At 42.0% G+C, this 44,825-nt stretch carries 53 protein-coding genes and 2 pseudogenes; 31 read left to right on the top strand and 24 right to left on the bottom strand.

The window, feature by feature from the left end; genetic code table 11:
- Window positions 1-127: 127 nt before the first annotated feature.
- A complete protein-coding gene (locus ACFQ0V_RS09055; protein ID WP_381012492.1) occupies window positions 128-760 on the bottom strand; it encodes a Yip1 family protein in 633 nt (210 codons plus the stop codon).
- Between the two features lie 161 nt (window positions 761-921).
- On the opposite strand from ACFQ0V_RS09055, the gene ACFQ0V_RS09060 reads away from it, so the two are divergent.
- From ACFQ0V_RS09060 to ACFQ0V_RS09070, 3 genes are all read left to right on the top strand, one after another.
- Window positions 922-1,776 (top strand): DMT family transporter, encoded by an 855-nt coding sequence (locus ACFQ0V_RS09060; protein WP_381012495.1) that lies wholly within the window; start codon window positions 922-924, stop codon window positions 1,774-1,776.
- Between the two features lie 133 nt (window positions 1,777-1,909).
- Window positions 1,910-2,965: a hypothetical protein gene (locus tag ACFQ0V_RS09065; RefSeq protein ID WP_381012497.1), complete on the top strand. Its 1,056-nt coding sequence runs from the start codon at window positions 1,910-1,912 to the stop codon at window positions 2,963-2,965.
- A complete protein-coding gene (locus ACFQ0V_RS09070; protein ID WP_381012500.1) occupies window positions 2,962-4,206 on the top strand; it encodes a nitrilase-related carbon-nitrogen hydrolase in 1,245 nt (414 codons plus the stop codon). The genes ACFQ0V_RS09065 and ACFQ0V_RS09070 overlap by 4 nt, the downstream gene beginning before the upstream one ends.
- Window positions 4,207-4,252: 46 nt before the next feature.
- Here the strand turns inward: ACFQ0V_RS09070 and ACFQ0V_RS09075 are convergent, their stop codons facing one another.
- The 4 genes from ACFQ0V_RS09075 to tnpB all read right to left on the bottom strand — a co-directional run bounded on the left by ACFQ0V_RS09075 (window position 4,253) and on the right by tnpB (window position 7,654).
- The gene (locus ACFQ0V_RS09075; RefSeq protein ID WP_381012503.1) at window positions 4,253-4,792 is read right to left on the bottom strand and encodes a carbon starvation CstA family protein; all 540 of its coding nucleotides are present in this window, start codon (window positions 4,790-4,792) and stop codon (window positions 4,253-4,255) included.
- A gap of 279 nt (window positions 4,793-5,071) precedes the next feature.
- Window positions 5,072-5,440 (bottom strand): carbon starvation CstA family protein, encoded by a 369-nt coding sequence (locus tag ACFQ0V_RS09080; RefSeq protein ID WP_381012506.1) that lies wholly within the window; start codon window positions 5,438-5,440, stop codon window positions 5,072-5,074.
- Window positions 5,441-5,599: 159 nt separating this feature from the next.
- The gene (locus tag ACFQ0V_RS09085; protein ID WP_381012617.1) at window positions 5,600-6,436 is read right to left on the bottom strand and encodes an acyltransferase family protein; all 837 of its coding nucleotides are present in this window, start codon (window positions 6,434-6,436) and stop codon (window positions 5,600-5,602) included.
- Between the two features lie 63 nt (window positions 6,437-6,499).
- Window positions 6,500-7,654: an IS200/IS605 family element RNA-guided endonuclease TnpB gene (gene tnpB / locus ACFQ0V_RS09090; RefSeq protein WP_381012509.1), complete on the bottom strand. Its 1,155-nt coding sequence runs from the start codon at window positions 7,652-7,654 to the stop codon at window positions 6,500-6,502.
- Window positions 7,655-7,742: 88 nt separating this feature from the next.
- On the opposite strand from tnpB, the gene ACFQ0V_RS09095 reads away from it, so the two are divergent.
- Together ACFQ0V_RS09095 and ACFQ0V_RS09100 are read left to right on the top strand one after the other, a co-directional pair.
- Entirely contained in the window at window positions 7,743-7,877 is a 135-nt protein-coding gene (locus tag ACFQ0V_RS09095) for a hypothetical protein (protein WP_381008680.1), read from the top strand.
- An 8-nt stretch (window positions 7,878-7,885) separates the two neighbouring features.
- Window positions 7,886-7,993 (top strand): annotated as a pseudogene (locus ACFQ0V_RS09100) (transposase); the annotation flags it as partial.
- 58 nt (window positions 7,994-8,051) lie between these two features.
- Here ACFQ0V_RS09100 and ACFQ0V_RS09105 read toward each other — a convergent pair.
- The 3 genes and pseudogenes from ACFQ0V_RS09105 to ACFQ0V_RS09115 all read right to left on the bottom strand — a co-directional run.
- Window positions 8,052-8,210: pseudogene (locus tag ACFQ0V_RS09105) on the bottom strand (acyltransferase family protein); the annotation flags it as partial.
- A gap of 117 nt (window positions 8,211-8,327) precedes the next feature.
- The gene (locus ACFQ0V_RS09110) at window positions 8,328-9,503 is read right to left on the bottom strand and encodes a toxic anion resistance protein (protein ID WP_381012512.1); all 1,176 of its coding nucleotides are present in this window, start codon (window positions 9,501-9,503) and stop codon (window positions 8,328-8,330) included.
- A complete protein-coding gene (locus tag ACFQ0V_RS09115) occupies window positions 9,500-10,147 on the bottom strand; it encodes a 5-bromo-4-chloroindolyl phosphate hydrolysis family protein (protein WP_381012514.1) in 648 nt (215 codons plus the stop codon). The genes ACFQ0V_RS09110 and ACFQ0V_RS09115 overlap by 4 nt, the downstream gene beginning before the upstream one ends.
- Window positions 10,148-10,339: 192 nt before the next feature.
- Here ACFQ0V_RS09115 and ACFQ0V_RS09120 point away from each other — a divergent pair, with 192 nt between their 5' ends.
- The 5 genes from ACFQ0V_RS09120 (at window position 10,340) to ACFQ0V_RS09140 (ending at window position 12,438) form a co-directional block, all read left to right on the top strand.
- Complete coding sequence (locus ACFQ0V_RS09120) at window positions 10,340-10,639, top strand: DUF1033 family protein (protein WP_381012516.1); 300 nt, start codon at window positions 10,340-10,342, stop codon at window positions 10,637-10,639.
- Window positions 10,640-10,853: 214 nt separating this feature from the next.
- Entirely contained in the window at window positions 10,854-11,054 is a 201-nt protein-coding gene (locus ACFQ0V_RS09125) for a cold-shock protein (RefSeq protein WP_194562016.1), read from the top strand.
- A gap of 429 nt (window positions 11,055-11,483) precedes the next feature.
- Entirely contained in the window at window positions 11,484-11,630 is a 147-nt protein-coding gene (locus tag ACFQ0V_RS09130) for a hypothetical protein (protein WP_381012519.1), read from the top strand.
- A gap of 2 nt (window positions 11,631-11,632) precedes the next feature.
- Window positions 11,633-12,256: a GNAT family N-acetyltransferase gene (locus tag ACFQ0V_RS09135; RefSeq protein WP_381012522.1), complete on the top strand. Its 624-nt coding sequence runs from the start codon at window positions 11,633-11,635 to the stop codon at window positions 12,254-12,256.
- An 8-nt stretch (window positions 12,257-12,264) separates the two neighbouring features.
- Complete coding sequence (locus ACFQ0V_RS09140) at window positions 12,265-12,438, top strand: hypothetical protein (protein ID WP_381012525.1); 174 nt, start codon at window positions 12,265-12,267, stop codon at window positions 12,436-12,438.
- 15 nt (window positions 12,439-12,453) lie between these two features.
- Here ACFQ0V_RS09140 and ACFQ0V_RS09145 read toward each other — a convergent pair whose 3' ends face one another.
- The 5 genes from ACFQ0V_RS09145 to ACFQ0V_RS09165 all read right to left on the bottom strand — a co-directional run bounded on the left by ACFQ0V_RS09145 (window position 12,454) and on the right by ACFQ0V_RS09165 (window position 14,492).
- Window positions 12,454-12,846, bottom strand: a complete 393-nt coding sequence (locus tag ACFQ0V_RS09145) for a PaaI family thioesterase (RefSeq protein ID WP_381012527.1) — start codon at window positions 12,844-12,846, stop codon at window positions 12,454-12,456.
- Window positions 12,847-12,986: 140 nt separating this feature from the next.
- On the bottom strand, window positions 12,987-13,340 hold the full coding sequence (locus ACFQ0V_RS09150; RefSeq protein WP_381012529.1) for a hypothetical protein: 354 nt from the start codon (window positions 13,338-13,340) through the stop codon (window positions 12,987-12,989).
- Entirely contained in the window at window positions 13,324-13,761 is a 438-nt protein-coding gene (locus tag ACFQ0V_RS09155) for a hypothetical protein (protein ID WP_381012532.1), read from the bottom strand. Before ACFQ0V_RS09155 ends, ACFQ0V_RS09150 begins: the two co-directional genes overlap by 17 nt.
- A complete protein-coding gene (locus ACFQ0V_RS09160) occupies window positions 13,758-13,961 on the bottom strand; it encodes a helix-turn-helix transcriptional regulator (protein ID WP_381012534.1) in 204 nt (67 codons plus the stop codon). The genes ACFQ0V_RS09155 and ACFQ0V_RS09160 overlap by 4 nt, the downstream gene beginning before the upstream one ends.
- Window positions 13,962-14,051: 90 nt before the next feature.
- The gene (locus tag ACFQ0V_RS09165; protein ID WP_381012536.1) at window positions 14,052-14,492 is read right to left on the bottom strand and encodes an RrF2 family transcriptional regulator; all 441 of its coding nucleotides are present in this window, start codon (window positions 14,490-14,492) and stop codon (window positions 14,052-14,054) included.
- A 146-nt stretch (window positions 14,493-14,638) separates the two neighbouring features.
- Between ACFQ0V_RS09165 and hmpA the strand changes: the two genes are divergently transcribed.
- On the top strand, window positions 14,639-15,739 hold the full coding sequence (hmpA, locus tag ACFQ0V_RS09170; protein WP_381012538.1) for an NO-inducible flavohemoprotein: 1,101 nt from the start codon (window positions 14,639-14,641) through the stop codon (window positions 15,737-15,739).
- Window positions 15,740-15,783: 44 nt separating this feature from the next.
- Here the strand turns inward: hmpA and ACFQ0V_RS09175 are convergent, their stop codons facing one another.
- The 3 genes from ACFQ0V_RS09175 to ACFQ0V_RS09185 are packed head-to-tail and all read right to left on the bottom strand — an operon-like array spanning window position 15,784 to window position 18,032.
- The gene (locus ACFQ0V_RS09175; RefSeq protein WP_381012541.1) at window positions 15,784-16,512 is read right to left on the bottom strand and encodes an amino acid ABC transporter ATP-binding protein; all 729 of its coding nucleotides are present in this window, start codon (window positions 16,510-16,512) and stop codon (window positions 15,784-15,786) included.
- 12 nt (window positions 16,513-16,524) lie between these two features.
- Entirely contained in the window at window positions 16,525-17,190 is a 666-nt protein-coding gene (locus ACFQ0V_RS09180) for an amino acid ABC transporter permease (protein ID WP_381012543.1), read from the bottom strand.
- 17 nt (window positions 17,191-17,207) lie between these two features.
- Entirely contained in the window at window positions 17,208-18,032 is an 825-nt protein-coding gene (locus tag ACFQ0V_RS09185) for a transporter substrate-binding domain-containing protein (protein ID WP_381012546.1), read from the bottom strand.
- A 173-nt stretch (window positions 18,033-18,205) separates the two neighbouring features.
- Between ACFQ0V_RS09185 and ACFQ0V_RS09190 the strand changes: the two genes are divergently transcribed.
- Window positions 18,206-18,775 (top strand): xanthine phosphoribosyltransferase, encoded by a 570-nt coding sequence (locus ACFQ0V_RS09190; RefSeq protein WP_381012549.1) that lies wholly within the window; start codon window positions 18,206-18,208, stop codon window positions 18,773-18,775.
- A 257-nt stretch (window positions 18,776-19,032) separates the two neighbouring features.
- Here the strand turns inward: ACFQ0V_RS09190 and ACFQ0V_RS09195 are convergent, their stop codons facing one another.
- The gene (locus ACFQ0V_RS09195) at window positions 19,033-19,554 is read right to left on the bottom strand and encodes a phosphoribosyltransferase family protein (protein WP_381012551.1); all 522 of its coding nucleotides are present in this window, start codon (window positions 19,552-19,554) and stop codon (window positions 19,033-19,035) included.
- Between the two features lie 136 nt (window positions 19,555-19,690).
- On the opposite strand from ACFQ0V_RS09195, the gene ACFQ0V_RS09200 reads away from it, so the two are divergent.
- Together ACFQ0V_RS09200 and ACFQ0V_RS09205 are read left to right on the top strand one after the other, a co-directional pair.
- Window positions 19,691-21,277: a hypothetical protein gene (locus ACFQ0V_RS09200; protein ID WP_381012554.1), complete on the top strand. Its 1,587-nt coding sequence runs from the start codon at window positions 19,691-19,693 to the stop codon at window positions 21,275-21,277.
- A 124-nt stretch (window positions 21,278-21,401) separates the two neighbouring features.
- Complete coding sequence (locus ACFQ0V_RS09205; protein WP_381012556.1) at window positions 21,402-22,130, top strand: helix-turn-helix transcriptional regulator; 729 nt, start codon at window positions 21,402-21,404, stop codon at window positions 22,128-22,130.
- Here ACFQ0V_RS09205 and ACFQ0V_RS09210 read toward each other — a convergent pair.
- Entirely contained in the window at window positions 22,123-22,560 is a 438-nt protein-coding gene (locus ACFQ0V_RS09210; RefSeq protein WP_381012559.1) for a VanZ family protein, read from the bottom strand. The genes ACFQ0V_RS09205 and ACFQ0V_RS09210 overlap by 8 nt on opposite strands.
- A 182-nt stretch (window positions 22,561-22,742) precedes the next feature.
- Between ACFQ0V_RS09210 and ACFQ0V_RS09215 the strand changes: the two genes are divergently transcribed.
- Entirely contained in the window at window positions 22,743-22,952 is a 210-nt protein-coding gene (locus ACFQ0V_RS09215; RefSeq protein WP_381012562.1) for a hypothetical protein, read from the top strand.
- Window positions 22,953-22,992: 40 nt separating this feature from the next.
- Here ACFQ0V_RS09215 and cyoE read toward each other — a convergent pair whose 3' ends face one another.
- Window positions 22,993-23,889, bottom strand: a complete 897-nt coding sequence (gene cyoE / locus ACFQ0V_RS09220; protein ID WP_381012565.1) for a heme o synthase — start codon at window positions 23,887-23,889, stop codon at window positions 22,993-22,995.
- 172 nt (window positions 23,890-24,061) lie between these two features.
- Between cyoE and ACFQ0V_RS09225 the strand changes: the two genes are divergently transcribed.
- The 13 genes from ACFQ0V_RS09225 (at window position 24,062) to ACFQ0V_RS09285 (ending at window position 36,848) form a co-directional block, all read left to right on the top strand.
- On the top strand, window positions 24,062-24,787 hold the full coding sequence (locus ACFQ0V_RS09225) for an MBL fold metallo-hydrolase (protein WP_381012568.1): 726 nt from the start codon (window positions 24,062-24,064) through the stop codon (window positions 24,785-24,787).
- A gap of 19 nt (window positions 24,788-24,806) precedes the next feature.
- The gene (locus ACFQ0V_RS09230) at window positions 24,807-25,142 is read left to right on the top strand and encodes a zinc ribbon domain-containing protein YjdM (protein ID WP_381012571.1); all 336 of its coding nucleotides are present in this window, start codon (window positions 24,807-24,809) and stop codon (window positions 25,140-25,142) included.
- 309 nt (window positions 25,143-25,451) lie between these two features.
- Window positions 25,452-26,183 (top strand): AzlC family ABC transporter permease, encoded by a 732-nt coding sequence (locus ACFQ0V_RS09235; RefSeq protein WP_381012574.1) that lies wholly within the window; start codon window positions 25,452-25,454, stop codon window positions 26,181-26,183.
- Window positions 26,153-26,473, top strand: coding sequence for an AzlD domain-containing protein (locus tag ACFQ0V_RS09240; protein WP_381012576.1), 321 nt, complete (start codon window positions 26,153-26,155; stop codon window positions 26,471-26,473). Before ACFQ0V_RS09235 ends, ACFQ0V_RS09240 begins: the two co-directional genes overlap by 31 nt.
- A gap of 77 nt (window positions 26,474-26,550) precedes the next feature.
- The gene (locus tag ACFQ0V_RS09245) at window positions 26,551-26,826 is read left to right on the top strand and encodes a hypothetical protein (RefSeq protein ID WP_381012579.1); all 276 of its coding nucleotides are present in this window, start codon (window positions 26,551-26,553) and stop codon (window positions 26,824-26,826) included.
- Between the two features lie 44 nt (window positions 26,827-26,870).
- The gene (locus ACFQ0V_RS09250) at window positions 26,871-28,160 is read left to right on the top strand and encodes a murein hydrolase activator EnvC family protein (RefSeq protein ID WP_381012582.1); all 1,290 of its coding nucleotides are present in this window, start codon (window positions 26,871-26,873) and stop codon (window positions 28,158-28,160) included.
- Window positions 28,161-28,324: 164 nt separating this feature from the next.
- A complete protein-coding gene (locus ACFQ0V_RS09255; protein ID WP_449329115.1) occupies window positions 28,325-29,824 on the top strand; it encodes an amidase family protein in 1,500 nt (499 codons plus the stop codon).
- Window positions 29,825-29,845: 21 nt separating this feature from the next.
- Window positions 29,846-31,180 (top strand): FAD-dependent oxidoreductase, encoded by a 1,335-nt coding sequence (locus tag ACFQ0V_RS09260; protein ID WP_381012588.1) that lies wholly within the window; start codon window positions 29,846-29,848, stop codon window positions 31,178-31,180.
- A gap of 76 nt (window positions 31,181-31,256) precedes the next feature.
- Entirely contained in the window at window positions 31,257-33,017 is a 1,761-nt protein-coding gene (locus tag ACFQ0V_RS09265) for an ABC transporter transmembrane domain-containing protein (protein ID WP_381012619.1), read from the top strand.
- Window positions 33,010-34,788 (top strand): ABC transporter ATP-binding protein, encoded by a 1,779-nt coding sequence (locus tag ACFQ0V_RS09270; protein WP_381012591.1) that lies wholly within the window; start codon window positions 33,010-33,012, stop codon window positions 34,786-34,788. The genes ACFQ0V_RS09265 and ACFQ0V_RS09270 overlap by 8 nt, the downstream gene beginning before the upstream one ends.
- Window positions 34,789-35,078: 290 nt before the next feature.
- Window positions 35,079-35,402 (top strand): thioredoxin family protein, encoded by a 324-nt coding sequence (locus ACFQ0V_RS09275; RefSeq protein WP_194561983.1) that lies wholly within the window; start codon window positions 35,079-35,081, stop codon window positions 35,400-35,402.
- Between the two features lie 6 nt (window positions 35,403-35,408).
- Window positions 35,409-35,915 (top strand): CcdC family protein, encoded by a 507-nt coding sequence (locus tag ACFQ0V_RS09280; protein ID WP_194561982.1) that lies wholly within the window; start codon window positions 35,409-35,411, stop codon window positions 35,913-35,915.
- A gap of 48 nt (window positions 35,916-35,963) precedes the next feature.
- Window positions 35,964-36,848 (top strand): tyrosine-type recombinase/integrase, encoded by an 885-nt coding sequence (locus ACFQ0V_RS09285; protein ID WP_381012595.1) that lies wholly within the window; start codon window positions 35,964-35,966, stop codon window positions 36,846-36,848.
- Between the two features lie 43 nt (window positions 36,849-36,891).
- Here ACFQ0V_RS09285 and ACFQ0V_RS09290 read toward each other — a convergent pair whose 3' ends face one another.
- On the bottom strand, window positions 36,892-37,314 hold the full coding sequence (locus ACFQ0V_RS09290) for a DUF2621 family protein (RefSeq protein ID WP_381012621.1): 423 nt from the start codon (window positions 37,312-37,314) through the stop codon (window positions 36,892-36,894).
- A gap of 269 nt (window positions 37,315-37,583) precedes the next feature.
- Here ACFQ0V_RS09290 and ACFQ0V_RS09295 point away from each other — a divergent pair, with 269 nt between their 5' ends.
- The gene (locus ACFQ0V_RS09295; protein ID WP_381012598.1) at window positions 37,584-38,183 is read left to right on the top strand and encodes an SCO family protein; all 600 of its coding nucleotides are present in this window, start codon (window positions 37,584-37,586) and stop codon (window positions 38,181-38,183) included.
- Between the two features lie 21 nt (window positions 38,184-38,204).
- Entirely contained in the window at window positions 38,205-38,882 is a 678-nt protein-coding gene (locus tag ACFQ0V_RS09300) for a lytic transglycosylase domain-containing protein (protein ID WP_381012601.1), read from the top strand.
- Between the two features lie 129 nt (window positions 38,883-39,011).
- On the opposite strand, the gene ACFQ0V_RS09305 is transcribed toward ACFQ0V_RS09300, so the two are convergent.
- The 3 genes from ACFQ0V_RS09305 to ACFQ0V_RS09315 all read right to left on the bottom strand — a co-directional run bounded on the left by ACFQ0V_RS09305 (window position 39,012) and on the right by ACFQ0V_RS09315 (window position 41,141).
- Entirely contained in the window at window positions 39,012-39,755 is a 744-nt protein-coding gene (locus tag ACFQ0V_RS09305) for a beta-ketoacyl-ACP reductase (protein ID WP_381012604.1), read from the bottom strand.
- Between the two features lie 147 nt (window positions 39,756-39,902).
- Entirely contained in the window at window positions 39,903-40,157 is a 255-nt protein-coding gene (locus ACFQ0V_RS09310; RefSeq protein ID WP_381012607.1) for a GlsB/YeaQ/YmgE family stress response membrane protein, read from the bottom strand.
- Window positions 40,158-40,595: 438 nt separating this feature from the next.
- Window positions 40,596-41,141: a cysteine hydrolase family protein gene (locus ACFQ0V_RS09315; protein ID WP_381012609.1), complete on the bottom strand. Its 546-nt coding sequence runs from the start codon at window positions 41,139-41,141 to the stop codon at window positions 40,596-40,598.
- A 270-nt stretch (window positions 41,142-41,411) separates the two neighbouring features.
- Between ACFQ0V_RS09315 and acnA the strand changes: the two genes are divergently transcribed.
- Window positions 41,412-44,132 carry an aconitate hydratase AcnA gene (gene acnA / locus ACFQ0V_RS09320; RefSeq protein ID WP_381012612.1) on the top strand — a complete coding sequence of 907 codons (2,721 nt, stop codon included), beginning with the start codon at window positions 41,412-41,414 and terminating at the stop codon, window positions 44,130-44,132.
- A 43-nt stretch (window positions 44,133-44,175) separates the two neighbouring features.
- Here acnA and ACFQ0V_RS09325 read toward each other — a convergent pair whose 3' ends face one another.
- Complete coding sequence (locus ACFQ0V_RS09325; protein WP_381012615.1) at window positions 44,176-44,595, bottom strand: hypothetical protein; 420 nt, start codon at window positions 44,593-44,595, stop codon at window positions 44,176-44,178.
- Between the last annotated feature and the right edge of the window lie 230 nt (window positions 44,596-44,825).

Genomic DNA, 44,825 nt, shown 5'->3' on the forward strand with positions numbered 1-44,825 from the left:
TACATTTTACATGGAATCTCTCTTTTTTATTGCATTTTATTGGTAAAACTTAGTTAATCAACAGGCGTGAAAAAATGTATGAAAGGAAGAAGTATTTCCATTTCATACATTTTTTAATTGTAAATCATTAGCTCGCCATAATGAAAAATAATGGGATGAGTAAGAGTAAAATAAAAAAGACGATGATGACAGTGACAATAATGGACGGTAGTACGACTGTGAAGAAGGCACGCCATCCAGAGAGATTGTGAACGACTCGCATCCCTTGAACGAGAACGACGAAAGACAAAATGTAAGAAATACCCATAATTAAGGAACTTAGACTGAGCCATAAATCTTGTGTCGGTGTATTGAAATCAGGATTTTGGAACAATTGACTTCCCATCACTACGCTAATAACGATCGCTAAAATCGCTCCAGGAATGATGGAAGGTAGTGCGGCGAAACCGATCGTACGCAATGTGTCGCGGTAAGATCCTGTCCCTTTCATCATGCGGGCGAATAGCAAGTAAAGCCCCGCACTAACAACTGCTCCGATAAGACTAAAAATAGGGGTAACGATTAAAATGACGAACCAAATCCATCCAGAAGCGGTGAAGTTTTGCATATCTTCATCTGGCATGGCGAAGTTGAAAAATGCGCCGATGATAGAACTGAGCATAATAAGAATGAGAGCAGTTCTTAAAGGTGTCTCATCGAGCAAGCGACGAATCGTTGCGCGCGGTTGAAACCAAATCGTACGTATTGCATTCGATAACATAATATCTGCCTCCTTTCTAATTTAATTACTACTTATCATCTCACATAAACTTAATCTATGTAAATTGAGTATGGCAAATAAAAGCGTGAGAACATCGCAAGAGTGGAGAATATGTTATATTAAACAACGCGATAGGAATAGAAATGTATGGGAGGATTTTTGTGAACAATATTATGAAAGGGATTTTACTGATGATTATTTCGTCGATCGGTTTCGCTGCGATGACGGTGTTCGTGAAATTGTCAGGAGAATTACCTTCGATTCAAAAAACATTTTTCCGAAATTTAATTTCGGCGATCATCGCTTTTTTCTTCGTGATGTATCATAAAGAGTCACTGTTCGGAAAGCGTGAAAACCAAGTCGTTTTACTATGGCGTTCTATTTTCGGGACATTAGGAATTATCTTTTTATTTTATGCGATCGATCATTTAGTATTGTCCGATGCGGACATGTTAAATAAATTAAGTCCGTTTTTAGTCATTATTTTTTCAGCGATCTTTTTAAAGGAAACGGTACAACGATTCCAAATCGTGACGATTGTCGTCGCGTTTATCGGAATGTTGTTCATCATTAAGCCGTCGTTTTCCGTCGACTTTATGCCGTATCTCGTCGGCGTCTTATCGGCTGTGTTCGCAGCGGCGGCGTATACGTTGTTGCGCGTGCTCGGGAATCGGGAGAAGTTTTACACTGTCGTCTTTTACTTTTCATTTTTCTCGACAGTCGTATTGTTGCCGTTCCTACTCATTTTTTATGAGCCGATGACAACGCAGCAACTCGTCTACTTATTGCTAGCAGGTGTGTTTGCGACAGTCGGCCAGTTCGGCATTACGCTCGCGTATAAATACGCACCGGCTCGTGACATTTCGATATTTTCTTATTCGACGGTGCTCTTTACGACGATCATGAGCTTTATGATTTTCGGGCAAGGGCCAGACATTTACAGCATCATCGGATACATTATTATTTTAAGCGCGATGACGTATATGTTTTTACAAGGGCGGAAAGCGACAGTATAAACGAAGGAGGGCGATATTCGTCTCCTTCGTTTTTTTATTTTAAATGAATTATTAACGCATTTAAAAATCGAAATGTACACCTTTATGTCGTTAGTTTGTAGTACGATCAATGAGTCGGAAGGAGTGGAATTCAATGGCAAAAAATACGACGAAAGACATTCAACAACAACTCATTACAATTGGTGAAACATTAGGGTTTCGAGCGCAGGAAGAATTTACATTTGAACGACAACAAGGATATACGCCACGCTATGATGTTGTTTGGTTGCTTGACGTTCAAAAATTAAACGTAGCTCATTTACCAGGTGTTATGTTATTGGACGAACGGTGGTTACCTTTCGCAGCTTTTGAAATAGAAGGTTCGACGACATCTTCGAAAAACCAAGTCGGCAATGTCGGAAATTTATTAATGGCACCGACGCAATATCGTTTTATCGTCGTCGCGAACGAACAGGCGACGACGGAGCGGGATACGTATCGCAGAGGGGTGAAAATTGTCCGCACGATGCAAGAGCTTTTCGGAAATTATGAATTGTTCTTTTTAGATGCGTCGATGTTACATACGTTGGAACATTTAGAAGAGACGACCATCGTTTTAGCACCTGAAAGAGCCGCGCGTTTGAAAGGGTCTGGAGGAGAAAAACAGTCACTCCAAATCGCAAAGCGTTTATATCCTTTATTAGCAAAAACGAAATTAGCGCTCCATCAAGATTACACGTCGGATTATTACAAAATTCATTATGAACAGAAAACCAAACGTCCGAAAGAATACACGTACGAACCGTCCCCATTAGAGCGTCGTCCGTTGAGAGGGGTGACGAGTTATTATTATTGCTCCAAAATTGACTGGTCAGCAGGATTTGAAATAGAAGGAGGCTTCGTACAATTTTTGCGACAACTTGCGGAAAATTTAGGACCGGATGTAACGTTGTATCCGAGATTAGCGCATCTTTTGAAATATCCGAACGTGACATCCATTTATTATCCGCTATTAGGAATTGAATTCGAAACTGGACAAAACAAACATGCCATTGGGGGATTAATGAACGCAGGACGTTTACATCAATTCGGATGGATCGTAGCAGATGAAAGCTTCCGCAACGCAGTGGAAACGTACCAAACACATTTCGGCTTACAAAACACTTATTTCCTACCTACGCAGCGTTTGAAAGGGGAGAGGGAACGATGAAAGTGGCACTCGTTCAACCATACGGTGATAACTACACGTACTCATTAGATGAATTAGAAGAGAAATTACAACATTTTTTAGCGAAACAACCAGCCGTTGATTTAATCGTTTTTCCAGAAGCGTACGAATATATCGAACATGAAAAATTAAGTCCGTGGGATGCTGTGCGGGCGTTAGGCGATAAGTTTCAAACGGCCGTCATCGTCGGTTATTCACTCGATCTCGGAACGGAAGAAGCGTACTATTACAATCCGAATGCAGACGAAGCCCAATATGAAACGAATTTTTCTTTCTATATTAAACATGCGACAGCGCATCGGGTGATGTTTGAAGAAGCGTTGAGCGAAGAAAATATCGCGACGATTTACGCTCCTGTTTATTTAAAAGGGAAACATATTCAATTTTCGATTTGTCACGATATGTATTATCCGCTCATTATGGAACGTTTCGCTCAAGAAGGGATGGACATTTACATTAATTTGACTGGTGGCAATGTGAAAATGTCAAAATGGGGAGCGATTTTAAAAGGTCGTTCAGTGGAGTTGTCAGGACCTGTTTTATGTACGATGGGCAATCGAACATCGATGCGTCAAGCGTCAGAGCGTCTCATGTACCGAGACGGAAAACGCATTGCTCCGATAAAAAGTAGCAGTGCTGGAAAAAGTACGCACGCTTTTTCAATTTTTGATTTAGACAGTACGAAAGAGATGGAAGAAACGCCACACTATTACAGTGATAAAGTGTATACGGCATTCACTGTCGGAGAACAAGGAGCACATATTCATTTGAAAGAGGGGCAAGCGATTCCGAATCGAGCGGTGGAAGCGACAAGTGAACAATCGTTTCGTATGAATGTGGAAGAAGGGACAGTACATGTACATGTCGGCGGTGAAGAGCATTTGAAAGACCGTGCGTACGTTTTTGAAGAGCCTCGTTTTACAGGAGATCACGAACTGTTCATTTACTTTTGTGATGCGTCGCTTTCTTACGAAGATGCGATCAGTTTGGCGAAATTGCGTGCGATTGAAAATCGGATTGCGGTAGTGATCGATACCCCGCACTATCGCATCGGAGCGAAGACGAATCGTTATAAAGACGTACAATTGTTTGAACGTCCAACGATTGGATTCGATTTACAACATATGTACGGATTTGATAGTGTATATGAAAAAAATCCGACTTCTACAAACGGGTTGAATGTGAAATATCGTGATTTATACGAGGCACTCATTTACGAATAACAAAAAGGATGGAGTCGTCTTTATGACGAATCCATCCTTATTTTTGTTAAGCCTCTACTGCTGCATCTTTATTTTTCTTTTTTACCATCGCATTCCACGCTTCAATCATTAAGAACACGCAGAGAACGAGAAGTAAAAAGGCTGCGATCGCTAAGAAATAGTTCGGTTTGTCGCCGAGGAATAAGTTTTCATAAACGAGCACACCGAGAGCCGATAATGTAATGATAAACATGAAAATCATCGGCAAAATCGTAAACCATGCATTGACACCTTTGCTGACGAGCCATGCGCTCACCGCAAGAAGCGCGACTGCTCCGAGCATTTGGTTCGCTGACCCGAAAAGTGGCCACACTTTGTTCCACGTACCTGATAAAGAGAGTGCCGCCGCTCCTGCGACGATCGTTAATGTTGCGATATGGTGATTCGAGAAGAGGCGTGATTTGCCATCAGCGAATTCTTGTACCGCATATTTTCCGAGACGTGTTGCAGAGTCTAATGTCGTCATTAAGAAAGCAGAAGCGGTTAAAGCGACGAATGTCGTTCCGACAGCTTCAGGTAAACCGAATGAACTCAGTGAACTACCCACCACTTAGTTAACCTTACGGTCTACTTGAAGTGGGGGCTTCTCGCTTCCACGAACATAGCTTGCAAGCAAGTCTTATGTGTTCTCCACGAGCGTGAATTCGGGGCATTCCAACCCTACTGATACGCAATGTTTTTAGTACCTTGGATATTTTACGCATACGAGGGGCTTGGTTTTCGCTCTTATTTCCGTATGCAACTCCATATATCCAGTTGTCAAAGAACATTATGTCTATATTTTACCAAATTCTTTGGCTAAAGCCAACCGAAATTCATCTCCCACCTACTCATTGGTGCTATTCGCACCTTCACACTCCTTGAGGATGGGAGACTTCTTTCGGAAATCCGTTAAATAACCGAGACCTGCTGAGAAAATCGGGATCGGCCCTCCAAGTTCGTTCAAACGGTAGACGAATTCTGACTGCGTTAAAAATGCGATAGAACCGATCGCAATGACTGCTAAAAACCCTTCAATTAACATGTCGCCATATGTGATAAAGCGTCCATTTTTCTCATTGTCGAGCTGCTTTGCCGTCGTTCCAGAAGAAACGAGCGAGTGGAATCCTGATACGGCACCACAAGCGATCGTAATGAATAAAATTGGGAATAAATAACCGAGTGTATCGTTATGGAAACCGGTATACCCTGCCATTTTAAAAGAACATTTCGAAGCGCAATGGTGGTATGTTGTGAATCCAAATTATCATGACGGCTTATTATCGGAATTAGAACATAAAAATATTTACTTTATTTCACAAAAAGAACGTTAAACATCCTACCTCACGCGATGCGCGCTTGAGGTAGGATATTTTTATTTCGCTTCATGTTGTTTCCATAAAGTCGTTCGCAACTCGATAACGGGTTGTGTCAACATGCGGACCGGTTGGCTCGATAATGCGAGAACGAGTGCGGCGGCAATGAGTGCAAGGGCGAATAAGTCAATCGTCGCATCGACTGTGAAGAAGTCGTTTGCGCGTGCATATTGAATGAAAAACCCATGCAATAAATAGACGTACAACGTTCGCTCCCCGAGTACCGTTCCGCGCCATTCACGTGTTGGAATGAGTGCGAGGACGCTAGCGGTCATAATCGTCGCGACACTGTACACGACGAGTCGCCATAACGCGCCAGTTTCCGAAACTCCGAGCGTTTCATACGACTTTGACGCAAGTAACCAGCCTGTGTCAATATCTAGTCCGTAATAGACGAAGAGGAAAGAAGCGATCAATATGAGCACTGCTCCGAAACCTACAGCAGGGCGTTGCAGCTTTTCTAAATGTTCTTTCGTTAAAAAATACCCAGCTAAAAAGAACGGGAAAAAGACGAATGTGCGAGATAAACTGAACGCATGTCCGATATCGGCATTGTATCCGACGACGAGTCCGATGACGACCGCGATCGGTAAACCGACATAAGCTGGGAAGCGGCGGAATACGGTCAATAGTAAATGCCAGCTGAATAAGCTAAGTAAAAACCAGAGCGACCAGTGTGGCACGAACATATTGTCAGTCGTCCAGTTATTTTTCCCAATCCAAAAATAGTAGCCAGTGTAGGCGATTTGGAAAATGAGATAAGGGACGATCAATTGTTTGACTAATTTCCATACGTCGCGCAATGAATGCATTCCTTTTGCAAAAAATCCCGATATTGAACTACCACTAGGCTAAAGCCGTCGTGGATTCCTACGAACTCCGTTCTATCGAACAGATATTTAGTAGGCGATCCCCGTAGTCCCTACGGTTAGAAGTCTTTCGGCTTCTTTTTTGAGATTAATACTTGCGTTAATATCTCGATCGTGATGTGTTCCACAAGATGGGCAATCCCATTCACGAAGATTGAGGTTTTTAACGTCTTTGTTTTGGTGTCCGCAATTTGAACACAATTGAGAGCTGGCAAACGTTTTAGATACCGTAACAACTTGTTTGCCATACCATTTCGCTTTATATTCCAACATCGTTCTAAATTGATACCATGAAACCTCACTAATGGCTTTAGATCGTTTGCGGTTCTTTAACATATTTGATACTTGCAAATCTTCTATTCCGATCACATCGTGGTTTTTGATGATTTCAGTAGAGATTTTTTGCAAGTAATCCGTTCGTGCATTGACAATCTTCTCATGTATTCTTGCGACTTTCCGTCTTTGTTTTTGATAGTTTTTAGCTTCGCTTAATTGACATTTTCGTTTTATTGCTAATTGCCGCCTTCTTGATAGAATACGCTGTTCTTTTGCTAATTTTTCTTCTAACTTACGAAACCATTTAGGATTACTAAATACTTCACCGTTCGAAAGAATCGCAAAGTCTTTCAGACCAACATCTACACCTACGGAAGAATTCGTTTTTGGTAGTTTTTCTACTTGGGTTTCCGCAAGTATAGATACGAAGTATTTGCCACTAGGGTTACGTCTGATTGTAGCGTTTAAAATACGTCCTTCTACCTCACGACTTTTAGCGAACTTTACTAAGCCTAGTTTCGGTAATTTAATCTTATTCCCTACAACAGCGATGTTCCCATTTGTATGTTTTGTAACATAAGATTGTACCCTATTCTTCTTAGACTTAAATCGTGGCGCTTTATTTTGTTTCTTAAAAAATCTACTATATGCGTCCGCAAGATTTTTAAGAGAAGATTGTAAAGCGATACTGTCTACTTCTTTTAGCCATTCCAATTCTTTCTTTAATTGTGTTAATTGGGAAGAACAAGTCGTATAGGTTAACCCTTTACCTGTTTCTTCGTATGCATTTTGCCATTTAGCTAAAAAATGATTAAACACAAAACGAGAGCAACCGATTGTTTTAGCAATTAAAACTTCTTGGTTTTTGTTAGGGTAAATACGAAATTTATACGCTTTGTGAATAAGCATTGCTTTTCACCTCCTTCATAGCATATACTAAATATATTTCGGACATACAGTGTATGTCAAGCATACATTTTAAAAAGGGGTGAGGCCGATGAAACGTGTAGCCAAATTGATTAAGTTTCCAATAGATTTAGTAGTAGAAATCGAAAAGTACCAAAAAGAAAATTATATCTCAAGTTTTTCTGGTGCTGTATATGAGTTAATACGAAAAGGCTTGAATAAGTGATGAAATACGTTTCTCAACATTTCTGGAAGGAGCAAACCTTTTGGAGTGATGGATACTTCTCATGTAGCATTGGAAATGCTAGCAAAGAGACTATTCAACAGTACATTCAAACATAAGGTAGTCAGGGCTTACATCCCCTAGCCTAAAGGCATAGGGGTTTTACGCCCGATAATATAAAATAAAAGCAGGCATATGAAATGTATAAATCCATGTATAAATTGCGGAGATGCCTGTCGTTTTTGATGTGAATGGTTGAATTAAATGCCCGAAGACGACGAGAAAAATGAATAATACTTTCGCGTTGTCGATATAGGCGTAACGTTTTGTCGTCATGAAAATCACCCTTTATAAACTGATTACTTCTTAGTTACCCTCTGTTTTGCTCTTTTATACATTACAGTTGCGTAACAAAAAAACCCTCACCGTAGAAGGTAAGGGTTGGCATGGACACTATGGGCGCTGTTCGCTCTGTTCGTAAACGTTTAAAAGACGTTGTTTTAATTCGCCTTCCATACGCGCGATTTCAATTTCGACTTCTTGACGTTTCGCGCGACCTTCTTGCTGGATCGTAAGCGTTTCTTCAATCGTCGTAATTAAGTTTTCTTGCGTCTGTTTCAATGTTTCAATTTCGACTAAACCACGTTCGTTTTCACGCGCAGTTTCAATCGTATTTTGTTTCAACATTTCAGAGTTTTTCAACAGTAAGTCGTTCGTCGTTTTCGTGACGAGTTTTTGAGATTCAACCGCTTGTTGTTGACGATTCAACGTGAGCGCGATCGCAATTTGGTTTTTCCAAAGCGGAATCGCCGTCATAATAGAAGATTGAATTTTCTCAGCAAGCGTTTGGTTCGTCTGTTGAATCATGCGAATTTGTGGCGCACTTTGAATTGTAATTTGACGAGACAGTTGCAAATCGTGCAAACGTTTTTCGAGACGGTCGACGTATTGAAGCATGTCGTTCATCTCTTGAACGTCCATTTGGTCTTGTGACGCTTCCGCTTTGGCGCGGAGTTGTGGAATGACTTCGTTCATAATTTCATCGCGTTTTAATTCCGCTGCCGCGATGTAAATGTTGAGCGCTTGGAAGTATGATTTATTTTGTTCATACAGTTGATCTAAGTTTTGAACATCTTTCAATAGTCCAGCTTTATTATGTTCTAACTGCACGCTAATTTTATCGATTTGTGTGCCGAGTTTTTGATACTTTGACATCATTTCGTTAATGGAGCCTTTTGCTTTGCTGAACATTTTGCCAAAAAATCCTTTTTTCTGTGGGGCTAATTCTTCTGGGTCGAGCGTTGATAATTTGCCCATTAATTCGTTTAACACGTCGCCGATTGGCCCGATATCATTCGCTTGGACGTGATTGAGCATCGAGTTAGAGAAGCGCGTCAATTCATTTTGAGCATTCGCTCCGTACGTGATGATCGCTTCGTTATTGCCGACCGGAATTTGTGCTGCAATTTGTTGCGCTTTTTTCTGTTCTTCTTCATTTAAGCGTTCGAGCATCGTCGTCGGACGTTCTTCGATCACTTCAGGCACATGTGGTTGTGCTGGTTGTGGGTCGAGTTCAAATGGATTTTCTAATAAGTCATCTAATGATTTTGGTTCGTTTTGATTTGTCATTTTGCATCCTCCTCAGGCGGTTTCGGTAAGTGTTGTTGGTGTGCGACGTCGATGTAATCGAGTTCGATTTTCAGCTTCTCGACATCGGTCGCGACCGCACGTTTTAAATCTGATTCGAGCAATTCTTTCACCGTCGTCAATTTTTCTTTCGTCGTAATGAGTGCATGTTTAATTTCAGAATCTTGCAACGGTTGGTTCGAAAGCATCGTATATTTAGACGTAATATCGACAGCAGATTCTAAATGAGCGTAGAAGAAACTGTCGACATGATAAAACTTGCGCGGATTTTTTTCTACAATTTGAATGATGCGTTTGGCGAGTTGGTTTAACTCATGGAGCTGTCGAAATGAATGGACATTGCGCACTTGCGCGTAGCTCGTATTTAACTCACGCAATTTCGCACGCGCTTGGTCGAGCTGGTCGACGATGGCGCGGTATTCTCCACGAGAAAGGCCGAATCGCTTCGCCGTACGTGAAATTTGAACTTGTTTCGAAACGAATAACGTTCCCGCATAAGCTCCGATCATCGCCCCTGTCGCACCGAAAAAGCCGACGCTCGTATTGAGTAATAAATAAAACCAAGCGGTTAAACTAATCGGTAAGGCGAGCAAATGCCGTACGAAAAAATTTTTAATTCGGTTCATCATAATGGCCTCCTCTAGAAAACTTCTAACTCTACTACGTAAGAGAGGGCTAAAAGGTTCCATTGTTACTACGTATTATACATGAAACGATTGAAAAAATCGGCTTTTCGCATTGCGATAAGCACGAAAAACACACGATATTTTAAAATATGCTAAACTATTGGTAAATGAGGTAGAAAGGAGACGGTACGATTGTTTGAAATCATCTATATGAAAGCGGACTATGAGCCGTGGTGGATGTTTGAAGATTGGGAAGACTGGGTGGAATCAAAGCAGGCGTATCGTTCTTTAGAAGAAGCGACTGCACGATTTCAAGAGATTATCGAAGAATGGCGACAAAAACATGAGTTTTTTGAAGTGAGAAAAGGATGTTTCGCAGCGTTTTGGACGAAAGAAGAACAGTGCTTCTGTGACCACTGCGACGATGACTTACAGCTTTTTCACGGTTTCATTTTAATGCATGAAGGTAAACCGATTGTAAAGGAATGTTAATATTCAAATCATTCGGTAAATAGTTTGACAATTTAATCTGTTATGGTATATTAAAGGTAGTAAAGACAGGAACTTGATACATCTTCACCGAAATTGACGTATTCACATATTACAAAAAGTGATCGGCTTTAGCGGTACTTTTTGTAATATGTGAATTTTTCTTTTTTGCGACAAGTTCATGTATTTATTAGTAAAATTTTGGAGGTTTGTTCACATGAAACAAGGTAAAGTAAAATGGTTTAACTCAGAAAAAGGTTTCGGATTTATCGCAGTTGAAGGCGAAGACGACGTATTCGTACACTTCTCAGCAATCCAAGGCGACGGATTCAAAACTTTAGAAGACGACCAAGAGGTTGAATTCGAAGTTGTTGAAGGCGAGCGCGGATTACAAGCAGCAAACGTTGTAAAATTATAATATTTGCGAATTCAACATCTCCCACCTACGAAAATAGGTGGGAGATGTTTTTTTATAGTTTAGGTGAGAACACCCGTCACTTTAGTGATGGGATGAATCACCTTTTTGTTGTCAAACGTATGTTTGGTTGGTATACTATACTTAACATTTTTTGAAAACTAAAGATATGGAGTTGTGATAGGAAATTCGTCTATCACGTAAAATCTTTAACGTAGGTGCAATCCTATATTTCTACTAAGCGAAAACTAAGCAAATGAAATATACTATAAAAGAACTTTGTACACACGTCACCGTAGGAACTACGGGTTGAGCCTACTAAAAAAGGAGTCGATAGACACCTGTTCGTAGGAATCTCGTTACTTTAGTAACGAGAGGTTCAATTCTTCTCTTTTCTTTTCATGGTACGATTGTAGGAAAGGAGCGATCAATATGGAACAACGTGAACAGACAGAACAAGAAGAGCAAGTGTTTTTATGCGAAGATTGCGGCTACCCACATCGTGGGACAGAGCGACCGATCTACTGTGTGAAGTGTGAAAGCGATGCACCAGAAGACGCTTGTTGGACGGGGGCATGATGATGGAGTTTCGACTGCTTACGAGCAAAAATATACGCACGATTTTACACATTCAAGAAGAAGCATTGCGCGTCGTAGAGCGAGAAGGGCAATTGCAACCATTAAGTGAAGCGGAGTATCGCTTTATGTTAGATGAAGGGCGCGGCCTGATTTTAGGGGCGTTTGCAGAAGACAATCTCGTCGCTTTTCGCGCTTTATTGCATCCAGACGTTGACGATACGCATCTCGGTCAATACATCCGCTTGCCTGAAGAAGTTTGGCAGTATGTGTATTATAGTGAAATTACGATCGTTCATCCCGACGCGCGCGGTTTTGGTTTGCAGAAGCGTTTAGGCGAACGAATTATGCCACTTTGTGAAGCGGAACATATCGCCGCGACTGTCGCACCTGACAACATCCCGAGTCTTGTCGATAAATTCCATCTCGGGTTTCATATGTATGCGTTAGAACGTGTTTATGGTGATCATTGGCGCTACGTATTTCGCCGCGACCGAACGCCGCTCACTTTTTCAGAACGATGTACAGTCGTAAAAGAAGATGCAGAAACGCAAAGGCAATTGTTCGCGGATGGTTGGGTCGGTACGTCTTACAACCGTTTAACGAATGAACTGTGTTTAGAAAGGTAGCGTGCGACATGTCGAACATATTAAAGTTTTTAATCGTATTCGGTGGAGCGTTAGGGATCGTGCTCATCTTTATGATGTTGCGTTCACCTGCGACGATGCTCATCGCAACGAGTGCTCCGATTGTCGCGTTCATCTGTTTTTATTTTTGGACGAATGGCAATCCGACGAACAAACAAAAATAACAGCGACATACGCTGTTATTTTTTTGTGCGAAAAGTCGCCGTATAATAGGCGAGTACATCGCCCGCTTCATTGTACAATCTTCCTTGAACGAGTGACGTACTGCGCATTTCTTCTAGAATGCTCGCTTTTGCAATCACCGTTTCTTCAATCGCGGGTTTCAAAAAGTTCGTCGTCATTTGAATCGTCGTCGCATCATTCGCACCGCGCGCTAAGACGAGCATACCCATCGCCGTGTCCATAATCGACATGTAAACGCCACCGTGTACCGTTTGTTGTGTATTGTTCAGTTGTTGGCGGTACGGAAGGCGAATAACCGCTTCTTCTGGTGTACAACTGACGTATTCAAATCCGAAAAAATTCCAATATTCACTCGTCGTAAAACGTTCGATAATGTCTTGTTCTGTCATACAATCCTCTCTTTCATGCGTTCAATCAATATTTCACTAGAGCTTTCGTTAATTGTAGTCCAATTCTCGTGCGGCTCGCTTGAAAACTGGCTTCGCTCCGTCGCGAGAACCACAGTAAACGGCGATTCGTTTCATTGTCATCATCCTTTTTGTTGATAGAGTACGAGATCACTAAAATATAATTGACAAACCGTGTCAATAGAAACAGCCTCTTTAAAAGGAAAGTAACGGCTATACACTTCAGTATAGAGAGGGATTTCCTGCAAGTCGAAACCTTCAAAAATATCGAGTAATGCAACAATTTTCCACTGTACCTTTTCCCCGAATTGATTAAAATATGCCTCCTCTCGCAAAGTTTTTGCTATTTTATGAAAAATATCCTCATAGGAGTGTCCTGAAAAATTACCGATGATGATGCTGTGTTCATACGTATGAGAAGTTCGGTCCGTCGGGTGTCGTTTCGACATTTTTAATACGCTATACGACTGTTTCATCAGCATGCTCCATATGAGAAAAAGTGAGTTGATACGTCAAGCCTGTTAAAAAAGGCAATAATCCGAATGTGAATAAAATGCCATTCATCGGAAGAAGTGGCGTGAGTATAAGTGCGAACAAAATATAGAGCGTCGTCACTTGCATCGCGTACATTCCTGCTCGTTCCGTCAGTTGTCGTTCTCGTTCGTCACACGCTAACAGTTCTGGAAAGAAAAATAACTGCAAGCTCGGTCGTAAATCGACAGGTTGAAGCCAATATTTTTTAATGAATAGATGGATTCCCCAAAAGAGCAAGGTGAACGTATACGTAGCGATTTTTCCGTAGAATGAACCGTTCACTCCTTCATAGACCGCAATCGCAAAAAAGGGGATGATCAACAGGATAAAAATGCGCAAACGAAAAACAGTTTGTCTCGTCATAAAGAGCTCTCCTTTTTAAAAAAGATTTGTTCAATCGGTAGTTCAAATAGTTCCGCAATATTCATGGCGAGTAAAAGGGAAGGGATGTAAGAACCTTTTTCTAAAGCGACGATCGTTTGGCGTGTCACATGAATGCGATCGGCGAGTTGTTGTTGCGTCATATTGTGCAATGCCCTCAATTGTTTCACTCGATTATCCACTTCGTTGCCTCCTCATAAAAGTTAAGTCAACTTTACATTATGTCAAGTGTACCATACATTGAATTGTTTGAAAATAGAAAAAACGACGAATCAATTCGATTCATCGTTTAATAGTGGTTTCAACATGTCTTCGTTTTCGATGACATCTTGTAACGTATATTGGTCGAGCACTTGAATGAAAGCTTGTAGCGCTTGGCCAAGCATCCCTTTTAATCGGCATTGCGGAGAGACGACACATAAATTGTTTTCCGAAAAACATTCAACGAGATGAAAATCATCTTCCGTTTTGCGGACGACTTGTCCGATATTAATATTTTTCGGGTCGATATGAAGTCGAATGCCTCCACCTCGTCCTCGAATCGTTTCAATATAACCGAGCAAGCCGAGTTGGTGAGTCACTTTCATTAAATGATTTTTAGAAATATTGTAAGCATCCGCAATATCTTGAATCGTGCTCAACCGATCTTTCGGTTGCAGCGCCAAATACATGAGTGTGCGGAGCGAGTAATCTGTATACATCGTTAATCTCATAGGATTTCACCTCTTTCTCTATCATAGCGAAACCGATTGTAAAAGTGAACATTTTGTAAACATGTACATAATATATATCTTTTAATCGAAAAGTTTGGTATAAATAACATATATACAAAATACATCTTTAAAAGGAGAGCATTTCAATGACTTTATCGAGAGAGACGAAAGATATTATTTTAGCGACAGTTCCTGTATTAGAAGAGCACGGTGTCGCGATCACGACGGTTTTTTACAAAAGAATGTTTGAAGCGCATCCTGAATTGTTGAACATTTTCAATGAAGCGAACCAAGCGAAAGGGCGCCAACAGTCAGCGCTTGCGATGATGGTGTATGAAGCGGCGAAACATATCGACAATTTGGAAGCGATCGTACCACAAGTGATGCTTGTTGCGCATAAACATCGCAGTTTAACCGTTCAGCCGGAACATTATCCGATCGTCGGAAAGTATTTATTGTTGGCGATTCAAGAAGTGTTAGGAGACGCAGCAACGCCTGATATTATGCAAGCGTGGGAAGAGACGTACGGCGTCATTGCGAATATTTTCATCGATGTCGAACGCCAACTGTATGAAGCGAGTGCATGGGAAGATTTCAAACCATTTATCGTGAAGAAAAAAGAAGTAGAAAGCGAGCTCGTAACGTCGTTTTATTTAGAACCGAAAGATGGGCTTCCGTTGCCGACGTATGAAGCGGGACAATATATTACGGTGCGCTTACATACGGGAGACGAGTATTTAGCGAATCGTCAATATACGATTTCATGTGCGCCGAACGGTCAAACGTTCCGAATTTCAGTGAAACGTGAGCCAGGCGGACGCGTATCGAACTATTTGCACGATCACGTTCAAGTAGGAGACGAGTTAGAGGTAACGGCACCTGCGGGAGATTTCTATTTAGAGGAAGCAGAGCGCATTACACTATTATCAGCAGGTGTCGGCATTACACCGATGATGGCGATGGCAGAAGCGGCTCGCGGGCAAGTCGATTTTATCCATACGTCAAAAAGTAAAGCGGTGCAACCGTTCGCATCGATTTTACCGAATGTAGTGGAAGAAGGCGTTTATATTTATACAGATGAATCTCCACGCATCGACGAACGAGTGCTCCGTGATTACGTCCATAATGGAACGTACTACATTTGCGGTCCTGAAGGGTTCATGCGCGATATGAAAGAAGCATTGTTACAACAAGGCGTAACAGAAGACCAAATTCGCATCGAATATTTCGGCCCAGCAATCGCATAACGGAGAAGAAAAACGACTTAAGCGTACGAAGCTTAAGTCGTTTTTTAATGGTGAAGCACTTTCGATAAAAAAGCTTGTGCACGTTCGGATTTCGGTGCCGAGAAAAACTGTTCTGGTGGTGCGACTTCGACAATTTTGCCGTCTGCCATAAAGACGATTTCATCACAAATTTCTTTCGCGAAGTTCATCTCGTGTGTGACGACGACCATCGTCATACCTGCTACGGCAAGTTTTCGAATCGCATCGAGCACTTCCGTTACCATTTCAGGGTCGAGTGCGCTCGTCGGTTCGTCGAACAGCATGACGTCAGGGTCCATCGCAAGGGCGCGGGCAATCGCAACACGTTGTTGTTGACCACCTGACAATTTATTCGGATACGCGTCGTATTTGTCGCCGAGTCCGAGAGAGTCCAACAGTTCTTTTCCACGTTTTTCTGCGTCCGCTTGTGACATTTTTTTCACTTTGATCGGAGCGAGTGTGACGTTTTCGAGCGCTGTTAAAAATGGATATAAATTAAAGTTTTGAAAAACGAAGCCAATTTTACTGCGCGCTTCGTTAATATTAATTTTCGGGTTGTGAATGTCATATCCGTTGATCGTAATTTGGCCGGAATCGATCGGTTCAAGTGCGTTTAATGTGCGAATGAGCGTCGATTTCCCAGCACCACTCGGCCCGATGACCGCAATGACATTCGATTGCGGCACATGTAGTTGAATGTCTTGTAAGACGGTGTGATCGCCGAATGTTTTCGTCACATTTTCGATTGTAATCAATGCGGGTTCCTCCTAGTTTTCACGTGATAGCCAACGCTTTTCAACAGCGCGGATCACGAGTGATAATGTGAGTGTCATGACGAGGTAAATGAGGGCAACGAATGTCCAAATTTCAAGACCTCGGAATGTCGTCGCAACGAGATTTTTCGCATTTAACGTTAAGTCTGTTGCCGACACGACTGACACGAGAGATGAGTCTTTAATTAAAATGATAAATTGTGAAGCGAGCGGTGGAAGCACTTTTCGGAATGCTTGCGGTAAGACGACGTAGCGCATCGCTTGAACGTGCGTCATCCCAGCAGAACGCGCTGCTTCCATTTGACCTTTCGGTACAGCTTGTACACCTGCGCGCACAATTTCTGCGATGAAGGCTGCAGAGAAGAGGGCGAGTCCGATAATCGCTGACCAATAAGCGCCTAAATTTAAAAATCGTCCGAGGACGAAAAAGATCCAAATTAATAAAACGAGTAGCGGAATTCCGCGCATAAGTTCGATATAAATGGTGCTGATCACTTGTAAAAATTTATTGCGTGAAATGCGTCCGAGTCCGATGATGATACCAATAGGAATACTAAAAAGTAATGCGAGCGCTGAAATTTCTAACGTTTTCAGCGCCCCGTCGATAAAGACATCCATATTGTTCGTAATGACGGACCAATCGTATTGATAGGAATTCATAATAGATGTCTCACTCCTTATTCTTCGTCAACTTCGTTTAACCAATCGCTATTATCGAACCATTTTTCACGAGAAGTTAATTCTTCTGGGCTGTCGACATAACTATCTAAAAATGAATTGATCCATTGAATCGTTTCGAAGTCATTTTTTTGTACGGCAATTCCTAATTTTTCTTTTGATAATAATTCAGGTAATACTTTCACATTGTCGCCTTGTTGAGCTTTCCAAACAGCGATTGCTGGCTCATCGTAAAGTACCGCATCCGCTTGCCCTTGACCCATCGCTGTCGCTGCGAGTGGGAAGTCATCGAAGACCATCACTTCCGCATTTTTGAAAATGTCTTGCGCTAAAATAGCACCTGTCGTTCCGACGCCGACCGCTACTTTTTTACCTTTTACATCTAAGTCTTCCCAAGATTTCGTCGCATTGTCGTCCCCTGGTAATAAAATCGCTTGACCTGCTGTGTAGTAAGGTTGAGATAAGCTAACCGCTAATGCACGGTCTCCACGGATCGTAAGACCTGCGATAATCATGTCGACTTCGCCTGCTTGAAGCGCTGGTGTTAAACCGTCAAAGACGAATTGTTTAAATTCGACATCCACACCTAACCATTTTCCCATCGCATTCGCTAAATCGACATCATATCCGATAAATTCTCCATCTGTATTTTTCATTTCAAATGGGAAGTATCCTGGCGCCGTTCCGACGACTAATTTTTTATTTTTCTGAACTTTTTGGAGCGTAGAGTTAACCGTTTGGCCACCTTCTTCGCTTCCGTTCCCTCCGCAAGCTGCTAAAACGAGCGCGAGTGAAGCAATCATTGCAAATAATATTTTTTTCATAATAAATTCTCCTTATCGATTATCTGTAATAGTATGAAGTTTTATTAATATATCATGTATATTTATACAAATCAACTGTTATTTAATTAATTTCAGAATATTATTTAATTTGAAAAGCGTACGAAAACACGCTACAATTAGGGAACTGTATGTTTAGAAGGAGAAGACGTCTAATGCAATTATTAAAAGAGAAAATTGAGCAAGAAGGTAAAGTGTTAAGCGAGAAAGTATTGAAAGTTGATACATTCCTTAACCACCAAATCGACCCGAAGTTAATGGTTGAGATCGGGAAAGAATTTGCGCGACTATTCCGCGAAGAGAACATTACGAAAGTCGTGACGATCGAATCGTCAGGAATCGCACCAGCCGTTATGACAGCGTTGAAATTAGAAGTGCCTGTCGTATTCGCGCGCAAACATCAATCGTTAACATTGACAGAAAATTTATACCGTTCGAAAGTATATTCATTCACGAAACAAGTATCGAGCGAAATTGCGGTGAGCGGTGATTTCGTCACAGCGGACGATCACGTTTTACTCATCGACGACTTTTTAGCGAATGGACAAGCGATGCTCGGCTTAATGGATATCGTTGAGCAAGCGGGCGCGACAATCGGTGGTGTTGGAATCGTCATCGAAAAAGGTTTCCAAGAAGGTGGAGCAGTCATTCGTGACAAAGGTGTGCGTGTCGAGTCACTCGCAATCATCGATAACATGTCACCAGACCACATTACATTTCAATAAGAAAAAATCACCTTACTTAATTTAATGTAAGGTGATTTTTTTTTGAAGTATTTGACTAAAGGGAGCGAGCCAAATGATATATATATTATCCGTCAAATTAAGGAGAAACAAAAATAAAAAAACACAATCAACAAAAGTTTAAAGCAATTAAAAAAACGTATGAAATCCAATTTTTAAACATTGATTTCATACGTTTTTTAATTAGAAATTTTCATTTTTAAAACTAAAGCTATCCGCGTAGTCCTAGCTTTTTAGACTTAAGAACGAATGAGCGGAATATGTACGATATATGTAATATCATCATATTGAACAGAGCTTCCTTGTACGGCGATGCTCGCTTTCGTTGTCGTTTCAGCACCTGCGTCACGCACGAGTTGATCGAGTAATTGAATCGCTTGCCCCGTCCCGACGAAATCATCAACGACGAGTACATGTTTGCCTTTTAATAACTCCGCATCTTTACCGTCGAGCACATACGTCAGTCCGTCTGCTTCTCGTTGGAGATTTGTTTGCATGTACGGTTTATTTTCTTTACGTGCGACGACGAAACGTGGCATATTGTACAAACGCGCTAATTCAGCGGCGAGTGGTATTCCTTTCGTTTCAGCAGTGACGATGATGTCGGGACGCGCTACTTTTTCGACTAATGCTTGTGCACATGCTTCGACGAGTTCTCGATCTCCTAAAATGTTCAATGTAGCAACTTGTAATTGGTCATTCACTGAAATGACAGGTAATTGTCGAGACACCCCTGCGATTTCAATCGTAAATAAAGCCATGTCACTCAACCTTCCTTTGTCAAAATATTTTGTTTTCATTATTATAACATTATGCACTTCGTATTTCGATATGGTAGAGTATTTCATTCAAATGATGGTATACTTTCATTATTGTAAAAAAGAGAGGTGAACGAACTTGCGCCATTGGTTAATGACGCTTTGTATAGCGAGTCTACTTCTCGTAGCTGGCTGTACAACAGATACAGTACGAACAGAAATTATACTCGATCCGAATGAAATCGGCATGCATGTCGATGGGACAGATGCTCTTTCGGTTCATTCCTTCGATTACGGAACACATACCGTTCAATTAGAAAGTGGTGAAAGTTTCAGTTTCCCGATGCGCGGCTCTTATAGCGTACCTGAAGAGAAAAAATTGTACCCGATTGTCTTCATGGGGCATGGGCGTTCTGATTTATACGAACATGCGGAAGACTTATATGAAGGGTACGATTATGTGATCGGGCATTTAGCGGCAAATGATGTTGTCGGTTTATCTCTCGATTTGCATGCGGCCTTTCCTTTAGATAAAACATATGAAGATGAAGGGGAACGCGTTCGTAAAATGATGCAAGCGACGATTGAAACCGTTATTGCACGTTCTCGTGAAGCGAACAATCCTTTTTCACAAAAAGTCCATCCAGACAAAATTGGAGTCGTCGGCTTCACTGAAACAGGACAATATGTATTCGAATTAGCGGAACACATGCAGTCGAATAAAATTAAAGTCGATGCTCTTCTCGCAGTGAACCCACAATTCATCGAGAAAGAAATAAATTGGCCAGAAGAAGTGGACCGAGCGATCATCGTTTCCGAATACGACAATATCGTCAAAACATATGACGGATATGCGATGTATGACGAACTTTCGAGCAAATCCGCTTTAAAGTTAATCACTTTATTGAAAAAAGGGAACCATCATTATTTCAATACGAAACTGACGACAAATGACGTCGCAGAATACGGTACGAATTTTGAATTGCGTCATCAATTAAAGCGTGAAGAACAAGAACAGTTTTTCAAACAGTATGTGACGGATTATTTTTTAGGTATTTTAAATCGTACTGAAACGTCTTTAATTCGCAGTTTACAAACGAGAGCGCAACCAGATCGCATGTATGGGCAAGATGTTTTATTAACTGCAGAATTAAAAGGAACGCGTCTTTTACTCGATCCTGCAAAAGTCGACTTAGAAAATGTCCATTATGAAAAAACAGAAGCAGAACTCGTAAAAGATACACTCGTATCTCAAGAAGGAAGCATTCCTTTATTAACCGGATTACACCCGAATGGTACGATTCAAGAACGTTCATTTTTGAAAGTCGACTGGCTGAAAAAGAGTTCGTCCATCGACTTCGAACCATTGCTTCGTAATATCGTAGGAGACGAAGTGTTGACGGTAAACTTTATTTTAGGTCCAGCGAGTGAGCGAAACAAATCGTACTTACACCAAGCTTTCGCGGTAGAGTTAGAAGATGAAGCGGGAAATGTCGGACGCGCACGTTTGCCGGAAGAGTTGAATGCGATTGAGATTGAAGAAGGAGGATTGCATGAAAATGATGCAGGAGAACTTCGATGGTCTCGCTATACGCCGATTCGTTCAGTCCGTATTCCTTTAGAACGATTTGTTGATATTGATTTTGAACATGTGACAAAGTTAAGTCTTTATTTTGGAGATACAGATGAAGGAACGATTTTAATCCATTCGATTACTGTGCAATAATCCATGAACACCCCGAATCCTTTCAGAAATGAGAGGAAGGGGTGTTTTTTCGTATTGAAAAAGTGAGAAAAGTCCGTTATACTTCATGATAGTGAGAATCATTATCAATAAAGGAGGTGAAATTATGTACTTTGAGAAGAAAAAGAAATGGACGCCGAACGATCATCATTTACTGTTCGTCTTTCGAGGGTCCATCATCGTTCAATTTGCGACGCATTCGATTCAATTTAAAGAAGGGGAATGTTATGCGATTGAAAAAGAGAGTCAGTTGAAGGAGATTCGTCATGACGGAGGAGCGGATTATGCATTGTATGCCTTCCAGTTCGTCGGGGAAGAAGATGTTCTCAATTGGCCGATTATTCGCTATACTCCTGACAAATTGCGCTCTGCTTTGAGACAAATTGAAGCGACGTATGCGAAAGGACAGCCTTTACTGTTCCAAAAAGAAGTGTTTGATTTTATTTATTTAATTCATCAACAAAAAGATCGTCGCAGTCGTCAATGCATCCATCAAATGGAACACATTCGAGAATTTATCGACCAAAACTTTGCGGATGCTTTAACGTTGCAACAGATGGCCGATCACTTCTATATGAGTCCGAACCATTTAAACGAGCTGTTTAAAGAACGTTACGGGATGACCGCGATGGCTTATGTGACGGAACGCCGCATTACGATGGCGAAGTTTTTACTCGCGCGCAATGTGTACCGTGTCCGTGATATCTCGCATAAAGTCGGCTACGATGATGAATTTTACTTCAGTCGTAAGTTTAAACACGAAACGGGGATGACGCCTACGCAATTCGCGAGAAAAGCGAAGCATGATCCCCAGTATGACGTGCTTCCTATGTAGTCCTGCTGCGCAACCTTTGGATGAGTGCGAAGAAGACTAACATCGTGAAAGCACCTGCGCTGTCGAGTACGACGTCTTGGATCATACCTCCCCGGCCAGGGATGAATGATTGATGCCATTCGTCGAAACAAGCGACGAGCACAGTGATGAAAAAAGCGAGCGCATAACGACGGACAGCGTACAGTGCAGTGAGCGCAATCGCACCAAAATAAAAGAAGTGCATCATTTTACGTGCGATAAAGCGCAACAAGCCATTGACACCACGCGTTTCTGTCGAAATGTCTCCGCCCCAAAACGTAATGTGGATGTTATGAAGCCAAGCAAAATCAACGATAGGCTCACTCTCATCAACGATGGGCGGTCCCCCAGGTTGATGAGAACTCCACGTTACAAGTATAACGAGTAGTATAAAAGGAATCCAACGTTTCACAATAAACACCTTTCATGAAATAGCGATCGTCCGATGACGGTCGCTATTTTTCTTTATCTCTTCACTGTATCACCATTTCCATCACTTGAAAAACATTTCGATTGTCACACATTGCATTCACAAAGTTTTTGAAAACTTCACAAATGAACGTTAAAATGCTTGTTGAAAGAGGTGTTCGATTGATGAATACATTGTTACTCGTCGGTTTATTCGTCTTATTCGTCGGTCCTTTAGTCGTCGCTTACTTCGTCTATAAATTTATGATGAAACGCATTAAAGAACATGAAGCGTCACAAGAGGAAGAAGTGCCAGCTACAACATCGAATCGCGCTTTGCAAAAAAGGATAGAACAACTCGAGCGCCGAGTAGACGAATTGGAAAAAAGAAAATAAAAATGCTGCAACACGAACCGTCGTGTGCAGCATTTTTCATTTAGAAAATGAATTGAATCCCGATATAAATAATGATCGCTGTAAATAAAATTGTTAAATGAATGAGCGAGTAGAAAAATAACACCGTCGCCCAACCGTACGCATCTTTTTTGCGATAACTCGTATAACTCATATACAACCAGATGAGCGATAAGACGAAGGCGAGGCCTGTCATGAAATAACTGATCGGAATGAAAAGAAAACTTGATAATACGAGTAAAACTAAGTAAAATTGAGTCTGTTTATATGTACGTTCCATCCCTTTCGCTACAGGAAGCATCGGTACATGTGCCGCTTTATAATCGTCGTGCTTGCGAACTGCAATCGCATAGAAATGTGGCATTTGCCAAAGGACCATGACGATGAACAATGCCCATAAGCCGATGTCATTCAAGTCACTTGTGATCGCCGTCCATCCAATTAAAGGAGGCATCGCACCTGATAATGCGCCGACCTCTGTATTCCAAATGGTACGACGCTTCGTCCACATCGTATAAGGGAATATATAAAGGAATAGTCCAAGTAGTCCAAGAATCATCGCGAGTGGGGAAGCGAAGTATAAACTGAGCGCCCCGATAAGGGTGAAGCTAATGCCGATTGTCCAAACGGACGCATTTGAAAATTCACCCGTCACAGTCGGTCTCTTTTTCGTCCGCTCCATGATCGCGTCAATATCCGCATCATATAAGTTGTTAAAAGCGCCCGCTGCGCCGATAATGAGAGCCGAGCCGACTCCCGCAAAAAGTAAATCATAAATATACTCACTGAAAGGAGCATTCATTCGATAAAGGGCCATCATCGCACCCGCGAACAACGGAATGAGGTTCGATTTAATAATTCCCGTTTTCACGACTTGCGCAAAAAGCGATGGTTCTTTTTTTACACGTTGCTTACTCACGTTACGACTCCTTTCGTCTAGTTCAATCTTTTTTCACACATAATCGATAGATATCGTATCGACTATTAAATGAAATGTCAAGAAACGATACACTCCCCCTATCGTAACGCTTGCAACATGAATAAAACATGAACAAATTGTGAAGAATTCAAATAAAGAAAGCAGGATTTTTATGTCAGCAATCATTCCATTGAAAATAAAATACGAATACGAAAATCGTCCATATTTTTTATACCCGACCGTTATTAAAGGAAAGAAGAAACATATTCTCGTCAATCTCGGTTACCCAGGTTCACTCCCGCTCATTGAAGAAGCACTGCGCCAAGAAGGCATCGAGCCGAAAACGATCCGCACCGTCTATTTCACGCATCACCATGATGAAGCGATCGGAGCGGCGGCAGAATGGAAGAAAAAATATTGGCGCACGAAATTTATGACATCGATTGAAGAAGCACCATTTATTGACGGACGCAAAAAGCCGTTCAAAGTCGAACAAGCGGAGCAGTTATTAGAAGCGGCAGAAGACGAATTGCAAGAACAGACCGCAGCGCAATATATGGTCGCACTCGCAAGCATTCCTCCGGTCAAAATCCACCGCACCGTAGCGGACGGCAACCGACTACCCGTCGAAACAGTGGCGGAAGTGATCGCGACACCGGGTCAGACGGTAGGACATACGTCCATTTACTGCCCGGAAGAAAACATCGTCATCGCCGGAGAAGCGGCAGCGAAAGAGAAGAGTTACATTACGATTGGAGATATGAATACAGCGCTCGACTTAAAAGAAGCGTCTGAATCACTGGAAAAAATGATTCATCTCGATCCGGAAATGATTATTTGTTATAAAACAGGCATCTTTGCTAAAAGTGAAGAGACCGAGTATACTGAACAAGATTAACAAAAAAGGAGTGAATGGCATGAGCTTACCAAACTGTCCTGAGTGTAATAGTGAATACACTTATGAAGACCGTCATTTAATCGTTTGTCCAGAATGTGCGCATGAATGGGACCCGAACGCTGCCCCAGAAGAAGAGGCAGGACCTGTTTACAAAGATGCATTCGGCAATATTTTACAAGACGGCGATACGGTAACGGTCATTAAAGATTTAAAAGTAAAAGGCAGTTCTAACCCAATCAAACAAGGAACAACAGTGAAGGACATCCGTCTTAAAGAAGGCGATCATGACATTGACTGTAAAGTACCAGGTTTCGGCGCAATGGAACTGAAAACACAATTTGTGAAAAAGATTTAATGTTCAATGAAAACTGTAGGAAGGCTAGATCTTCCAGCAGTTTTTTATTTTATACAATAACAATTTTCTCGAAATAAATGAATGGATGTGTAACTATTTCGGTTATCGAATCATTCATTCGTAGCGTTTCTGCACGATTCCACTTCATAAATTCAGTATATTCTGATATATTATGACGATAATAAAAACAGTCTTATCCAATCGTGAAAGTATTATGTATATTTATTCACTTGTTGACGGATGAGAGTACGTATAATATTATATTCACATGTTATATATCAGTATAAATATACATGAGGAGGGAACGAGTTGACACAAGCATGTACGAACCGAGACCAATTTATGCTCGGGGTAAAAGATTGTATGCCGACCGTGCTCGGTTATTTAAGTGTCGGTTTCGCAGCGGGTGTTGTGGAATATACGGCAGGGCTTAACATTTTCGAAATTTTATTATTATCTTTATTGCTTTATGCAGGAGCAGGTCAGTTCGTTGTCGCAGGGTTACTCATTGCGGGGGCTCCTACGTTTACAATTATTTTAACGGTGTTCATCATTAATATGAGACACTTTTTACTTAGTGCTGTGCTCGCGCCAGCATTTAAAAATAATACGACGTGGCAAAACGTCGGAACTGGCTTTTTATTAACGGACGAAACATTCGGTGTCGCCGCAAACGAAATGACCCGCTCCGGTGGAAAAATTAACTACTACTGGATGCAAGGATTAAACATTACGGCGTATGCTAACTGGGTGCTCGCGAACTTACTCGGTGGTATTTTAGGGAAATGGATTACCGATCCATCAACATTCGGACTCGACTTTGCGCTTGCTGGAATGTTCATCGGTTTACTCGTCTTGCAAATTTCATCGCAAGCGAACTTGCGCACGGATATTTTTGTCATTCTCGCATCAATTATCTTTACGATTGGAAGCACGCCATATGTACCCGTCGGTTTGAACGTTATGGTCGGAGCATCACTCGCTGCAGTCGTTGGAATGGGGGTAGAAAAATGGCGATCGACACAACCGTCCTCATCATAATTATCGGCAGTATGATCGTTACGGCATTACCTCGTATTTTGCCGATTACGATTTTAAGTCAAGTCGATTTACCAAATTGGTTTATGAACTGGTTGAAGTACATACCGCTTGCGATTTTAACAGCGATTCTCGTCCAAGAAATCGTACCGCTCGGAGAAGGTGAAACGTGGAATCCTGCGCACCTCGTCGGAACAATCGTAGCCTTCATCGTCGGCTTCTGGACGAAAAGTTTGCTTTGGACCGTCATCGCCGGCATGATCACCGTCGTCCTCATGAACTTTTTCGTGTAACGTGATAGAATCATACGTAAGAAAGAAGTCGGATTGCGCGTGGTGCAGTCCGATTTTTTGTGTAGGAGGGATTTTAGATGGATACGAGACGATGTACGGAATGTGGACGAGAAACGACAGGTCCACTGAAACATTATGTGACGGAGCAATTTGAATGGCGTTCAGTTTGTGAAGAGTGTTTACAAAAAGTGACGGATCGTAAATACGGAGCCATTGAATCAAAAAGAGGAAAATTACAGCCGATTTCGAAAAATAGTAAGCGAATGAACGGCTATTTGCAAAAATCGTTACGTATTTCATCCTTTATGCTCATCATTTTTCTCATAATCTTCATCATTCAACGGCTCACTTAATGGTATACTAGTCATAAGTATGAATGAAAGGTAGAGGAAGAAGAATGCGAATTCGTATCGTTTGGCTCACTTGTCTTTTTTTTATTTGTGCGCAATTACCGCTCGCTCATGCTGTTTCTTTTAAAGAATTGCAGTTGGAACAACGTCAAACCGAACAACGCAAACTTCAACTTCAAGTAGAAAAGAAAGCACTTGACCAAAAAGTAGCTCAAAAAGAACAGCAACTAAAAGAAAAATTAGATAAGCTGAATGAACTAGAAAAAGAACGAAAAGCTATTGAACTTGATATTCAACAAACAGAAGCACAATTGTTAGAGCAGTTCGCTGTATTAGATGATATACGAGAAGAATTAGATGATATACAGGCGCTCTACGATGAACGTAAAAAAATTGCCGATCAACGTCTCATCGCTTTACAAAAACATGACCGACAACTAAACTACGTCGACATTTTACTTGGATCAGCGAATATTTTAGACTTTTTCAAGCGTATTGAAGGGGTCAACTTATTTTTGCAAGTCGATCGTGATTTAATGGCGACGATGAATGAAGAGAAAGAACAAATTGAAGAGCAACAATATGTCGAACAGCAAGCACTTCAAGCGATAGAATCGTCGAAGGAATTACTAGAAGTGCAACGTGATTTTGCGAAATTACATGAAAAACGTCAGCGTGAACTCGTAGCAGAATTAAAACAAGCGTTCGATGCATTAACATCTGAACAACAAAAAGTGACACAACGCTATGAAACGGATATTGCACGCTTGAAAGTAATCGATGAAGAAATGGCGGAATTAGTGAAGCGTCAACGACCACCAACTATCATTTATCCACAGCAAGGCGCAAGTAACACAACACCGAGCACTTCTGGAGGGCGTCCAGAAAACGTTACGCTTGCGTGTGGAGATACGATTGGTGATGCCTTTTTCAATAAATTGAATGCATCGGGTAAATTAGCCGGGCAAGGTCCCCTCATCATTCGCATCGCGGAAAAACATAATATCGACCCGGTCATTTTCGCAGCGATTACGATTCACGAAACAGGGCATGGGACGAGCAAAGCGATTCGGGAATACAACAACCCTGGGGGCATGATGAACCCGAAGACGAACTGGTCGACGTTAATTCGTTACAATTCCCTTGAACAAGGACTCGACGCAACGGCGCGCACGATTTCTCGATTGATGAATAAAGGCGGATTGAAAACGATCGAACAACTCGGAGCTGTATATGCGCCCATTGGAGCGGCAAACGATCCATCGAACTTGAATCGTCACTGGGCACCGAGTGTGAAAAAATTTATTAATGAAATGGGCGGCTACCGCTGTTCTTAGATATTACACATAGACTTCTTTGCGAAGGAGTCTATGTTTTTTTTATGAAATATGTTGAAAATGACAGAAAGTATAGAGAAAAGAATAAATTTGATAAAATATGATAAAATGAATGAAGTGATTTTTCTAAACGTTAATGCCACATGAAAAAGGGGATGATCGAATTGAAACGTCGAGAATATATTCAATATGATGGAGTCGAATTAGCTGCACTCGTTCGAGCGAAAGAAGTCTCTGCTTCGGAACTTGTAGAAGCGAGCATTACACAAGAAAAGAAAGTGAACGGAGCATTGAATGCTGTTGTCCATAATCGTCACGACGAAGCATTACAAGAAGCGAAACGAGTAGAAGGGAAAAGTCCGTTAAGCGGGGTACCCTTTTTACTGAAAGATATTTCACAATCGTTGAAAGGAGCGCGCATTACGTCAGGATCTACTCTTTTTAAAGATTATGTGGCGCCGGAAGAAGCGAACTATACGAAAACATTACGAGAAGCAGGATTTGTGTTTACGGGATTTACGAACACACCTGAATTCGCATTGAAAAATATTACCGAACCACGCCTACACGGCCCGACACGTAATCCGTGGTGTCATAGCCGCTCATCTGGCGGTTCAAGCGGGGGAGCAGCGACAGCGGTCGCGAGCGGAATCGTCCCAATCGCAGGAGCGAGTGATGGGGGAGGTTCGATTCGCATTCCCGCTTCTTTCACTGGTTTAGTCGGACTGAAACCAAGTCGCGGCAAAACGCCAGTCGGACCATCTGTCGGACGCAACTGGCAAGGAGCGGCGATCGATTTCGTTTTAACACGTACCGTTCGCGATGCAGCGGCTGCGCTCGACATTTTACAGACGGTTCAACCAGAAGCTGCATTCCAAACGCCTCTCTATGAACAAGGATATTTACATACGTTGCGCCGTGCACCGACACGTCAGTTGAAATTTGCGTATACGATGGAGTCACCAGTCGGAACACCGGTTAGTGAAGCGGCGAAAGAAGCGATACGACATGTTGTACGCTATATCGAACAAGAGGGGCATATCGTGGAAGAAGTAGATTGGCCTTTCGATGGGGAAGAGCTCATGCGTCACTATTACGCGATGAACTGTGGGGAAATGTCTCACTTATTTCATAATCTTGAACGTCAAATGAATCATCCGCTCACGTTAGAACATGTGGAGATTGAAAGTTGGATGTTAGCAGAAGCAGGCAAAACGATTACGGCACGTGAATATGTCGACAGTTTGCACGCTTGGGATACAGCGGCACGTAACATGTCTCAACTTCATGAAACGTATACATACTTCATGACGCCGACGACAGCGAATACGGCGCCCCCTGTCGGAGAATTGACGCATTCCCCGCGTAAAATGGCACAATTACAAGAAGAAATGTTGCGCGCGACAACGAATGAAGCGCGTCAAGATGCCATTTATGAAATGTTTTTACCGAGCTTAACGTATACACCATTCACACAATTAGCGAATTTAACAGGACAACCTGCCATTTCTTTACCGCTCGCTTCAGATGATGAAGGAATGCCGATCGGGGTTCAATTAATGGCGTTAAAAGGACATGATCATTTATTACTCCGTGCGGCGAGTTATGTCGAGCAATCGGATTTATGGAAAGGATTCCGCAACAATCCTTATTTTCAACAATAATTTAAAAAGGGGTCGAGAACATTGACACATTATGTCATCATTGGTGGAGATGCAGCGGGAATGAGCGCTGCGATGGAAATTGTACGTCACAATCATGAAGCACGTGTGACGACGTTAGAACAAGGAACTGTGTATTCTTACGGGCAGTGTGGTTTGCCGTATGTCATTGACGGTCGCATCGAAAAAGCGGAGCGTGTCATCGCACGTTCCCCCGAAACATTTCGAGATCGTCACGGCATCGATGCGCGCACGAATCATCGCGTGGAATCGATCGATTACGAAGCGAAAGAAGTACACGGAACACATACCGAAACGAATGAAGCCTTTACCGTCCGTTATGACAAGCTATTAATTGCGACAGGTGCGCATCCGCTCGTTCCGTCACTTCACAATAGCGATTTACGTGGTATTCAAGTGTTTAAGACGATTGAACAGACGAAACAGCTCGTCGCAGCGATTGAAGAAAAACAACATGTCACTGTCATCGGTGGAGGGTATATCGGACTGGAAGTAGCAGAGGCGTTAACGCTCGCTGGAAAAGAGGTCCGTCTCATTCAACGCGGGGACCGTTTAGCGAAAAACTTTGATGAAGCGATTTCAGAAGCGATTTTACAAAAAGCGCGTGAACGTGGCATCGAAGTGTTATTAAATGAAGAAGTGACTGGATTTGAAGGTGAAGACGTCGTGCGTGAAGTGACGACAAAAAACGGTGCGTATGCGACAGATTACGTCGTATTAGCACTCGGCGTTCGCCCTGCGACAGCATTTGCACAATCGCCACAACTTCATACGCTAGGAAACGGCGCGATCGTGACGAATGAGCAGATGGAGACGACGATTCCAGACGTCTATGCGGCAGGGGACTGCGCCAGTCATTTCAACCGACTCACTGGAAAGCACGACTACATCCCACTCGGAACGACCGCGAACAAACAAGGACGTGTTGCGGGTCTTGCGATGTGTGGAGAAGATGCGCGCTTTAAAGGGATTGTCGGCACGTCAATCTTCCAATTTTTCGATTATGCAATTGGCGGTACGGGATTAAACGAACGAGCACTTCAAGCGACGAATCGGGATTATGACTCGATTACGCTAACTGCGAATTCCATTGCTGGGTATTATCCAGGCGGCGACAAAGTGACGTTAACGCTTTATTATGATACGTTTACGCGTCACGTACTCGGCGCTCAAATCATCGGTGGAGCGGGTGTGGACAAACGACTCGATGTCATCGCAACTGCATTGTACGCACAATTAACGGTGGAGGATTTACTCGATTTAGATTTAAGTTATGCGCCTCCGTTCAACGGAGTTTGGGACCCGGTTCAACAAATGGCCCGTCGTTTACAACGCTAAAAATACCACTCCAGAGCTTGTTCATGATAGAATGGACAAGCTTTTTTAATTTTAATGAAAGAAAGAGGGGATTGTTCTGAATGTCGTCAAACAATTAGGCTGGTTTTTTAAACAGCGTAAAAAACAATACATTTTTGGGGTTAGTATGCTCATTTTCGTCGCTTTTTTAGCGTTAATTCCACCGAAAATTATCGGACTCGTCATCGATGGGGTAACGGACAATACGTTGACGTCCGAACAACTGACGCGCTGGCTCATCATTTTAGTCATCGCGGGAATCATTATGTACGTCGCTCGTTATTTTTGGCGCGTGATGATTTTCGGTTCGGCTGTTTATTTAGCCCGTACGTTACGTGAACAATTATTCGTTCACTTTACGAAAATGTCGTCATCCTTTTATCAAAAGCGCCGTGTTGGGGATTTAATGGCCCATGCGACGAACGATATTAACGCCGTGCAACAAACAGCAGGTATGGGGGTACTCACACTCGTCGATTCTCTTGTGACGGGAACGGTCGTCATTTTGACGATGGGCTTTACGATTAGTTGGAAATTAACGATTATCGCGCTCATCCCGCTCCCCATTATGATTTTACTGACGAGTTATTACGGTCGCTTACTTCGCGATCGGTTCCGTTACGCGCAAGAAGCGTTTTCGGATTTGAATGATAAAACACAGGAAAGTATTTCAGGAATTGAAGTCATTAAAACATTTGGACAACAAAAACAAGATATCGATGACTTTACAAATTTATCGACGAAAGTCGTCGAAAAAAATATGCGTGTCGCACGCGTCGATGCTTTGTTTGACCCGACGATTAGCGGAATTTTTGCGGTGTCATACATTTTATCTTTCGTTTTCGGAACGCGCTTCATCATTGACGGACAGATGACAATCGGTGATCTCGTTGCGTTCAGTACGTATTTAGCGGCACTCATTTGGCCGATGTTGGCATTTGGCTTTTTGTTCAACATCGTCGAGCGAGGAAGTGCGTCGTATACGAGAATTCAACAACTGTTTGATGTCGATCCAGAAATCGTTGACGTACCGAATGCGATCGACGAACGTCCTGTCGGAGACCTCCATTTCGACGTGAAACAATTCCGTTATCCAGGAGCGGAAGAAACGACATTACACGACGTTTCATTCGAGTTGAAACGAGGCGAAACATTAGGCATCGTCGGAAAAACAGGCTCGGGTAAAACGACGATTTTAAAATTGTTAATGCGGGAGTTTGAAGGGTATGACGGAACGATTACGTATGCGGGACATTCGATCGATGCGTATCGTCAACAACGCTTATTAGAATCGATCGGGTACGTACCGCAAGACCATTTCTTATTCTCTACAACGATTCGAGACAATATCGCATTTACAAATCCAGCGACGAATGTCGAACAAATTGAACAAGCAGCGAAACTTGCTTTCATCCACGAAGACATTTTACGTTTGACAGAAGGATATGACACGCTCGTCGGAGAACGCGGCGTCAGTTTATCTGGTGGACAAAAGCAACGTGTGTCGATTGCGCGAGCATTATTGATGGATCCTGAGTTGTTGCTGTTGGATGACTCTTTATCTGCGGTAGATGCGCGTACAGAAGAAGCAATTTTAACGAATTTGCGCAAGACGCGCCAGGACAAAACGAATATTATTACGTCCCATCGTTTAAGCGCGATTCAACATGCGCATCAAATTATCGTCCTCGATGAAGGAACGATCATCGAAAAAGGAACGCATGAACAATTGATGGATCAACGAGGACATTATTACGATATGTACATGTTGCAACAACTCGAACAATCGGTTGAACAAGGAGGTGGTTCGCATGAGTGAAGATAAAACGATTAAATTGACAGCGCGTGAACAATGGCAAGTATTTAAGCGTCTATTCGCTTACGTGGCCCCTCATAAAAAGGAAGTCGCAATCGCGATGACGATGCTTCTTTTATCGATTGCAGGTGGAATTGCGGGACCGCTAATTATTCAGCGGTTTATCGATGATTTCATCACGCCGATGCAATTTCCAAAACAGGAAACAATGACGATCTTTGCGCTCTATGTCGGCATTACGTTAATGCTCGTCGTCTTTAGTTATTTTCAGATGATTCGCTTCCAACATATTGCGCTCAAAATTATTCAACAAATGCGCATCGACGTATTTACGAAAGTGCAAGGACTCGGCATGCGTTATTTCGATGCGACACCAGCAGGAAGTATCGTATCGCGTGTGACGAACGATACGGAATCGATTAAAGAAATGTTCGTCAGCGTCATCGTCACATTCATTTCATCGATTTTAACGCTGATCGGTGTATATATCGCACTCTTTTTCTTAGATGTGAAACTCGCGTTCATCGCCCTGTTACTCCTTCCGTTCTTTTTAGGAATTATGACGATTTACCGGAAGTATAGTGCGGACTTTTATGCCGACTTAAGAGAAAGGCTCAGTCAGTTGAACGCTAAAATTGCAGAGTCGATTTCAGGGATGGGCATGATTCAAACATTCCGCCAAGAAGCACGTATGGCGGATGAATTTAAAGAAATTAACGACAATCATTTCAAAGCGGGATTACGCAACATTAAATTCGACAGTATGTTGCTTGGCCCTGCGATTGATTTATTGTATGCGTTAGCGATTGTCGTCACGCTCGGATATTTCGGGTTCACTTCTATGGAAACAGCGATCGATGTCGGAGTCATTTACGCCTTTACGACATTGCTCGGACGCTTATTCCAACCGGTCCAACAAGTGATGCAACGTTTATCCATCTTCCAACAAGCGCTCGTCTCCGCTTCACGCGTCTTTCGTTTAATGGACGATGAGACGGTAGAACCGAGTCAAACGGGAACGGCGACAAAGCCGATTACAGACGGCGTCATTGAATTTAAAGATGTGTCCTTCTCTTACGACGGGGAACGAGACGTGTTGAAAAACATATCGTTCACTGCGCAAGCAGGCGAAACGGTCGCACTCGTCGGTCATACAGGGAGCGGAAAAAGCTCCATCATTAACTTATTGATGCGCTTTTACGAGTTTGAACGAGGATCGATCACAATTGACGGTCAATCAATCAAGTCGTATCCCGCTTCACAATTGCGTGAAAAAGTCGGACTCGTCTTGCAAGATCCGTTTTTATTTTACGGAACAGTCGCGAGCAATATTCGCTTGCACCATCCAGAAATGGACGATGAGACCGTGCGAGAAGCGGCACAATTTGTCCAAGCGCATCATTTCATCGAACAATTACCGAACGGTTATGAAGAACATGTGACCGAACGCGGTTCGACGTTTTCAAGCGGACAACGTCAATTGATCGCATTCGCGCGAACGATGGCGACGGATCCGAAAATATTAATTCTCGATGAAGCAACAGCGAATATCGATACGGAAACGGAAGTCGCGATTCAAGCGAGCCTTGAAAAAATGCGGAAAGGCCGTACGACGATCGCCATTGCCCATCGACTCAGTACGATTCAAGATGCCGAATTGATCCTCGTGTTACACCAAGGTGAAATTGTCGAACGAGGCACGCATCAACAACTGTTAAGCGAACGAGGTCTTTATTACAAAATGTACCAACTCCAAAACGGACTCGTCGATTAAAAGCGTTCTCTTTTTATTATCCTAAGGGGTCAGTGAAATAACAGAGTAGCATTTAGGTACAGCGTCTTGCTGTACTTTTTTGTATAGGAAAAGATAAAAGGAGAACAATTGTAGCGAAAATAGTACTCATGTCTCTCTGTTTTTAAATGATTGAGCATAAGAAACGCTATTTGTGTACGTTTTTGGTAAAATGGGCGTAACTATCATCTTTTGTGAATATTTATGTCATCGTTCACAATTGTCGTGTATCGTGTATGATGAAAGAGATGAATCGTTTAGGAGGATTAAGGATGCATAAAATTACATCGTATGATGAATGGGTTACTTTATTAGAAGAGCAACCGAAGCTATTATTATTCGTAAAAATTAACGGCTGTTCAGTGTGTGATGGCTTATTACCGCAAGTTGAACCGCTCCAAGAGCAATATCCAGACGTTCCGTTTTACCAAGTGAACGTGTCGGAAGTACAAGAAATTGCGGGACAGTTCTCACTGTTCACAGCACCAGTCGTCTTATTATTTTTACACGGTAAAGAATATGCTCGTTTTGCACGTTTCGTTCAACGCGACGAACTTATGAAACGTCTCGATGAAGTACAGCAATGGGAGGACTAATCGTTCATGCGCCTCGTTGACTTTATTCCATCGTTTTTAAAAGATTTACCACCATCGTTTCTCATCATCGGCTCGACAATTTTCTTTTTAGTGATGGGAACGATGAGTGTGATTGTACGTCAAAAGATCGCGAAACGTCCGATCACCGCTAAAAAAATTATTTTGCCACCTCTTTTCATGTCGACCGGGATGTTGATGTTCGTCTTTGAAGAGTTTCGTGTACCGTGGCTTCAAGTCATTGAAGCGTTCGGCGTCGGTGTATTGTTTTCATTCATTTTAATTAAAACGACGAATTTCCGAAAAGAAGGCGACCAAATTTACGTTCAACCGTCACGTGCATTTTTACTCATTTTAGTCGGGTTACTCATCGTGCGCGTTGTCGCAAAAATGGTATTAAGTTCATCGATTGACGTCGGAGAGCTTGGTGGTATGTTCTTTTTACTCGCATTCGGGATGATCGTGTCATGGCGGATCGGGATGTACCGAAAATATCAACAGTTAGTGAATCAATAGGTGCGCATATCGCGCATTCTATTGATTTTTTCATAAGGAGGAATGGACATGCAGTGTAAAGAAGCAATCGCGCAATATTTATTTCATTTACGAAATTTAAATAAGTCCCCTCATACATTGAAACAATATCGCATCGATTTAGAACAGCTAGCGCAAGCGTTAGATGAAGCGCGTATTGAAGACGTGACGAGTGAAGAATTCAGGCATTTTGCGATTCACTACGAAGACGTCTTACTAGAAGCGGGATTTAAACCGACTTCTGTGCGCCGAAAAATTTCGTCTTTGCGCTCATTCGTGCACTATTTAGCAGTCGCTCACATTATTGAAGAAGATTTTAAGTCCGCTATTTTGCATACGCAACCGTACCAAGTAGAAGTGCGGATTCCTTCGATGACCGAAGTGAGTGCGGTGTATCATCATTATGAAGAACCAGCGGAAATGACGAGTTATGAAGAATGGCTCCCCTTTCGCAACCGCTCCATCGTCCAATTGATGATCGATACAGGGTTGAAAGTAGCCGAAATTAAAAATTTACGCTGGGGACATTTCGACCAAAAAGAACGAAAACTTGCTTTATTACGCAAAAATTTAACGTTTCAATGGATTGATTTAATGGAAAAAACAGTAGAAGATTTACAGCATTACGCGAAGCGGACAGCCGAACTATTTGATTTTGAGTGGGAAGAAGGGCATGCGCTTTACTTTACCGATCGCGGTCTTATGAATGAACCGATGAGTGAGCGGACAGTAGAGCGGGTAGTGGAGCGGGCAACTGCGGGAGAATCGCTCGATGTAAGAGGTTCTGAACTGCGTTATTTTCGTCTATTGCAACGCAGCATTCAAGAAGACCCGGAAGATTTGTTGAAGCATTTCGGATATGCGTCGAAAGAACAAATGATTCAACGTCTTCAACAATTGAAGCCGAAACGATAAAAAAACAAAGCCGAGTAGAGATTCTCTCCATCGACTTTGTTTTTTACTTATCCGCAAGTTCAAATAAGTATTCATATTGACTGAATTCAATTTCTAGTTCCGTTAAGCGTTTGCGCAAAAACTTATGATCACGTTTTGGTGTTGCGGTAATATACCCTTCTAACATATGCTTAAACTCAATTTTAGAAGCACCATCTGCGAGTGCGACCTCTCCGATTTTTGCGGCTATTTTTTGCTTGGCGACCGGGCGGAATAACTCTGGTACAGGGCTGACGAATTCTTCCAGTAATTCTTTTGCCTCGTCATGCCATAAGTGGAGTGATTCATTCACATAATGCTCTTCCCAGTCTAATGTCGACATGCCGTCTTCTTTCGGCAACACTTTTAAAAACTTACGGAACATAAAAAATCCACCGATCGCAAAGAGACCGAGTAGGACGAATACCCAAAATACGATAAATCCCATAAAAATATTATTCGTCGTTCCTAGAACGAATGAAGGGAGTACAGTTGCTATCAAAACAGTCACCTCGATTAATTAATCTCCTTTACATTATAGTCGCTTCTTCCGAAAAAATCACCTTATCGAGAGATAGATGAAGAAAGGATGAAAGAAAAAGTCGATTATTCATCATAACTTCACATATTTACATGAAAATGAAGAAGAATTAACTTATCTCGTCATTAACATCACTCTATGTTAAAATGAATAAAGAAATTTATTGGAGGCTTTGTATGCGTAAACGTTTATTAGTTATGTTTGCTCTCGTTTCAGTTCTGTTAGCAGCTTGTGCACCAGGAGCTTTCAAACCTGATCATAAGTATAAAATAGAAGATTTTACGTTCGATAGTCATCGTGGCGAAAAAGTATCGCTCGATGATTTGAAAGGTGATGTATGGCTTGCGCAGTTCGTCTTTACGAATTGTACGACGGTTTGTTTGCCGATGATGGCGAATATGACTGAGTTGCAAGATATGATGGAAGAAGAAGGATTAAAAGATTATCATATCGTGTCATTTAGCGTAGACCCAGCTGTCGATACACCAGAACGACTAGCGGAATATTTAGAAGGTTACGATCCTGTCGATGAATCGAAATGGGAAATGTTAACAGGATATTCTCAAGAGTTTATTGAGAAATTTGCGGTCGATTCATTCCGCCAAATCGTTATCGATGACCCGGAAAGTGACCAAGTCATTCATGGAACAGCTTTTGTATTAGTGAATCAAGAAGGTGTCGCAGTGAAAACTTACGGTGGCGTGCAGTTTGATGGCACACGTGAAGAACACTTCGGTCAAATCATTGAAGATATGAAAAAATTACAACAGTCATAAACGGAGAAGGGGAGTGTTCCAGTGGCCCATCAAAAAAAGAAAAAATCATTATTGAAACGGCTCATTTTTTTAGTAGCGACAGTAGCAGTTGTCGTATACGGAACACTCGCTATTCTCGTCTTTACTTTTGAAAAAAGTGGCATCATTCAAAAAGCCGCTCACGTCGTCATGGATGAAGTGCAAGTTTTAACAGGTGGTTTGACAATGCCGACCGAATATATTTCGATTTACCAAGCGGCTGCGGAAGAGTATGACATTCCGTGGACCTTGCTTGCGGCAGTTCACCGTATCGAAACCCGCTTTTCTACGATGTCTACACTCATTTCTCCAGTAGGAGCGGAAGGGCATATGCAATTTATGCCTTGTACATTCGTCGGGTGGAGTCATCCGAGTTGTTCGGGACTCGGACAAGGAGAGATTCCGGAAAAAGATAAAACAAATCCAGACGTCATTGCACAGTATGGAGGGTACGGGGTCGATGCGAATGGAGACGGCATTGCTGATCCATTCGACATTGAAGATGCGATCTATTCGGCTGCTCACTATTTATCACGAAGTGGAGCAGCGGAAGGCGATCTAAAAAAAGCATTGTTCAACTACAACCGTAGCGATCAATACGTATCTGATGTGTATGCGTTTTATGAAGAATTTGAAGAAATGCGCGACCAATTAGAAGGATTGGCCGCTGCAGAAAACTAAAAACACTCCTACCCGGGAGAGATGGGTGGGAGTGTTATTTTGTCTACATCTCACGAAATCTATTGTTGGCGATACATTGGGAGTGTAGTCGTCAAACATTCCATTCGTTTCGCTGCACATGTAGACAAATTACATAATGATGGCACCGTCGACATGCAATGTATGTCCGTGAATATAGCTTGATTCATCCGAAGCTAAAAAGACGTAAGCATTCGCAATATCTTCCGGCTTACCGAGACGGCCGAGCGGAATCATTTGCGTCATTTTTTCAATGACTGTATCCGGCATCTTTTCGACCATAGGCGTTAATGTAAACCCTGGCGCAACCGCATTGACATTAATGTTGTGGCGCCCGAGTTCTTTTGCCCACGTCTCCGTCATACCGACGACCGCAGCTTTAGAAGCGGCGTAGTTCGTCTGTCCGAAGTTGCCGTAAACGCCACTAACAGATGTCGTATTAATAATCTTTCCACTTTTTTGCGCGATCATATGCGGAACGACTTGTTGCGTACAATAGAAAACGCCCGTCGTATTCACTTGGAGCACATCGTGAAATTGCTCCGCCGTCATTTTCGTCAACTGAGCATCTTGCGTAATGCCTGCATTATTAATTAAAATATCGAGCGTGCCGAAACGTTCGACAATTTGCGTGACAACTTGTTGCACGTTTTCCAAGGAACGCACGTCTAACTTATACGTTTGGAACGCATCGAACCCTTCAGCTTGTAGTTCGGTAGCGAAAGTTTCGAGCGCATGCTCATCATAGTCGACAATCGCTACGACCGCTCCTTCTTGTAAAAATCGACGGACTGTTGCTTTGCCGATTCCACCACTGCCTCCTGTAATCATTGCCACTTTATTTTGTAAGCGCATACAAGACCTCCTAATTAAAAACGTTCTCGCATTTGAATTTGATTATAACATAGGTAAACGAGTAACGAAAACGTTTTCTTTCTATATTTTTTCGGTATAAACGAGAAAAAACGAGGGAAGGCTGAATCCTCCTCTCGTTTTTTTCACTTATGCACGGTTCATAGATTTTAATATTAAGCTTAAAATCGCAACGAGCACGATCGCACCGATCAATGCTGGAACGATGTAGAAGTCAGAAACTTTTGGACCCCAAGCGCCTAATAAGTTTCCGCCAATCCAAGCTCCGATAATTCCGGCGATAATGTTACCAGGAATACCGAACGGAATGTCTTTCCCTAAAATTGCACCGGCTAACCAACCTAAAATACCTCCGATAATTAAATACCATAAGAAACTTAACATATTCTCCATCTCCTTTTTTATAAAACAAGTATGATTGCTTGTAACTTATGTATACCACCTTCACAAAATACGAAACATATAAATTTTAAAAAAATGAAGAAATACTTAATGTGTAAAGCGATGCTCGACAAATTGGAGGAGATGAGCTATAATGAAAGAATGTATGAAAAGGAACAAAATGTACGTAATCTGGCAATCTGTTTTCAATTTTTGAAGACACTTATTCACACTGGCGCAGTTATAGGACTGCAAGGACGCAAAAGTAGGTAGGGTTTGCGTTGCTTAAGGATAGAAGATCAAAACAGAACATCGCACCGCGGCTGTGGGACGAAACGTTCACCAAGAAACATATGTAACATGTTTTTATTATTACGAATATGATGACCTAAACAATACTAAAGGGGTAGCCTCGCTTATGCGGTGCTACCCCTTGTTCAATTATTCAATCACTTTTGCATTTAAAACGTTTTTGAAATGTTTTAACGCAAATTCATGCGCTTCCATATCAAAACTCGCGACGCCGCCTGTATGCACGACGATATCATACCCTAAGTTGTATGCGTCAATCGCTGTATGCAAAATACAAATATCTGTACAGACGCCCATTAAATGTACCGTGCGAATATTTCGTTCGCGAAGTAAAATGTCTAAATTCGTTCCCGCAAATGCACTGTAGCGTGTTTTATCCATCCAAATGACACGCTCTTTGTTCGCTTCATATAAAGACTGAAGTTCTCCAAACAAATGACGACCTTCTGTTCCTCGAATGTTGTGAGGAGGGAAGAGCGCGGTTTCTGGATGGAACGGATCATTTTCTTCATGGACGTCGTTCGGAATGACGACGAACTGTTCGCGTTCGATAAAATCTTTCGTCGTATCGACGATGTAACGCTCTAACTGTTGACCGGGTAGTCCGCACGTTAATTTTCCGTCTTCTGCGACGAAATCAATCGTATAATCAATAACTAACAATGCTTCTTTCATTTTAAACATTTCTCCTTTAAAAACTTTTATTTTATTATACCATCTGTCATGACACATGTCTTGTTAATGCGTTTCGCTCGTACAACAAAAAGAAAGGAAAGTTTTGTAATTGAGAAAATGAATGTTAAAACAGAAAGGTTATTCGTTTTACTTATCACTACCTATAATTATATTATATTTTACTTATGACATGGAGTATTGTAATATGAGGAGTGAAGAGAGTGTGGTTTATTCCAAAATCGCACTACGTACATAAAGGAGGAATTTAAAATGGCAAAAAGCAATTTGCACAACAGCCGTACATCATTCGATTTAAACGGCAAGACGTACAATTACTACCGCATTAAAGCTTTAGAAGAAGCTGGCGTAGCAAACGTTTCAAAACTCCCTTACTCAGTAAAAGTATTACTTGAATCTGTACTCCGTCAACACGACGGTTATGTCATCCAAGACAGCCACGTAGAAAACTTAGCTAAATGGGGTAAAGATGCGGACAAGGACGCAGAAGTACCATTCAAACCATCACGCGTAATTTTACAAGACTTCACAGGTGTTCCTGTAGTTGTTGACCTTGCAGCACTTCGCTCAGCGATGGCTGAAATGGGTGGAGACCCACAACAGATCAACCCTGAAATTCCGGTTGACCTCGTCATTGACCACTCTGTACAAGTAGACCAATACGGTACGGAAGCGGCATTGAATGCAAACATGAAATTAGAATTCGAACGTAACGCTGAACGTTACCAGTTCTTAAACTGGGCACAGAAAGCATACGACAACTACCGCGCAGTTCCACCAGCGACAGGTATCGTTCACCAAGTTAACTTAGAGTACCTTGCGAACGTTGTACACGCTGTTGAAAACGAAGACGGTACATTCGAAGCATTCCCAGATACATTAGTTGGTACTGACTCACATACGACGATGATCAACGGTATCGGTGTTCTCGGATGGGGTGTTGGTGGTATCGAAGCTGAAGCAGGAATGCTCGGACAACCTTCATACTTCCCAATTCCAGAAGTAATTGGTGTTAAATTAACAGGAGATCTTCCAAACGGAACGACTGCTACTGACTTAGCACTTAAAGTAACTCAAGTATTGCGTGCGAAAGGTGTCGTTGGTAAATTCGTAGAGTTCTTCGGACCAAGCGTAAGCCAATTACCACTTGCTGACCGCGCAACAATCGCAAACATGGCACCAGAATACGGTGCAACTTGTGGTTTCTTCCCAGTTGACGAAGAGTCACTCGACTACATGCGCTTAACAGGCCGCGACGAAGATCACATCGCAGTCGTTAAACAATACTTAATCGAGAACGACATGTTCTTCACACCTGAAAAAGAAGAGCCAGTCTACACAGACGTTGTTGAAATCGATCTTTCAGAAATCGAAGCGAACCTTTCAGGTCCAAAACGTCCACAAGACTTAATTCCACTTTCTAAGTTACAAACTGCATTCCGCGAATCAGTTGTAGCACCAGAAGGTCCACACGGCTTCGGCTTAACGCCAGAAGAATTTGACAAAAAAGGTACGATCGAATTCGCTGACGGAAGCAAAGCTGAAATGAAAACAGGTGATATCGCAATCGCGGCAATCACTTCATGTACAAACACATCTAACCCATACGTTATGTTAGGGGCTGGACTCGTAGCGAAGAAAGCTGTGGAGAAAGGTTTAACACCACCACCACACGTGAAAACTTCACTCGCACCAGGTTCTAAAGTTGTTACAGGTTACTTAGATGATTCAGGTTTAACTGAATACCTTAACCAAATCGGATTCAACACAGTTGGATACGGATGTACAACATGTATCGGTAACTCAGGTCCATTATTACCTGAAATCGAAAAAACAATCGGAGAAAACGACCTTTTAGCAACATCAGTTCTCTCTGGTAACCGTAACTTCGAAGGACGTATTCACCCATTCGTTAAAGCGAACTACTTAGCTTCACCACCACTCGTGGTAGCATATGCACTCGCTGGAACAGTGGACATCGACTTCGAAAAAGACCCAATCGGTCAAGATAAAGACGGCAACGATGTATTCTTCAAAGACATCTGGCCAACAACGGAAGAAGTTCAAGCAGTTGTTAAACAATCTGTTACACCTGAAATCTTCCGCAAAGAATACGAAACTGTTTTCACAGCGAACGAAGCTTGGAACGCAATTGAAACTTCAGACGATCCAATTTACGAATTCGATGAGAAATCAACATATATTCAAAACCCACCATTCTTCCAAGGTCTCTCAAAAGAGCCAGAAGATATTCAAACACTTGAAGGTATGCGTGTTGTTGGTAAGTTCGGTGACTCAATCACGACTGACCACATCTCACCAGCAGGAGCAATCGGTAAAGATACACCAGCTGGAATCTACCTCCGTGAAAACGGCGTAGAGCCACGTAACTTTAACTCTTACGGATCACGCCGTGGTAACCACGAAGTGATGATGCGCGGTACATTCGCAAACATCCGTATCCGTAACCAAATTGCACCGGGTACAGAAGGTGGATTCACAACGTACTGGCCAACAGGCGACGTTATGCCAATCTACGATGCATGTATGAAATACCAAGAACAAGGTACTGGTTTAGTTGTCCTTGCAGGTAACGACTACGGTATGGGTTCTTCACGTGACTGGGCTGCAAAAGGTACAAACCTTCTCGGTATTAAAACAGTTATCGCACAAAGCTACGAGCGTATTCACCGTTCAAACCTTGTCATGATGGGTGTTTTACCACTTCAATTCATGGAAGGCGAATCAGCGGATTCACTCGGCTTAACAGGAGAAGAAGAAATTTCTGTAAATATCGCTGAAGGTGTTAAACCACGCGATATCCTCACTGTAACTGCGAAAGCAAAAGACGGAAAAGTAACAGAGTTCAAAGCTCTTGCACGTTTCGACTCAGAAGTTGAAATCGACTACTACCGTCACGGCGGAATCTTACAAATGGTTCTCCGTAACAAAATTAAAGAAGCTACAAAATAATAATAAAAATCCCTTCGAAGCAATGATGCTCGAGGGGATTTTTTTATCCAATTGCCTTTTTAGGACAAGAGGATTGCGCATGCGGTATTTTCTTTCCCGCTATGTATAAAGTAGCGGTGCCATCTGCTTCGTATTTTTCATAATCGATCGTATAATGTCGTATGATTCTGCCAGAACACTCATCTTCCCACACTTGTTGCCATGCTTTCCAAAAGCCTAACTGTTCTTTCAAAGGGATAGTATACGGAATGTAAGAGGTTTCGGAAATTTCAAATGTACCGTTCGGATCTTCTACACCAAATGCGACAGAATAATCTTCAGTAAAGCGATGTGCATAATGAAAATAACAAACATACATTGGACGAATGGGAGGGGCTGTTTTCCATAATCGTTGCAACTTCATTGTTAACTCAGCATCCGAGAAATTATTCGTACGAATTGACTCACCTAAACGTAGTAACATATGCAAATCCCACCTTTTTCTTCCATAATACGGGGTATTCATATGAATGAACAGTTCATTTTGAACGATTTTTTTGTAAAATTCGCTTTCTTATTTATAGATGAAAATATTGATTTTTTCATTATAATTAAGTCTTTATATATAGATATATGAAACTAAAAGGGTACTGTCAATATTTTTGTGTAAATGACGATTCACCCATTCAAGGTAGTTCATCACGTGTGTATTCA

Source organism: Savagea faecisuis, from assembly GCF_042675605.1.
Taxonomy (GTDB): Bacteria; Bacillota; Bacilli; order Bacillales_A; family Planococcaceae; genus Savagea; species Savagea faecisuis.

Coding starts and splice junctions, on each gene's coding strand:
- ACFQ0V_RS09055 (WP_381012492.1), bottom strand. CDS start 760: ATGTTATCGAATGCAATACGTACGATTTGGTTTCAACCGCGCGCAACG.
- ACFQ0V_RS09065 (WP_381012497.1), top strand. CDS start 1,910: ATGGCAAAAAATACGACGAAAGACATTCAACAACAACTCATTACAATT.
- ACFQ0V_RS09070 (WP_381012500.1), top strand. CDS start 2,962: ATGAAAGTGGCACTCGTTCAACCATACGGTGATAACTACACGTACTCA.
- ACFQ0V_RS09080 (WP_381012506.1), bottom strand. CDS start 5,440: ATGGCAGGGTATACCGGTTTCCATAACGATACACTCGGTTATTTATTC.
- tnpB (WP_381012509.1), bottom strand. CDS start 7,654: ATGCTTATTCACAAAGCGTATAAATTTCGTATTTACCCTAACAAAAAC.
- ACFQ0V_RS09095 (WP_381008680.1), top strand. CDS start 7,743: ATGAAACGTGTAGCCAAATTGATTAAGTTTCCAATAGATTTAGTAGTA.
- ACFQ0V_RS09110 (WP_381012512.1), bottom strand. CDS start 9,503: ATGACAAATCAAAACGAACCAAAATCATTAGATGACTTATTAGAAAAT.
- ACFQ0V_RS09115 (WP_381012514.1), bottom strand. CDS start 10,147: ATGAACCGAATTAAAAATTTTTTCGTACGGCATTTGCTCGCCTTACCG.
- ACFQ0V_RS09125 (WP_194562016.1), top strand. CDS start 10,854: ATGAAACAAGGTAAAGTAAAATGGTTTAACTCAGAAAAAGGTTTCGGA.
- ACFQ0V_RS09130 (WP_381012519.1), top strand. CDS start 11,484: ATGGAACAACGTGAACAGACAGAACAAGAAGAGCAAGTGTTTTTATGC.
- ACFQ0V_RS09135 (WP_381012522.1), top strand. CDS start 11,633: ATGGAGTTTCGACTGCTTACGAGCAAAAATATACGCACGATTTTACAC.
- ACFQ0V_RS09140 (WP_381012525.1), top strand. CDS start 12,265: ATGTCGAACATATTAAAGTTTTTAATCGTATTCGGTGGAGCGTTAGGG.
- ACFQ0V_RS09145 (WP_381012527.1), bottom strand. CDS start 12,846: ATGACAGAACAAGACATTATCGAACGTTTTACGACGAGTGAATATTGG.
- ACFQ0V_RS09150 (WP_381012529.1), bottom strand. CDS start 13,340: ATGAAACAGTCGTATAGCGTATTAAAAATGTCGAAACGACACCCGACG.
- ACFQ0V_RS09155 (WP_381012532.1), bottom strand. CDS start 13,761: ATGACGAGACAAACTGTTTTTCGTTTGCGCATTTTTATCCTGTTGATC.
- ACFQ0V_RS09165 (WP_381012536.1), bottom strand. CDS start 14,492: ATGAGATTAACGATGTATACAGATTACTCGCTCCGCACACTCATGTAT.
- hmpA (WP_381012538.1), top strand. CDS start 14,639: ATGACTTTATCGAGAGAGACGAAAGATATTATTTTAGCGACAGTTCCT.
- ACFQ0V_RS09180 (WP_381012543.1), bottom strand. CDS start 17,190: ATGAATTCCTATCAATACGATTGGTCCGTCATTACGAACAATATGGAT.
- ACFQ0V_RS09185 (WP_381012546.1), bottom strand. CDS start 18,032: ATGAAAAAAATATTATTTGCAATGATTGCTTCACTCGCGCTCGTTTTA.
- ACFQ0V_RS09190 (WP_381012549.1), top strand. CDS start 18,206: ATGCAATTATTAAAAGAGAAAATTGAGCAAGAAGGTAAAGTGTTAAGC.
- ACFQ0V_RS09195 (WP_381012551.1), bottom strand. CDS start 19,554: ATGGCTTTATTTACGATTGAAATCGCAGGGGTGTCTCGACAATTACCT.
- ACFQ0V_RS09205 (WP_381012556.1), top strand. CDS start 21,402: ATGTACTTTGAGAAGAAAAAGAAATGGACGCCGAACGATCATCATTTA.
- ACFQ0V_RS09215 (WP_381012562.1), top strand. CDS start 22,743: ATGAATACATTGTTACTCGTCGGTTTATTCGTCTTATTCGTCGGTCCT.
- ACFQ0V_RS09225 (WP_381012568.1), top strand. CDS start 24,062: ATGTCAGCAATCATTCCATTGAAAATAAAATACGAATACGAAAATCGT.
- ACFQ0V_RS09230 (WP_381012571.1), top strand. CDS start 24,807: ATGAGCTTACCAAACTGTCCTGAGTGTAATAGTGAATACACTTATGAA.
- ACFQ0V_RS09240 (WP_381012576.1), top strand. CDS start 26,153: ATGGCGATCGACACAACCGTCCTCATCATAATTATCGGCAGTATGATC.
- ACFQ0V_RS09245 (WP_381012579.1), top strand. CDS start 26,551: ATGGATACGAGACGATGTACGGAATGTGGACGAGAAACGACAGGTCCA.
- ACFQ0V_RS09250 (WP_381012582.1), top strand. CDS start 26,871: ATGCGAATTCGTATCGTTTGGCTCACTTGTCTTTTTTTTATTTGTGCG.
- ACFQ0V_RS09270 (WP_381012591.1), top strand. CDS start 33,010: ATGAGTGAAGATAAAACGATTAAATTGACAGCGCGTGAACAATGGCAA.
- ACFQ0V_RS09275 (WP_194561983.1), top strand. CDS start 35,079: ATGCATAAAATTACATCGTATGATGAATGGGTTACTTTATTAGAAGAG.
- ACFQ0V_RS09280 (WP_194561982.1), top strand. CDS start 35,409: ATGCGCCTCGTTGACTTTATTCCATCGTTTTTAAAAGATTTACCACCA.
- ACFQ0V_RS09285 (WP_381012595.1), top strand. CDS start 35,964: ATGCAGTGTAAAGAAGCAATCGCGCAATATTTATTTCATTTACGAAAT.
- ACFQ0V_RS09290 (WP_381012621.1), bottom strand. CDS start 37,314: ATGGGATTTATCGTATTTTGGGTATTCGTCCTACTCGGTCTCTTTGCG.
- ACFQ0V_RS09295 (WP_381012598.1), top strand. CDS start 37,584: ATGCGTAAACGTTTATTAGTTATGTTTGCTCTCGTTTCAGTTCTGTTA.
- ACFQ0V_RS09305 (WP_381012604.1), bottom strand. CDS start 39,755: ATGCGCTTACAAAATAAAGTGGCAATGATTACAGGAGGCAGTGGTGGA.
- ACFQ0V_RS09310 (WP_381012607.1), bottom strand. CDS start 40,157: ATGTTAAGTTTCTTATGGTATTTAATTATCGGAGGTATTTTAGGTTGG.
- ACFQ0V_RS09315 (WP_381012609.1), bottom strand. CDS start 41,141: ATGAAAGAAGCATTGTTAGTTATTGATTATACGATTGATTTCGTCGCA.
- acnA (WP_381012612.1), top strand. CDS start 41,412: ATGGCAAAAAGCAATTTGCACAACAGCCGTACATCATTCGATTTAAAC.
- ACFQ0V_RS09325 (WP_381012615.1), bottom strand. CDS start 44,595: ATGTTACTACGTTTAGGTGAGTCAATTCGTACGAATAATTTCTCGGAT.